Raw genomic sequence first — 57,671 nt, 5'->3', positions numbered from 1 at the left:
ATTGATGGAACTAGTCGTTTTGAATATCGGTTATGATTTAGGAGTTTTATCTACAGAGATTTTCACAATGATGGTCATCATGGCTTTGGTTACAACCTTTATGACTGGTCCAGCGTTAGACTTCATAAATTTTGTTTTTAAAGATAAAGTTACAGTAGTTCCTGAGGAAATTGGAATAAAAAGCAAATACAAGATCTTGCTTTCTTTTGCAACTCCAGAAAGAGGGAAAAAATTACTTAAAATTGCCAACAGCTTAGTGAAGAAACAAGGAGATAATTCGCTAGTTACAGCAATGCATTTGTCATTGAGTACAGAAATACATTCATTTGATGTTAAAGATCATGAAAGAAAAATGCTAGTTCCTGTTATTGAAGAGTCAAAGAATTTGAATCAAAACATAAACAGTGTTTTTAAGGTAACAAATGATATCGATGCTGATATTATCGACACTGCTAATCAAGGTGAATATGATCTATTGCTGGTTGGTTTAGGACAATCTATTTTTGAAGGGACTTTGCTTGGGAAAATCCTTGGATTTACAACTCGAATTGTAAATCCAGACCGATTGATTGATAAATTCACTGGAAAAGAAGGCTTGTTTGAAAATTCTCCTTTTGATGAAAGAACACGTCATATTATTACGAAAAGCAAGATGCCTGTTGGTATTTTTATCGATAAGGATTTAGAAGAAGTTAATCAGGTTTTCATGCCGGTTTTTAGCAAAGAAGATGCTTTTCTTATTGAATATGCAAAAAAGCTAATCAACAACAATGGCTCGCAGATTACAGTTCTGGATGCAAGTGGAGAAGTGAAAAACACGCGCGATATTCAGGAAACGATTCGCTCGATTGAACAAATTGCACCAAATCATATTATGATTATGCATGACAGAACAATAAAAAAAGAGTTTTTAGAAAGCCAAAACTTAATGATTATTAGTTTGGATAGCTGGAAAAAACTGATAGAATCTCAAAGTACTTGGTTGAATAACACACCGTCTGTTTTGATTCTTAAACCATAAATAGTTTTTAAAAATTCAAATATATAAAATTCCAAATTCCAATTTTTTGATTGGGGTTTGGGATTTTTTCGAAGCTTATGGGTTTGCGTATAGTTTGTCATTCCGAGGAACGAGGAATCTCCACAAGAAACTCTACAATCAAAATCGCCAATCTGTGTTGAGCTACTTGCGGAGATTCCTCGTTCCTCGGAATGACAAAAATGCATGAAGATCTTTTGCGTTCTTATTTCAACAAATAGTTTTTTAGGTAAAGTTCTTGTGATCTTTGCGTAAAAACTTTTGCGAACTTTGCGGTTAAATTCGCAACAATTGAAATTTAATTACAATCCCAAATCAATAACATAAGAAATCTTAACCGCAATGTTATCTTCAAATTTCAGCAACTGATTTGGCCCATAACGATAAAATCCGCCTAAGCCAAAACCTTTGAAAATTCGGTTTAACTCAATTCCCGATTCAAAATAACCTTTGTCTAGTGTTTTGTAAGCAGGTCCAACATGCTGTTCTGGTTTTTCCATATTTCCCCAAGCCATTCTCGTCACCAATACTAAAGAAGGGCGAACTTTTTTCATGATTCTGATTCGATCAAAACCATGTTTTATTTGGAAAAACACATATTGGCTAGAGAAAAATTCATTAAAATACATCGTTTCAAAACTGTTTCTTCCGGCAAAAGTAATACGCTGAATTACGGTTTCTTTAGTTAGGTTGTTGGGCATTGTGTTGTATAAATGCGTAATTGGAACGTCGCCCATTGCATAGCCTCCTTGCAACAGCAAACTCGTTTTTTGCCCATTAAGATACTTTTTTTCGTATTCGGTCTTGAAATCTATTTTGCTGAATGTAAAATCGTTTTCCAAAACATTTGGCAACGATTGCGTAAATTGAAAAGTAAATCTAGGAAATCTTTTATCCGTCTCAGTTCTTCCTGTCGGAGTCTGCATGAATTCGCTGAATGGCGCCCAAACAATCGAAGCCATAGCAGTTGTCATGATATAATCGGAATATAATTTTCCGTTATAATTAAAAAGATAATCAAATTTTGGCTCAACATACGTTCTGGCTAATTCAAAAACAGCTTCTGTTTTCGGAATAAATTTGGTTTGAATATTCGCTTTCCAAGCAATGTATTTGTAAAAAGTACTAATGTTGATTGGCCTTGGATCATAAATCTTGAAAACACGTTTATCAACGGCAAAAACGGTACTCGCAATCTCACGGACATCATCTGTGTACGATCCGTTTATCCAAGTATTGGTGTTTTTGTCCAATAAAACACCAGAACCAATGTTGTATTTGAAAACACCGTCTTTTGTTCCGTATGCGCCATAACCTTCAATTCTGAAATGTTTAGAAAAACGATCATTAGTAACGCCGCCAAGACCTAAACGGAAGCCTTCATAATTGTTATAACTGATGATTTTTTTCAAATCCAAATCAATAGGACCGATAGGGAGATAACCGTTTATTATTTTTCGGCCTAAACCAAGACGTTTCTCAATCCTTTTGCTTAGCGATAAGCTGTCTATTAATTGATAGGTTCTTTGACCTTTTAAATCTAAACTTTCCTTGCGGTATTTGTTCCAAAATTCTTCAGGCTGTTTGTTCGCATCATCTTTGATTTCAATATAAAGCGATGGGTTTTTTATTGAAGGATTTGTGTTGTACTGAATATCGAAATTATTGCTTTCAGAAATTAAATACGTAAAATCTGAAGCTACTTTTTTCTCGGTTCATAATTGTCTTCAACATCGCCATCAAATTGAATTGTTCCACCTAAAATTTTTATATCGTCATCATTTTTTCCTTTTACAATTTTAAAAGTAGTATTGCTTTGAAACCAAATTTTTTCTTCAGGGACATATTCAAATTCATGTATGCCGCTAATATCTAAAACGGCTTTTATACGCATTACAGCTTTTGCAACAGCAAAATTTTCCTGATCGATATACAAAACACCTTCTAACGCATTTGTTTTTCGCTTTTTATTTTTAAAGTAAATCATAAAGGTATTGCGACCTTTGATTGGTACAGTATCCAAAAGCTTGTAATTGTAATCAGAAAATGCATTGTCAGCAATTGGGCTTTGATGTTTGGTTTCAAATAATTCATATTTCGAATCATAAATCGAAATAGATTGCAAGTTAAAAGCAATGATTTCGTAAACAGGCTGTTTAAAACCCGCCATTTTTGTTCCGAGAATGGTTTCTTTTAATTTGTTGTTTCCAAATTGGTATTGCGAAACTTTCTCCGTTTGAAACAAGTGCTGTTTGGTGATGATTTCTTTAAACTTATAATCGGAAGAATCAATGTTGATTTCTTTTTTATTGAAATCTTTGTAAGCCGCAGAAGAATCAATTCGGCCGTCAATTGAATCCGGATTTGCCGTAACAATAAGTTTGTTGTACGTTTTGTATTCAAAACTGCTTAATTTTTTCTGCGGATTGTTTTTGTTCTTGTTTGCAATAACTTTTTTGATGATTGTCAAAGCCGGATTTTCATTTGAAACAACAACTTCTTTTAAATCATCTGATTTTTGAGAAAGCGAAATCAAATAGAATTTTTTCTTTTCTACAACTGGAACTAATTTTGTTTGAAAACCAATATATGAAACGGCAAAAGTGGTCGTTTTTGAATTGATTTTAAGTTCAAATTTTCCGTCAACATCAGTAATTGTATTGTTATTGTCTGCTGTGGTTATGGTTGCAAAAGGAAGCGGTTTGTTATGAGGATCAGTAACAATTCCGTTTATTTGAAATTGCGCTTGAATAGTAAGCGTAAAAAACAAAGTCAACAAACAAAATAGCTTCATACAGGTGTTATAGTTTCAAAAACGAAAAGATTTTACTTTTGGTATGCAAAAATAAGAATAAAAAAATCCGTTTGGCAAGATTACACCAAACGGATTTTTTTATTTTGTGCCAAATAAAATTACACTTTCATGATTTCAGCCTCTTTTGCGACCAATAACTCATCAATTTTTTTGTGTAAGCATTTGTTAAGTTTTGAACTTCTTCTTCGGCAGATTTGCAGATATCTTCAGAAGTTCCTTCTTTTTCTAATTTTTTGATTTCAGTGTTGGCATCTTTACGAGAATTACGGATACCAATTTTAGCATCTTCAGCCTCAGATTTTGCTTGTTTTGCCAAGTCGCGACGGCGCTCTTCTGTCAAAGGCGGTACGCTGATGATGATTACGTCTCCGTTGTTCATTGGGTTGAAACCAATGTTAGCAACCAAGATTGCTTTTTCAATTACTGACAGCATGTTTTTTTCAAACGGTTGCAAAGTAATTGTTCTAGCATCTGGGACACTGATTTTAGATACTTGAGAAAGTGGCGTAGCGACTCCGTAGTAATCAACAAAAACACCTCCAAGCATTGCTGGAGAAGCTTTTCCTGCACGAATATTTAGAAATTCTTTTTCTAAATGTGCAATAGAACCATTCATTGATTCTTCTGTACTTTCTAATATGAAATCTATTTCTTCACTCATTTTTTTTGATTTTCAGTTTGATTTTCAGTTTTCAGTTAAAGTCTAATTATATGACTGTAAACTGTTACTGATGACTATATATTTACTACAGTTCCAATATTTTCGCCTTCGCAGATTTTCAAAAGGTTTCCAATTTTGTTCATATCAAAAACAACGATTGGTAATTTGTTTTCCTGGCTTAATGTAAAAGCAGTAGTGTCCATTACGTTTAATCCTTTTTTCAATACATCATCAAAAGAGATAAAATCAAACTTTACTGCTGATGCATTTTTTCTGGATCAGAATCATAAACTCCGTCAACACGAGTTCCTTTAAGGATAACATCAGCATTGATTTCGATTCCTCTTAAAACTGCCGCAGTATCGGTTGTAAAATATGGATTTCCAGTTCCGGCTCCAAAAATTACGATTCTTCCTTTTTCAAGATGGCGATCTGCTCTTCTTTTAATGTATGGCTCCGCAATAGATTCCATTTTCAAAGCAGTTTGCAAACGCGTTTTCATTCCTTTGTCTTCAAGTGCGCCTTGCAAAGCCATTCCGTTGATAACAGTTGCAAGCATTCCCATGTAATCACCTTGCACTCTGTCCATTCCTGAACTTGCTCCAGCAACGCCTCTAAAAATATTTCCTCCTCCAATAACAATAGCAATTTCTACTCCTTTGTCGTGAATTTGCTTGATTTCATCTGCATATTCGCCTAATCTTTTCGGGTCAATTCCGTATTGTAAATCACCCATTAAGGCCTCGCCGCTAAGTTTCAGAAGAATTCTTTTATATTTCATGTTTGTGTTGCGTTAATTTGTGCAAATATAGACATATTCTGATTTTTAGAAATAATGTTTACAAAAAAATAATTGGACGCTAAATTTAAATTTATAAAGAATTTTATAGGTTTTTTATATCAAATCTGATAAAAGTCATATCTCGGTCTAGAGAAAATCCGTAAATTTATGCTTAGCAAAATAATTATCTATGAAAAGCATTGTCGCCAAAGCGTTGTTCAATAGCCACTCTTATATTGAATACCGAAAAATAGTAACCGATTTATTATCTGAAGGAAAATCAACTGGAAATGAGCAATCTGACAGTTTGACTAATTATTCAAAATTGAATGAAGCCAGAATGAACCGACTAGAAAAGACGATTGAGATTTCTGAAAATATAAAATCAAAATTGCGAGCATTTGGATCATCATTATATCTGGCTGGTAATTTCTGAAGGTTGGTGTGGCGATGCGGCTCAAATTCTTCCAATCTTAAACAAAATGGCATTGGCTTCGGATAAAAAGATAGATCTCAGAATTGTTTTTCGCGATGAAAACGACGATTTGATGAATCAATATTTGACAAATGGCGGAAGGGCAATTCCAAAAGTAATTGTAATTTGTAAAGAAGCTGGAATCGTTCGCGCCGATTGGGGACCAAGACCAAAAGGTGCAACTGAATTAATGGCAAAACACAAAAGAGAAGTTGGACCAATTGATGAAAAAATCAAAACCGACTTGCAATTATGGTACTTGGCAGATAAAGGAATCTCAGTTCAGGAAGAGCTTGTCGAGATTATGGAAAATATCAAATATAACCGCTTATAATAGTTTTTTTGGAAAGTACTCATTAAAATAATTGTTAATAACGTGTTGATAATAAACTAAATAAGATGTTAAATAAAAGGTCTAAAGTTTTTATTTAATTTAAAATTTTGTATCTTAGTGAAACTATCCCACTTCTATTATTAATTTTCTGATTTACTCTTTTTATTGGTGTTTATTTAATGTTCAACTATTAAAAAATCACTATTATGAGAAAATTATTCGAAAGATTTTATGATTTCTTTTCACAATTTTTATTTGGAGGGAAAAATGTGCCTCACTATTAACTCAGAGGGAATGAGTATGGAATAACTGTACTTTGATTTACGAGCTTGGCACATTACGATCATTTTGTAATGTGCTTTTTTATGCATTTTATTTTTATTTTAGGCTTTCTTCAAACAAAGTAATATCAATTGCATTTTTTACATCGTAATCGCCAATTTTAGTTCGGCGTAAAACGGTTAAATGCGAACCAGAATTCATTGCTTTTCCAAAATCGTAAGCTAGAGAACGAATGTAAGTTCCTTTTGAACAAACTACTCTAAAATCTATTTCTGGGAGTTCAATTCTTGTGATTTCAAATTCGTGAATTGTAGTTTTTCTGCTTGCAATCTCTATAGATTCTCCTGCACGAGCGTGTTCATATAAACGAACGCCATCTTTTTTAATTGCCGAGAAAATAGGCGGTTTTTGGTCAATTTCGCCCAAAAATTGCTTTACTGTTTCATGAATCAAGGTTTCATCAATATGATCTGTTGGGAAAGTTTGGTCGATTTCAGTTTCTAGATCGTATGATGGAGTAGTGGCTCCGATGTAAAAAGTTCCTGTATATTCTTTAGCTTGGCCTTGTAATTCAGAAATCTTTTTAGTGAATTTTCCAGTACAAATCAATAAAAGTCCAGTCGCTAAAGGATCTAAAGTTCCTGCGTGACCAATTTTGAACTTTTTAGGAAGTCCAACTTTATTGATTAAAAGGTATTTTAATTTGTTGACAGCTTGAAACGAACTCCATTTTAATGGTTTGTCAATCAATAAAACTTGTCCGTTTAAATATTCTTCAGGTGTCATTATATAATCGTAAGCGGGTGAATGAAAAAGTGAATCACTAATAAAATGATTCCAGCAAGGATTCGGTAATAACCAAAAACTTTAAATCCGTTTTTAGTCAAAAATCCAATGAAAGTTTTGATTGCTAAAAGTGCTACAGCAAAAGCAACAATGTTTCCTATAACTAACATGTTTACTTGGTCGTGAGACAATTCAAATCCTGCTTTATAATAATCATAACATTTTTTTGCCGTTGCACCCAACATAGTTGGAACCGCTAAGAAAAACGAAAATTCAGCGACTGAAGTTCTAGTCAATTTTTGAGACATACCTCCAACGATACTTGCGCCACTTCGTGAAACTCCAGGAATCATTGCAAGGCATTGGAATAATCCAATTTTCAGTGCTTTTGCATAAGTGATTTCAGTTGAAACTTCTGGATCATTTGGCTTATTGAACCATTCGTCCACTTTCAATAAAATAATTCCTCCCAATAAAAGTGAGACTGCGACTGTTACTGGATTTTCTAGCAATCCATCAATAAAATCGCTTAATAGCAATCCTAAAACAACTGCAGGGATAAAAGCGACTAAAAGTTTAAAGTAAAAATCAAAAGTTTGAAAGAAACGTTTGAAGTATAAAATTACAACCGAAAGTATCGCGCCAAGCTGAATAACAATGGTAAAAAGTTTAGTGAAATCGTCATGAGCGATTCCGAAAAAAGAAGAGGCAATGATCATATGTCCTGTTGAAGAAACAGGCAAAAACTCTGTAATTCCTTCAATAATGGCAAGAACGATAGCTTGTAATGTGTTCATTTAGAATTTCAGATTTTAGATTTTAGATTTCAGATTGATTACTTCGCTTTGCTCAGTGTCTAAAATCTATAAACCTTTATTATTTAGATTTTTTGAAAATAGAATAAATCGTGATTCCAAAACCAATTAAAACAGTTGTTGGCGCCAAACGAATACGTCTAAAACTGAAAATGTCTTCGTTAAAAACATTTGGATCTGTGCTTCCTCCGCCAGACATTAAAATAAATCCTAGCGCTATAACAGCAATTCCAATTAATAAGATTTTGTAATTGATGCCGTCAAAAAGGAATTCCTGTTTTTGAACTTGTTGTTCTTCTTTATTATTGTTGTTTTTCATTTTTATGTGTTTGTCAGCCTGAGCGAAGTCGAAGGCATTTTTTTAAATCTAAAATCTGCAATCTAAAATCTGCAATCTAAAATTAATAAAGATCGTCAGTTCTTAAATTCAAGAAACGTTGCGTGGCAAAATGCGTGCTTACCCAAGTTATCAAAACTCCAAATCCGAAAACAGCGATTAAAACCAATCCGATTAATGCTTTGTCCTCTAAAATTCCTAAACCAGGGAAATTTGTTTCTACATAAATTAATAGGGCAATCAATGCGATAATTGCTAAAACAGCACCCAACATTCCTAATTTTACACTACGCATTACAAAAGGCTTACGAATAAAGGCTTTTGTAGCGCCAACCATTTGCATGGTTTTAATAATGAATCTGTTTGAGTGTATTGATAGACGTAATGAGCTATTGATTAATAAAACAGCAATTACAGCAAGGAAACCGCTGATAATCAAAATCCACATACTTACTTTTTTGATATTGTCGTTTACAAGATTTATCAATTGTTTGTCGTAAACAATATCTTCGATCATCGTATTTTGACGTAATTTGCTTTCAATTTTAGAAATGCTGTCTCTTTCAACATAATCAGCTTTTAAGTGAATGTCGTACGAGTTCAATAACGGATTTTCGCCCAAGAAAGTCAGGAAATCTTCTCCAATAATATCAGTGTGTTCTTTTGCGGCTTTTTCTTTGGTTACATAAACAAAAGATTTTGCAAAAGGCGCTCTTTTTAGTTCGGTATTAAACGCTTTGATAACGCTGTCATTTGCTTCATTTTTGAAGAAAACAGTCATGGCGATTTTTTCTTTAAAATCGTTGGCTAGCTTTCTTGAATTAATAATGAATAATCCTAGAACTCCCAATAGGAATAATACTAGAAATACACTTAATACAACCGAAAAATAAGAGGAAATTAACCTGCGTTTTTGAAATTTATCAAAGTTAGAACTCATAGTTTGCTTAATTATGTGGTAAAAATAATAAAGTATTTCTTTATTTAAAGTTAATAACGAACTTTTATCCTATAAATGTACAATTCCTTGCTGAATAATTTTGTGTTTAACCGCAAAGTGCGCAAAGTTTTACGCAAAGTTCGCTAAGAAAAAGTATAGCCACAGATTAAAGGATTGAAATGATTTTTTAAAATCTGTGCGAATCCTTTTAATCTGTGGCTAAAAAAACTTAGTGTATTAAAATCTTCTTAATCCCTAAGCATCTTAGAGAACTTTATAAACTTCGATGCTTTTTAACCAATAAACATGTCTTGGTCCGGTTCTAGTATCATTTCTGCAAATGCCAATCATTTCGCCATTTTTTACTGGTTTTCCATTTTCTTCAAAGAGAATAAAAACATTATCTCCTGTTGGATTATTGAAAAGTTCTGCCCACGAAAAAGTTGCTTTGTAATCATCAGAAGCTCTTGCGACAATATAGAAGTTTCGGTCTTTATGATCTTCCTGTTTGATTTTTGCTTTTTCGAGAATATCTTTTAGAAGAACGCCTTTACAAGCTTTTATTTCTCTTTTTACTTCTCCATTTTTTCCAGTAATTTTAAAATTGTCAATGGTAACAACTTTCATTTTTTTAAGAGAATCAACTGTTAGTTGCAACGGAAATTCAACTTCGCCTTTTACTTCAATTTCGTGATTAACTAATTTTAAGCTGTCTTCTGCCGTAAGTGTTGCGTGTTGATGCTTTTTAGTTTCAGAAGTTTTTTCAATTGAAACTTTTTCTTCTTTTTTAGGAGAATTGCACATTATACATGTAAATGCAATCAGAAAAGTGAGAATGTAATTTTTAGTTTTCATAAAAGTGTTAAGGTTTAGATTTTTTTGGTTTCCCAAACTAAAGATAAATAATATAAGCCGCCAATTGAGGGTCCGCCAAGAATTGATGTATATGGTTTGTTCAAAATATTCGTTCCGCCCAATTTTGTTGTGATTCCTGATTTTTTGAAATAGTAATTTACTTGGGCATCCATTGTCCAATATGCGGGAACGGTTCCGCTAACTAAGAAAGAAACATAATCGAAATTATTTTGATAACGTGCACTTATACTTGCGCCAAGATTTTTCCAGATATTATTGGCCATTAAAGTTCCGTTTACGTTAAATTCCGGTGTGTTGAATCCGTCTTCCAAACCGTCTTTGTCGTCTGTCCTGTCGAGTTTTGTGTACGTAAGATTGGTTAAAGCTGTAAAAGTTTCGTCAAAACGGTATTTTAAACCTAAACTTCCACCGTAATTGTAAATTTTACTTTTAGAGTTTGTCCATAATCGGTAACGATTTTGAGTGTTTTTAGAATACAAAGCAGTCGGAATCAAATTTGGATCTGTCGTATTCGGAATACTGGCTTCGACTTGTGCAATGAAATTTTTATACGAGTTGTAATAGAAATCGGCATCAATAAAAAGATTTCGATTTAAAGTAATTCCTCTAAAACCAAATTCAAACGATTTTACAAATTCAGGTTCCAGATAAGTATATGGGTTTTTCTGAAGCGTATTTTTATTTTTTTCGATAGCCTGTGCCTGAGTCAAACCATTTGTATTAACATCTGTATTTACTTGCGCTTGAAATTTATCGATAGAAGCTTTTGTATAGGAGTTTTCGAAAATTCCATCAGACATAATTCGTAGTCCGCCAACACGTTTTACTCCACCGGAATTTACATTAGAAAATCCTTCGAAAATACTTGGAAAACGATAACCGTTTTGGTACGAAGCTCTAAAGTTCAGACTTTCTTTTGGAGAATAAACTGCGGTGAATTGTGGTGTAAATTTTACATCAAAATAATCGGCTTTATCCATTCTGACAGTTGCGCCCAATCTTAATTTATCAGAGAAAAAATCTTTTGTCACTTGTGTGAAAGCACCCGTTTTTTGATACGTCAAATTTTCATCAGCATGAACCGGATTGATGAAATAGTTTCCGTCAGGAACAATGATGTAATTTCTATAATCTACACCGCTCAAAAGTTTAGCATCGATTTTTTCGAAGAAAGATTTAAAAGCTTTATCCCAATTGAATAATCCTTCGCCATGAACCAAAGTCGATTTTACGCGCAAAGCGGCGCCAATATCCCAATTGTTGATGTCAATTAATTCGTTTTTCTTTTGCTCGTAAGCTTCAGTTCCCGGCAAAAATCGCCCTGCATCAGATTGTGTTCGGGCAATCCTGTGCGCGTCTGCAACGGATGCACCACCTATAATTGCGTTTTTGTAAGCAGTTGTGTAGTCTGCAAACCATTTGTCATCAGATTTATAAGCGCGATCCATATTTTCTGCCAAAGAACGCATGTTGTATGAATCGCCTGTGTTTTCGGTTGTTGCGTAAGCTTTTACTTGAAAAATTGGAGTATGATAATCGGCAGAAAATTGGTTTAAAGTATAATTGTCTAATCTAAATCTATTCGAGCGCTGATAAATCGTGTTGATAAGAGCCGTTTTGTAAGTCAGAGAAAGTTCATGATCTTTTTTTGGTCGAAAATACAATCCGAAATCAGCTTTGTAATTTTTAATATCATAATCAGAAATGTCTGTTTCTCGATACCCCGTTCTGGCCACAACATAATTTTTGCCATTTAAGTTTAAAGTTTTTCGGTTTGCCGATTCATTTCCGTAGCCGTTTACTTCGTCGTAAGCTGGGTTATCAGCGCCAAATAAACCAGTTGAAGCATTTGCGTTTGGAGCTAAATCGGTTCTGTCATCAGCAACCCAATCTGTGCCTCCGGTTGTCGAAGCATTAATTTTGAAGGCAAATTTCTCGTTGAAAGCTTTGGCAAATCTTAAATTAAACTGTGAATATATTTTTGGTGAAAACCGATCAATATTGCTAATATGATTTACTCCGGTTAATTGTTGAATGGCGATTCCTTGATATTCAAAAGGATTTTTAGTCTGAATATTAGCCAAACCATTAATGGCGTTCATTCCGTACAAAGCCGAAGCAGTTCCTGGAATAATTTCAATTTTATCAATATCAAGATCATTTGCGCCCAAAGCATTTGCAATTGGAGCGCCCAAATGTGGCGCCTGATTGTCGATTCCGTCCACTAATTGTGCAAATCGAACATTGGTAGAATTGGCAAATCCGCGAGTATTGATAACTTTAAAACCCAAACTTGGCGTAATAATTTGAACGCCTTTTACATTTTCAAGTGCTTCATAAATACTTGGCGATCCCATATTTTTGGCTTCCGCTGATTTTAATTGCTCAATGCTAATTGGCGAATGCATTATATTCTCAGAACGGCGAGAAGCTGTTATCACAATTTCATTGAGTTCTTCTTTTTTTATGCTGTCTTGTTTTGTTTTTGAATTTTGGACTTGCGAGAAACTTTTGAGGCTTATAAAAAGAAATAATAAATAGAGTTTTTGGTTCATGGTTTTGGTTGTTATTTTCAGTATGTTTTAAAATGAACACTGAAGATTAAAAAAAGGTTTTGGTTTTAATGCTTAATCTGTTTTGGGTCTTATTAATCTCGCAAAGGCGCAAAGTTTTTTCTTTTTTAAGCTTTGTACTATTCTCTTTGCGACTTAGCGCCTTTGCGAGACTAAAAACGTAAGTTTTGTAAATTATTTTCTTTAAATTAAAATTTCAGATTTTGAGTTTCTTTCTGAGCAAATTCTTTAATACGTTTTTCAACTTCATAAAAAACTGCAATGGCTTTTTCTCCAGCTTCGGTCAATTTTGCGCCACCGCCACCTTTTCCTCCCAGAAGTTTTTCAACCAATGGAGATTCAGCGCGCTGATTCATTTCTTCAACCAATTGCCATGCCTGACGATACGCCATTTTCATTTCTTTTGCGGCATTGGTAATTGATCCTGTTTTTCGAATGTTTTCAAGAAGCCAGATTTTTCCAATGCCAAGAAATGCACCTTCGGCTTCTTCAATCCAAACCCGGACTTCAACAGAATATTTTTTATTCATACTCATTTTGTTCTAATGACTTCATAAAAATAGAGATTAATGCATAAAAGTATTCATTCTTTTTTTCGAATGTTTTATAAAAAAATACTTGATACGTAATCTTGATCACAAACATACGTATTTTTACGTAATTAAAAATACGTATTTTGTTATTTTATTTGTTTGTCAGTGAAATAGCTTTGCTACAATGCGCAATAAATGTAAATTTGCGGCTAAATTAATTTAGTGAAAAGCTTAGAACCTTAGTAACTTAGAATCTTAGTCACTTAGAAATGAAGTACAATCCAAACGAAATTGAAGCCAAATGGCAAAAATATTGGGCAGAAAATCAAACTTTTGCGGCAAAAAATAACTCTGAAAAGCCGAAACATTATGTTCTCGACATGTTTCCTTATCCGTCTGGAGCAGGATTACATGTTGGACACCCACTAGGTTATATAGCTTCAGATGTGTATTCTCGTTTCAAAAGACATCAAGGTTTCAATGTTTTGCATCCAATGGGTTACGACAGTTTCGGATTGCCAGCGGAACAATATGCAATTCAGACAGGTCAGCGTCCAGAAGATACAACGCGTGTAAATATTGACGGTGGCGTTGATAAAGAAGGAAAGCAAATCGCTGGTTACAGAAAACAATTAGATAAAATCGGATTCTCATTTGATTGGGCGCGTGAAGTGCGTACGTCAAATCCGGATTACTATAAGCATACACAATGGATTTTTATCCAATTATTCAATTCGTGGTATTGCAGAAAACAAGGAAAAGCTTTTGATATTTCAGAGCTTGTAACTGTTTTTGAAGAAAGTGGAAATGCATTGGTTGAAGCAGTTTGTGATGACAACGTTGCAATTTTTTCTGCTGACGAATGGAATTCTTATTCTGAAGATCAAAAAGAAAAAATCTTGTTGCAATACAGAATGACATACTTGGCAGAAACCGAAGTAAACTGGTGTCCAGGCTTAGGAACTGTTTTAGCAAATGACGAAATTGTTAACGGAGTTTCAGAACGTGGAGGCTTTCCTGTTATAAGAAAAAAATGACACAATGGAGTATGCGAATTTCTGCTTATGCCGAACGCTTGCTTCAAGGTCTAAATGATATTGATTGGAGTGAGTCAATTAAAGAATCACAAAGAAACTGGATCGGAAAATCGGTTGGTGCTTTGGTGACTTTTAATGTGAAAAATCATGATGAAGTAATCGAAGTTTTCACTACTCGTCCTGACACAATTTTTGGAGTTACTTTTATGACTTTGGCACCAGAACATGATTTGGTTGCTAAAATTACAACTCCGGAACAAAAAGAAGCTGTTGAAGCTTATATCGAAAAAACAGCAAAACGTTCTGAGCGTGAGCGTATGGCTGATGTAAAAACCATTTCTGGTGCATTTACAGGAGCTTATGCAGAACATCCTTTTACAAAAGAACCAATTCCGGTTTGGATTGGTGATTATGTTTTGGCAGGTTATGGAACAGGTGCTGTAATGGCAGTTCCTTGTGGTGACGAAAGAGATTACGCTTTTGCTAATTTCTTTAAAGGCCAGAACGGAATGCAGGAAATCAAAAATATCTTCGCAAATGTTGATATTTCTGAAGTCGCTTATGGATCTAAAGACAACGTTGAAATCGCAAATTCTGATTTCTTAAATGGTTTAGATTATAAAAAAGGAACTCAAAAAGCGATTGAAAAATTAGAAGAAATCGGTCAAGGAAAAGGTAAAACAAATTACCGTTTGCGTGATGCTGTTTTCTCTCGTCAGCGTTATTGGGGTGAGCCGTTCCCAGTGTATTATGTGAATGGTCTTCCAAAAATGATCGAGTCTCAGCATTTGCCAATTATTTTGCCAGAAGTAGAGAAATATTTGCCGACTGAAGACGGTTTGCCTCCTTTAGGAAATGCGGCAGTTTGGGCTTGGGATACAAAACAAAATAAAGTTGTTGCAACTGATTTAGTTGATAATGCAACGATTTTTCCTTTAGAATTGAACACTATGCCAGGTTGGGCGGGAAGTTCATGGTATTGGATGCGTTATATGGATGCGCACAACGAAAATGAATTTGCGTCTAAAGAAGCTTTAGCTTACTGGGAAAATGTAGATTTATACATTGGAGGAAGTGAGCACGCAACAGGCCACTTATTGTATTCTCGTTTCTGGAACAAATTCTTAAAAGACAAAGGTTTTGCTCCAACCGAAGAACCATTCAAAAAACTGATCAATCAGGGAATGATTTTGGGGACAAGTGCTTTTGTTTATAGATTAGAAGGGACAAATACTTTTGTTTCTAAAAATAAAATTGGAGATCAAAAAGTGCGGCCAATTCATGCGGATGTTTCAATGGTGAATTCTTCTGATGAATTAAATGTAGAAAAATTCAAAGCTTGGAGAGAAGATTATGCTGATGCCGCATTCATTCTAGATGATAATGGAAAATATATTGTAGGTCGCGAGGTTGAAAAAATGTCGAAATCAAAATACAATGTAGTAACTCCAGATGATATTTGTGACGAATATGGAGCAGATACATTACGTTTATACGAAATGTTCTTAGGTCCTTTAGAGCAAGCAAAACCTTGGAATACTGCCGGAATTTCGGGAGTTTTTGGTTTCTTGAAAAAACTATGGAGATTGTATTTTGATGATAATGGTTTAATCGTAAATAACGACGAACCAACAAAAGACAACTTAAAATCATTGCATAAAACAATCAAAAAGGTGGCAGAAGATATAGAGAATTTCTCTTTCAATACTTCGGTTTCTCAATTTATGATTTGTGTGAATGAATTGTCTTCTCAAAACTGTCATTCAAGAGCGATTTTAGAGCCGTTAGCGATTTTGGTTTCACCATACGCGCCACATATTGCTGAAGAATTATGGTCACAATTAGGGCATACAACTTCAATTTCAGAAGTTGCTTTCCCAGCTTTTGATGCAAATCATTTGGTTGAAACCAATAAAGAATACCCAGTTTCGTTCAACGGAAAAATGCGTTTCACAATCGAATTGCCTTTGGATTTAACCAAGGAACAAATCGAAGAAATCGTTATGAAAGACGAAAGAACTCAAAAACAATTAGACGGAAGAACGCCAAATAAAGTGATTATTGTTCCTGGGAAAATTATCAACCTTGTAGGTTAGTTTTAAAATTCCAATATATAAAATTCCAAATTCCAATTTTACGATTGGAGTTTGGGATTTTTTTATTTTTTCCGCCACGAATTCACGAATTTTTATTCTCAAAGATTGTAAAAAATAATTCGTGAATTCGTGGCGGAAAATCTTTGCGTGGTCTTCGACTCCGCTCAGACTGACAATGCGTGTAGATTCTCATTGTAAGGAAAAACCTTTGCGACTTAGCGTCTTTGCGAGCAAAAAAACTAGCGCTCTTTGCGTAAATCTTTGCGCACTTTGCGGTTAAAAACCCGCACCAACATTGGGATTTGTAATTTTTTTATTAAAATTTTCATTTCTGTTGTAACATTTTAATAGTTGTCGTATCAAAAGGACGGATCCGATTTAATTAACAACTTAAAAACTATTAAAAATGAAAAAGTATATCATCTTAATTATCGCATTCTTATTCTCAGCATTATGTCTAAATGTTTTTGCACAAACAAAATCATATCCTTTTGAAGTTCTTAAAAGCGGAAAAGGGAAACAATCTATAATATTTATTCCTGGCTTTGCTTCTTCTGGCGAAGTTTGGAATGATACCAAAGCAGTTTTCGAAAAAGACTTCACTTGTTATACACTAACAATGTCTGGTTTCGCTGGAGTAAAACCACAACCAAATCCGTCATTTGAAAATTGGAAAAACGAAATTGCCAATTTTATAAAAGACAATAAAATCGAAAAACCAATTCTAATTGGCCACAGTATGGGCGGAGGATTAGCACTTGCCATTGCCGCTGATTATCCAGAATTAATTGGGAAAATTGTAGTTGTTGATGCGCTTCCGTGTATGGTAGCGTTGATGGATCCTTCTTTTAAATCAAAAGAAAATAATGATTGCACTGCAACCGTAAATCAAATGACATCGATGACAGACGTTCAATTTCTTGAAATGCAGAAAAAGACAATGCCAAGACTTTTGGCAGATGCTTCAAAAATGGATATGGTAGTGGATTGGAGCGTAAAATCAGACCGAAAAACATTCGGGCAAATGTATTGCGATTTTTCAAATACTGATTTAAGAGCGAAAATCGCACAGATAAAATGTCCAGCGTTAATTTTATTAGAGTCTTATTTTATAAATTTAAAACCAGCAATTGAGGAACAATATAAAAATTTAAAAACAGTCAATTTTCAATATGCAAACAAAGGTCTGCATTTTATTATGTATGATGACAAAGATTGGTATTTGGCACAATTAAACACTTTTATAAAATAATAAGAATGGAATTCGAACAAATCTACAAAACATATTGGGATAGAATTTTCAGGCTTTGCATGGGATTTGTTAATGATCATGACGCCGCACAGGATTTGACTCAAGAAACTTTTATAATTGTTTGGCAAAAACTGGAAACTTTTAGAAACGAGTCGGCTATTGGAACTTGGATTTTCAGAATTGCTTCTAACAATTGTCTGAGGCAGATTGAAAAGCAAAAGCGATTTCCAAAATCAGAACTTCCAGCTCATCTTTCTGAAGAAAAACAACAATCAATCGAACCGAAGATTCAGTTTCTTTATAAATGCATTGCTGAGCTTCCAGAAACCGACCGTATTATTATTTCATTGGAATTAGAAGAAGTAAAACAGGCAGAAATTGCCAAAATTGTTGGACTTTCAGAAGCGAATGTTAGAGTGAAAATTCACAGAATAAAAGAAAAACTGACTCAAAAATTTAAAGAAAATGGAAAACAATAATATAGACTTCAAAGATTTATGGAAAAAACAAGCTGTAAGTCAGCCCAATATGGAGGATTTGCTTGATCGCGTAAGTCAATTTAAAAAAGCTTCATTGCGCAGTTTATGGAAAACAAATATTATGCTTTTGGCGACTAGTGCTTTTATCATTTTTATTTGGATTTACTATCAGCCACAATTTATTTCAACTAAAATAGGAATCATCTTGGTTGTTCTTGGAATGGTGATTTATCTTTTTGCATCCAATAAATTATTTGGAAATTATAAAGATATTGATGCAACAAAGGACAATCATGAATATCTTCAAAAATTGGTTTCGATTCAAAAGAAACAGCAATTTTTGCAGACAAATATGATGAGTTTGTACTTTTTGATGTTAACCTTGGGAATTTGCCTTTATATGTATGAATATGCAAGTAGAATGAGTGTTATAGGCGCGAGTTTAACTTACGGAATCACTTTGCTTTGGATTTTGTTCAATTGGTTTTATATCCGCCCGAAACAAATTAAAAAACAACAATCAAAAATAAACAGCCTAATTGAAAAGTTTGAAGAAGTAAATAATCAATTAGAGTCTTAATCATGAAAGCTTTGCAGTATTGTGAAGCTTTTTTTGTCAAAAAATGTCAAAATGTCATTTTGTTAAAATGGTTCAGAAATTGTGATTGATTTTGTAACTTTAAAAATCAATCAAAAAAATACAAATATGGGAGGTGGATATTTATTACTTGCCGGTGCGATAATGTTGTTTAGCTGGATGGTAAGTTCAAAACTTAAAAGTAAATTCGAATTATATTCAAGATTGCAATTGCAAAACGGAATGAGCGGTAAAGAGATTGCCGAAAAAATGTTGGCTGATAACGGAATTACAGATGTTCGTGTTATTTCGACTCCAGGTCAATTAACTGATCATTATAATCCGTCAGACAAGACAGTGAATTTAAGTGAAGCAGTTTATAATCATCGAAACAGCGGCGGTAGCGAGCAGTTGCGAGCACACGAATGTGGACATGCGGTGCAACATTCTGTAGGGTATGAATGGTTGACAATGCGCTCAAAATTAGTTCCGATTGTGAATGTTGCATCAAGTTTCATGCAGTGGATTTTGCTTGCTGGAATCTTAATGATAAAAGCTTTTCCGCAGTTATTGTTGGTAGGAATCATTCTTTTTGCGGCAACAACTTTATTTTCGATTATTACATTGCCAGTCGAATATGATGCGAGCAACAGAGCTTTGGCTTGGCTTGAAAACAAACATATGCTGACGCAACAAGAGCAAGCAGGAGCAAAAGATGCCTTAAAATGGGCGGCAAGAACTTATGTGGTTGCCGCGATTGGATCGATTGCAACATTGTTATATTATATTTCGATTTATTCGGGAAATAGGAGGAATTAATTTAATTTGATAATTGAGATAATTAGTCAATTAGATAATTTATAGCAAACCCGACAGGCTTTTAAAAACCTGTCGGGTTTTGCTTTTGAAGTTAATCGAATTTCGGAATACAATATTTTTAATTATTGAAATACATTAATAAAAAAAGAATTGTCCAAATTCCGAGTATAATGTAAAATGAATTTACATATTGTATGTTTTCTGATTTATAGTATTTGAAAAGAAGCATAAGAGCCAAAATAATACTTGTTGGGATTGTCAGTAGGAACAGTAAAAAGCCCGCGCCTGGATTGCAGGCACTGCTTGGAATTGTTTTTTCTGCTAAGAATCCTATTATAAAATAGATAATAAAAAATACTAATGTTTTAATTTCTTTTCGAGCTATATTAATCATTGCTTGTGAAATTGGGAATTTATATTATCTAATTATCAAATTTTCTCATTTACACATTTACAATTGAATCTGTCTATCAATCTGCTGATCCAATGAAATGAAAGTTTCTGTTCTTGAAACACCTTCAATAGCCTGTATTTTGTTGTTTAAAAGAGACATTAAATGCTCATTGTCACGACAGATGATTTTAATCAAAACCGACCAGTTTCCGGTTGTATAGTGGCATTCTAGAACTTCAGGGATTTTTCTCAATTCTTTTACAGCTTCAGAGTTTCTAGAAGCTTTATCGAGATAAACTCCAATAAATGCCATTGTGTTGTAGCCTAAAACTTTTGGATTAACGGTAAATTTTGATCCTGAAATAACGCCAGATTGCTCGAGTTTTTTAAGCGCTGGTGAATTGCCGCGCCTGAAATGCCAATTTTATTAGCAATTTGTAATATGGGTTTTCGGGCATCGTCCATTAAGTAACGAAGAATCTCTTTGTCGATACCGTCAATTTCAATTAATAGGGAATTAATTTTCATAACTTAAAATTTGAAACTATTTCTAGCAATTTGGGTTTGGAATAGAAATCAAATGTAGTTAAAATGCTCAAGAAATAGAAATTCCAATTTTTAAATCCCAAATTCCAATAAAAGAAAAATGAGACATAAATGTTTTATCCTTAAAGCTATCAGAAACAAAATTTAAAAACATAGCCCGTGGTTTCAACCACGGGAATCGAAAGTTTACAAAAAACAAAAATTCCAAATCCCAAGTGATTAAGTTGGAATTTGGAATTTAAATATTTTTCGGTTTGTCGATTTATTTTCCTTTGTTTGCTTCGGCGATGTATTTTTCTAAAGCCATTGTCATAGAAGGAGTTTCAGGAGTTGGAGCAAGAATATCAATTCTTAAACCATGATCTAAAGCTTCTTTTTGAGTTGTGCTTCCAAATACTGCGATTCTAGTATTATTTTGTTTAAAATCAGGGAAGTTTTTAAACAAAGATTTAATTCCTGTTGGACTAAAAAATGCTAAAACATCATAATAAACATCTGCCAAATCAGACAAGTCGCTCATTACAGTTCTGTAAAAAATAGCCTGTGCCCAATCAACTTTTAAGTTGTTTAGTGTTACAGGAGCATCTGCATTTAATTGATCAGATGCAGGAAGTAAAAACTTCTCGTCTTTGTACTTTTTGATTAGCGGAGACAAGTCTGCAAAATCTTTTGCTCCAACGTAAATTTTACGTTTTCTGTACACAACATACTTTTGAAGGTAAAATGCAACAGCTTCAGATTGACAAAAATATTTCAATCCTTCTGGAACTTTGTAACGCATTTCATCAGCCACTCTAAAAAAATGATCTACAGCATTTCTACTTGTTAAAATGATCGCAGTGTAATGATTAAGATCGATTTTTTGTAATCGAATCTCTTTTGCGCTAACCCCTTCCACATGAATAAATGGTCTGAAATCAATTTTTATTTTGTGTTTTTGTTGGAGCTCAAAGTAAGGAGAATTCTCCACTTTAGGTTCAGGCTGTGACACCAAAATTGTTTTCACTTTCATATTATAAACATTTTCTAAGCACTCCCTTTTGTTAACCAATAATAAAGAAAATAATAAGGGGCTATTTCAAGAGCGCAAAGATATAAAATAAAATAAAATAACTTACTGATTATTGCATTTTGATACGTTTTAATTGAAATAAAATAGGAGTACAGGCTTATACACAGCGAAATGCCTATGATTGTCAACGGAACAATAGTTGGAATATTGTCATAATAAAATAAAACTGCGTTAATAGGAAGCAATAATACACCAATATAAGTTCGATAAGTGACTTTTTGTAAGTTAAAAAGATCGACAAACTCTTCAATATTGAAAGAAGTTGCAACAATTTTCTCGACTAAATATTTTGCCAAAATGAAATAAAGAAGAAATGTTGCAATCTGAATAAATAAAATCCAATCGGTTTTTAATACAATTTCTGCCGCTTTTGAATTCTGTGAAAATATATGCATTGTCAACTGAATAAAAAATGCAAATGAGATGACTTGCACAAAAAACAATCCAACCGTAAAACTGCTCTTCATATGGCTGTTGTCACGGTAAATTTTGGCATATTTATCAGAAAAAATTAGCTTGCTGAATTCCGAAAATCGAGTCTCATAAGCTGATTTTGTAATGGCAACAACAGCAAAGGTCAGGACAAATAAAGCAGTTGCCCAGTCTTTGTTTTCAATAATTCGAGGATGCAGGTGTTCAATCATAATGTCACAAAATTAGCAATTTTTTATTTCAATAGTTTTATTATGTATTTATTATGAAGCAAATGCTATAAAAAGTTTACTTTTGCGGTGAAATTACCGAGAAAAAAATGAGTGATAGTATTGTCATAATTCCTACTTACAACGAAATTGAGAACATAGAAAGTATAGTAAGAGCTGTTCTTTCGCAACATAAGCCTTTTCATCTTTTAATTATTGATGATAATTCTCCAGATCATACTGCGAATAAAGTGATTGCTTTACAGGAAGAATTTCCTGATAGATTGTTTTTGGAAAAAGAGCAAAAAAATCAGGTTTGGGGACAGCCTATGTGCATGGTTTTAAATGGGCGCTGGAACGCAAGTATGATTTCATTTTTGAAATGGATGCCGATTTTTCACACAATCCTAACGATTTAGAGAAATTATATGATGCCTGTCATTTTGGAGGCGCAGACTTGGCAATTGGATCACGTTATGTAAAAGGCGTAAATGTTGTGAACTGGCCCTTGAGCCGTGTTTTGATGTCGTATTTTGCTTCGGTTTATGTTAAATTCATTACCGGAATGAAAATTCACGACGCTACTGCAGGTTTTGTTTGTTATAAAAGACAGGTTTTGGAAAAGATAAATCTGAACAAAATCAAATTTGTTGGATATGCGTTTCAAATTGAGATGAAATATCGAACTTATTGTGGTAAATTTGAGATAAGCGAAGTGCCAATTATTTTTACGGACCGAACAAAAGGAGTTTCAAAAATGAGCAATGCCATTATTAAAGAAGCTATTCTTGGGGTGATTTCTCTTCGATTAAAAAAATTATTCAATACATTATAAATTATAGGCGATGAACAGGATTTTAATTAAAAATGCTAAAATTGTAAACGAAGGATCTATTTTTGAAGGCGATGTGTTAATCGAAAATGATTTGATTGTTGAGGTTTCAGACAGCATCAGCCTAAAAACTTCTGACTGTAAAGTGATCGATGCCGAAGGGAATTATTTGATTCCGGGTGCGATTGACGACCAAGTTCATTTTAGAGAACCAGGTTTGACGCACAAAGGAGATATCGAATCTGAATCGAGAGCGGCTGTTGCGGGAGGAATTACCTCTTTTATTGAACAACCAAACACGGTTCCGAATGCGGTTACTCAGGAAATATTAGAAGAAAAATACCAGATTGCTTCTCAAAAATCATTTGCGAATTATTCGTTTATGATGGGAGCAACTAATGATAATTTGGAAGAGGTTCTAAAAACAAATCCAAAAAATGTCGCAGGAATCAAGATTTTCCTTGGTTCTTCAACTGGAAATATGTTGGTAGATAGAGAAGAGACTTTGGAGAAAATTTTCTCAAGCACGCCAATGCTGATTGCAGTTCACTGTGAGGATGAAACTACAATTCAGAATAATCTTGCTCGCATTCAAAGAGCAATACGGTGAAGATATTCCGGTAACGGCGCACAATTTGATCAGAAGTGCTGAGGCTTGTTATATTTCATCTTCAAAAGCTGTTGCCTTAGCAAAGAAGACAGGAGCAAGGCTACATATTTTCCATCTTTCAACGGCAAAAGAAATGGAATTGTTTACCAATAAAATTCCGTTAGAAGAGAAAAAATTACTGCTGAGGTTTGTGTGCACCATCTTTGGTTTACCGACGAAGATTACAAAACAAAAGGAAATTATATAAAATGGAATCCAGCGGTGAAAACGGCTGAAGACCGTGCTGAACTGTGGAAGGCTTTGAATGACGGAAGAATTGACGTAATTGCAACAGATCACGCGCCACATACCAAAGAAGAAAAACAACAATCATATTTAAAAGCACCTTCTGGAGGTCCGCTTGTGCAACATGCAGTTGTAGCAATGTTTGAAGCGCATCATCAAGGGAAAATCAGCGTGGAGAAAATTGTGGAGAAAATGTGCCACAATCCAGCTAAAATCTTCAAAATTGAAAAAAGAGGATTTATCAAAGAAGGTTATTATGCCGATTTGGTAATTGTAAATCCGAGTTTGCCTTGGAGTGTAAACTCTGATAATATTTTGTACAAATGTGGTTGGTCTCCTTTTGAAAATATGGCTTTTAAATCGAGAATCACGCATACTTTTGTAAACGGAGAAATGGTATACAATAATTTCAAAGTAAAAGATGTGCGCGCTGGAAAAAGATTATTGTTTGACAGATAAAAAACTGAAATGAAGAATTTTGTATTTATAATATTGGTTTTGTTTCTTTCTGTAAGTTGTAAAAAAGAGATTGTAAAAGAGCCAAAAGGACTTATTGAAAGAGAGAAAATGATTGATATTATGTATGATTTGTCTCTTTTGGAGGCAATGAAATATCAAAATCCGCTGTCTTTAGATTCTGTTGAATCAGATCCTAAGAAGTTTATTTTCAAAAAATACAAAGTCGATAGTCTGCAATTTGCGCAAAGCAATATTTATTATGCTTCCGATTATGAAACGTATAAGGAGCTTTATGATGAGTTGGGAAAAAGATTGCAAGTAAAGGAAAGAGCAACTGATTCGATTCTTCAAATTGAAGAGAAAAAGCGACAAAAGCGGCTAAAAAGAAAGCAAATGAAAAACCAAAAGATTCTATAAAAACTCCGGAGAATCCAGCAAATGTTAATCCGAGAGCAAGAGAAAAACTTTTAGATCAATAATTAAAGTTTTGAAATATTTATAATGTACTTATGTACATCTTGAAAAACCGTTCCTAGAGCGGTTTTTATTTTTTCATTAGAATACAGATTTTTAGAATAAGAAGATTTTGCCGTAGCTCTTGTGAGGCGTCTTTTTTGGAAAAATAGAGTGGCAAAAATCGAATCGGTCATCCAAAGCACATTCATTAAAAAGGGTTTTGCATGAATGTATGGTTTTTTGATTTTCAAAACTGTAGCTATGGTGTCGAGAATATCTTTAAAAACTACATTTTCTGCTATCAAGGTAAAACGCTCATTTTTAATATCGCTTTTCATTAATTGAAAGGCTGTTTTTACAACATCATCAACAGAAATAAAACCAGTACTTCCGAGCGTGTAAAATGGTAATCCGTTAGCGACTTTTGTATATAATTCAGAACTTCCTTGATGTGGTTCTTTTGTTTTCGGAATTGGTCCGAGAATTACACCTGGATTTACTATTATAATATCAAGACCTTCCTGAACAGCACGCCAAACTTCCATTTCGGCACCATATTTTGAAATGGCATAATCGCTATGCGGTTTTTCAGGATTCCAATCGGTTTCTTCGGTAATATAAGTTTCATGCGAAGCTAAATCTCCCAAAGCGGCGATAGAGCTTACAAAACAGAATTTTTTGATTTCTCGAGCAATCGAAAAATTGACCATATTGGCAGTTCCTTCAATATTGGTTTTTCGGAGTGCATCTTCATCTTTTGGGTCAAATGAAATTAATGCGAGCACAGTGGTAAACATATTCGATATTGTTAAAAGCAATTTCGAGCGAAGGAACATCTAAAATATCGCCTTCAAGCCATTCTATTTTTTCGAATAAATAACCTTTTTTATAAAGCTCAAAAACTGATTTTGTTTTTTGAATATTGCTTTCGTTTCGGTAAATAGCCCGAACATTTTCTCCATTTTCAATTAAATGAAGCAATAAATGTGAGCCTACTAAACCTGTTCCTCCAGTTACTAATACCATTTTGTAAAGATAAGTTTTTGGTTGAAAGGTGCAAAGTGACAGAGAAACAAAGTTGCAGAGGTTTTTGATTTTATTTGAAATTCAAGTACCAATAAAAAATGCCGTCAGATTTTTTTATTTTCTGATGGCATTTTTTTTGATGTAATTAAATTGTTTAGAAAATAGTATACGCTAAAACAAGATCTACTGAGCTATAATTTGTAGAGTAATTTAAGTAATCACGCATTAATTGCTTTTTTGTGTTTAATCGAAGTTCGCCGCTAAATTTGTTTTTAAAATTATAACCTAATCCAAATGCGAAATTTGCTCCTGTGTTGCTTTTGAATTCTGTAACCGTATTATTGGCTACTTCAGTATAAGTTATGCTTGCCTTAGAACCAAAGTCAACCACATATGCCGCATTAATGAAAATTTTTGAATCTTCATTTAAAAACATGTAATGTCTGACTCCTAAAGGCACTTGAATTGTATTATAGTTAGCGTTTGCTTTGTATTCTTTATCAGGAATCGATACAAATCCTGTTGGCACCAGATATATTTTTTCGTTTTCATATTTTTGATAAGATGGATTTACAAAAATACTCCATTTGTTTTTATTGTAAGGCAAAACATATTCTGCTTCAAAACCAATTTTAAAAATAGCTTTACTGTCAAAATCTACATTAAAGTTTGGGTTGCCAGTGTTGTCGGCTGATAAAGAAACAAAACTTACTGCAGGAGCTATTTTTAAATGAAAAGCTCCTTTTACTGTGTTTTCTTCTGGTTTTGTAATAGCATCTGGATTGATAGCATTGTTGTATTTGGTGAAATACTTAACAAGATCTGTTTTTTTATAAGTAAGTCTTGTAATATCATTTTCGCTTATATTGTCCGATTTTACATTTTTAAAGAGTTGAGTTTTGTAGTCATTACTTTCAATAACTTTTTCAGCTCCCTCGTTGTTGTCGGCTTGAATGTATTTTACATTAATAAGCTGTTCTGTTGGAGTTGTTTTTGTTTCATAGAAGTAACGCGTAATGCTTTCGTCGCTATAGCTATATAGGGTTGCATCGCCTTTTACAAGGATTTTTAGAAAGATAACTTCCTCACTCCAAACAGGATTTTTATGAGTTAACATTTTTTTAGCTCATTGCTGGAACGGTCTATGTTTATTTTAAATCTTTTAAATGTCGTTTCATTGATGATTCCAAATTCTTGAACATTTGCAATGCTTTCAGTCTGAAAGTCCTTTTCATTAGGGTCGGTTTTGTATTTAAAATCTTTTGGATTGTTTTTCCAGTCTAGATTTTTGATAAAACATTCTGTTTGTTTTCCTTCATTGGAAATAAAATACCCTTTTTCAAAAGTAATTTGAGCATTGATAAAAGAGCCACAAAGCAAAAGGGTAAATAGTAATAATTTTTTCATTGTTATATTTTTGATGGCGGCGAAACTAGAAAAATAAAAATCACGATTTTTACGGGTTTCCACATTTTTGACTTTTTTTGCTTGAAAGTTTTTAGAAATTCAATTTTTCTTTGCTTTTATTGTATTTGATTTGGTGTTGCTTTTTGTGATTGATATTGACATTGATTACATTTGCGCAAAATATTTTAAAAATGAAGAATCTAGTTGAAGAATTAAAATGGCGCGGTTTGTACCATGATAGCATGCCAGGAACGGAAGAACAATTGCTAAAAGAGGTAACATCGGCTTATATTGGTTTTGATCCAACGGCAGATTCGTCGCATATTGGCAGTATGGTTCAGATTATTTTATTGGTTCATTTAAAGAATTTTGGCCATCAGCCAGTTGCTCTTGTGGGCGGTGCGACCGGAATGATTGGTGATCCTTCTGGAAAATCTGACGAAAGAAATCTGTTGAACGAAGAAACTTTAGCCAAAAATGTGGCCGGAATCAAAAGTGTTCTGTCTCGTTTCTTAGACTTTAATTCAAACGAACCAAATGGTCCAATTATGGTAAACAACTATGACTGGATGAAGGAATTCTCGTTTATTGATTTTGCACGTGAAGTTGGAAAACGTATCACGGTAAATTATATGATGGCGAAGGATTCTGTTAAAAAAGAATTAACGGAGAAGGTGAAGGGATGTCTTTCACCGAATTTACCTATCAATTAATTCAGGGATACGATTTTTATCATTTATATAAAAACAACAACTGCCTTTTGCAAATGGGAGGTTCTGACCAATGGGGAAATATTACCACAGGTACAGAATTAGTGCGTAGAATGGGTGGTGAAAACGCAAAAGCTTTTGCATTGACAACTCCATTAATCACAAAAGCTGACGGATCTAAATTTGGGAAATCTGAAGGAGGAAATGTTTGGTTGGATGCTGATAAAACTTCTGTTTACAAATTTTACCAATTTTGGGTAAATACAACAGATGCAGATGCTGAAAAATATATCAAAATCTTTACTTTCCTAGATAGAGAAACTATTGATGCTTTAATTGCAGAACATCAAGCGGCTCCGCATTTGAGAGTCTTACAGAAGAAATTAGCTGAAGAAATTACAATTTTTGTTCATAGTAAAGAAGAGTTGGAAAAAGCGATTCAGGCTTCAAATATCTTATTCGGAAATTCAACTTCTGAAGATTTGAAAAAATTGGATGAAAAAACTTTCTTAGAGGTTTTCGACGGCGTTCCGCAAGCTGAAATTGCAAAATCAGATTTAGAAAACGGATTGGATATCATCACGGTTTTAAACGAAAAAACAGGTTTCTTTAAATCAAATGGTGAAGCAAGAAGAGCTTTAACTGCAAATTCGATTTCTGTAAACAGAGAAAAAATAAAAGAAGATTTTGTTTTGACAACAAATGATTTGATCAATAATCAGTTTGTGTTATTACAAAGTGGAAAGAAAAATTATTTTGTGATAAGAACTGTTTAACTGTTTAATCGGTTAATTGTTTAATCGTGTTTTATGCCGATTAAACGATTTAACAATTAACCGATTAAACGTTAAAGAACCATCAAATTACAACCACGAATATCAGAATTATCAAAACGTCCCAATACCTCGAAAGAGTTGTTGGGATATTTTTTCCTAAATCCTGGGTTGCTATAAAAGAACATGAATTGATATTGGCCAAATCAATGACGTTAATTCCGCCAGTTTTTCCATCGTTTATATAAGTTAATGCATCTTCTGGATCGCGAATCAAGATGTTCATCCAAGACGGACATTCGAAAATGCCATCTCCTAAAGAATAGGCTTGCGCCAAAAGCTCCGTCATTCCATATTCTGAATGAATTGAAGAAACTCCAAAGCCTTTGCAAAGAATTTCATGAAGTTCTTCTCTGATCATTTCTTTGCGTTTTCCTTTCATGCCCCCGGTTTCCATAATAATGGTATTTTGAAGTTGAAACTGATGTTTTTCGATTAAATCTAATAACGCATAAGTTACTCCAATCAAAATTATATTTTGTCCAGCTTGATCTAATTCGATTAGCTTCTGGGTAAGTTCTCCGTAGTTGTGTAAATAAAACCCGCTTTCAGGCTGATTAGAGCGTTTTATTAAATCTTCTACCATATAAATTAAAGAAGAGCCGTCGCGCTCTAAATAAGACGGCAAAAGGGCTAAAACAACGTAATCTTCAATATTGCCGTAAAACTGTGCAAATCCTTGACGATAACTTTCTTCATAAAGTGAAACATCTGTAACTAAATGGCGACTTGTAACCATTCCGGTTGTGCCATTGCTGGTAAATGTTACTTGAGGAAAATCAGAATTAGAAACAACTTCGTGGCTCTTGAAAAATTGAATTGGCAAAAACGGAATTTGCTTTAATGTTTTGACCTGTTGCGGATTTACATTCAAAAAGTCACAGAAATCACGATATACCTTATTGTTCTCGTGCTGAAAACGAAACACTTTTAGTGCTATTTTCTCAAATTGTTTCTGACTCGAAATGGTAAATATATCGTTGGCTGTAATCAAAACTTTTTTTGCAAAGATATTGTTTTTAGTTTTCAGTCGCAGTTTTCAGTCGCAGTTTTCAGCTTTTAGTGAAACTGAAAACTGTGACTGAGACTGAAAACTAAAAAAGCTCCCAAGAAGGAGCTTTATATATTTTTATCTGATGATCAATTTTCGGGTTGCTGAGGCATTTTCTTCACTTATTTTAATGATATAAACGCCTGGAACTAAATCAGAAACGCTTAATTCTCGCGAAGTCAAATGCGTTTGAAGTACTTTTTTGCCCAGAAGATCAAAGATGATGATTTCTTTTTCCAAATCATTTTTGGTCGAAATATATACTTTTCCGTTGGTAACTGGGTTAGGGTACAAGCTTAGACCCTCAATAGAAGTCGTAGTTTCTTGAGGTTTTGGTAATTGCTTACTGTCTTGTGCCGAAACACTTACAGTAAAGAAAAATGCCAATAAGAATGTAATATAAAAGTAGTTTTTTGCCATCGCATTTATTTGATACGTAAATATACAAAAAAAATTACAAAAATTACGCCAAAAAAAACATCCTAAATATTTAGGATGTTTTTAACAATTTATGTTCGAAGTAAATTATTTGATCAAGTTTGCACCATCAACTGTAGCCCAAGCTCCAGCAGTTAATGAAGCTCCAGTAGCTGTAGAACTTGGCGTGAAAGTTCCAGTTGGGAAAGCAACTGTAAAAGTTGAAGCACCAGCGATTGGGATGATGTTTGTTGTGTTAGAAATTTTGATATTTAAAATTTTAATTTTAGATGTTTTTACTTGATGATCATTTGTAGCAAGCATCTAAAATACTAACTACTGCACCTTGGTAAGTAGTTGTACTATTTGGAACTGTGAAGTTTCCGTAACCATCAACAACGATGTTGCTGTATTCTCCGTTACCTTCTCTTTTGAATTGGAAAGCATCAACTTGGTTGTCTGCACCTTCAGGAACGTTTCCAGCTTCTCTTTTAAAGTAATGTTAGAAACTTTTGGTCCGAAAGCATTGTCATTTGCAGAAGCTTCGATTTCCATTCCGTAGTTACCTTTTCCAGTTTGGTAAGCATACCAGTTAGTATTAGCTTGACCTTGCCATCCATCTTGCCAGTCAAAAGAGTCATCAGTATTTCCGTACGAAATAGCATTTGTCATACTAACAGTTCCTCCGAAGAATTCGAATCCGTCATCAGCACCTTTATAAGCTACTAAGTGATCTAAAGTTGTTCCAGAACCTACAGAGTAGAATGTGAAAGCGTTGTTTTCTTTGTTACCGTCTGCTAATTTAGAACCAGCGTACTCAACTCTTACATAGTTTAATGAACCACCGTTGTGAGTTGCGTTAGATCCTCCGTAAGAAATATTGTTTCCGTCTTCAGAAGTTGAAGAAGTTCCTCCTCCAGCAACTTTTGCGGGTGCATCACCATACATGATGATACCTCCCCAAGAACCTGGAACTTTAGATTTTTCTGTAAACACAACTGGTTTATCAGCAGTTCCATTGATGATAAGTTTTCCTCCATTCAAAACAACTAAAGCGTTGTCTCCGGTAGCTTTGTCTATAGTGATTGTAGATCCTGCGTCAAAAGTTACAGTTACACCTGAATTGATTTTTACAATTCCTTTTAAAGTGTAGTTTCCGTAAGCATAAGTTTTGTTTGCAGTGATAGGACCTGTAATTTCGCCTGTAGCAGGTGGTGTAACAGGAGTTGAGTCATCGTCGCTTGAGCAAGAATTAAAAAATAAACCTGCGGCAAGTGCTAAAGCAAGAATTTTAGTTTTCATAGTTTTTGTGTTGTATTATTCGTTTTTATTTTTGTCAAAATTATGAGGTTAATCTCTTTAAGGTGTTATCGAAACATTACATTACAGTTATCAAAAATTGATTAAAATGTGAAGAGAATGTTAAGTGAATCTTTGCAAATTGTAGCCATAAAAAAAGCTCCAGATATCTGGAGCTTTCAAGTATATTGTGTTCTTAATATTAGAATGTGTAGCCAACTTTAACAGAGAATCCTACACCTTTTTTATAGCTGTTTGCTAATAAAGATGGTTCATCAACTTTTACTGTTCCGTTGTTTCCAAATTCTAATTGTCTAGCAGGGTTTAGTAAGTTGTCTGCTGTAAATTTCACATCAAAATGGTCTGAAATTTTGCTTCCCCAAACAAAGTCTAATTGAGATACCGGCAATTCATAAGTATTGTCCTGACCGTTTGTTCCTACGGCATAAATTCTTTTTCCAAATACACCATAAACAAGTGACATAGTGTTTGTCCAATCTTTACCTAAATTGAATTCATATTTCAAATCAGAATTCACTAACCAATCTGATGCACCTTGTAATGATCTTGTTTGGTGTGTTTCAATAGAATTTTTAATAGTCACAACTCCGTCCTCATCTTGAGATTCGTAAGTTTTGGCAACATTTACTTTAGTTGACATTAATGACGCGTTCAATCCGAAAGAGAAATGCTCAAGTTTGTCGCTAATTCTGTTTAGTCCTAAAAGGAACTCAACTTCTGCTCCGTATAAAGTAGCGTTGTCTGAATTTAAGAAAGTAGTCACAGTTCCTGATGTCGCATTAGCAATAAATGTTCTTTCGATTGGATTGTCAATATATTTTCCAAAAACACCAAAAGCTAACATTTCTTTAGATGTTGGGAATATTTCATATTTTAAATCAACATTATAGTTGTCGCTATTTTTCAATAATGAGTTACCTTGTGTAGAAGTATTGTCAGCATTGATGTATGAAATCGGGAAAGCTTCCATTACAACTGGTTTTGTATATGTTTTACTTGTCTGCGAAACGAATATTAGACGTTTCTGTCATAAGATATTTCAAGTTTACAGAAGGTAAAACATAAAGATTGTTGTATGTTTTTACTTTGAATGGATCATCAAAAGAACCTAAAGTTCTGAAATGAGTTTCTTTGATCGTGTTTTCAACTCTTAAACCTCCATTAAGTTCAAACTTGTCAGCAAATTTCCAGAATAAGTTTGCATAACCTGCATTAGCGCTTTCGTTAAGTTTTACTTTGTAAGTTGCGTTTGAGCTTTCAGCAAAATATACAGAACCGTTGCTGATGTCAGTTCTAATTTTGCTATCAATATTGTTTATGTCATTTGATGAAAATGCACTACCATAACTTGCAACAAATCGGTAAGAAGATTCCATTTTAGAAAAGTTTCCGTTATAACCAACAGTCAATTTGTTTTGTTTTTCTTTTCCAAATTTTAAGTTGTACTCTAACAATGCAGAAACATACACATTGCCATCAACACTTAAATATTGACGTAAGAAATTGTTTGCTCCATAAGAAGTGTTGATTTGGTTGTCAGTTTCTTGAGTACCAGTATAGAATTTTCTGTCTGGTTGACCATATTTTGTATTTGCATAAGATACACCACCTTTTAAAGTTTGGTTTTTATCTTCTGTCAAATTGTATTCTCCTAATAATTGCGCATTTAAATAATCTGTTTTATCCAATTGATTCGTACGGATAAAGTTGTTGTTGATACCATTATTGCTTAAAACTCCGTATTGATCTAAAATCGAGTTTAATGTTGTTTTTAAGTATATAGTATTGAAAGATAATTTGTATCGTTCAGCTGAATAGTTCACACCAACTAAAGCCGAAGTGCTAGTTTTGAAACGGTATTCTGTATTGATGAAATTATTGTTGTATTTATCACCAAGAGTTTGTAGTGTTCTGTTGACACCTTCTCTAACTGCAAAGCTATTATCGAAATTAAGAGATAATAAATAAGAAACATTGCGGTTGTTGCTTAAGTCAAATTTTTCTGCGTGTAAAAAATTGAAGCTTGAGTTAAGAGGGCTTTTGCTTTTGCTTACGTTAAAACCTTTATCACCACTTACAGAGTTTAATGCTTGATCTTGTGTAAAAGTTGTTCTTCCAGCAGTTTCACCTAAGAAACTTGGCAATTCTCTGTCTTTTCCATTAAACCCAAAGAAACCTGCCGCAGAATTTGCATCTCCAGAAAGCAAGAAATCTTTAAAGCTGTTTCCAGTTGTATATCCTGCTCCAAGATTTATTTTGGTAATGTTTTTTGTTGGTTTTGAAGTTTGGATATTGAAAGTTCCTCCAGCAAAATCCCCGTAAATGTTTGGGTTGAAAGTTTTGTAAACGTCAATTACACCTACAATGTTTGTTGGAAACAAATCAAGGGGAACAATTTTTGAATATGGGCTGTTTGAAGGCGCGACAAGATCATTGATCAATAAGTTGTTGTAGCGATCTTCAAGACCACGAACAAATATTCCTCTTGAACCTACTTTTGAAATTCCGGTTACTTTTGTCAAACCTTCTTCAACATCGCTTACACCTTTTCTAGACATTTCCTGAGCACCAATACTTTGTTTGATTACAACAGCATTTTTTTGGTCTAATAATAAGGCAGTTTCTTTTTCTTTGTTAGCTGTCGATTTTACAACAACATCTTTAAGAGTATAGCTTCCTGATGAAAGTACCTGGTTAACAGTAACTGTTTCTCCAGCTTTCACAGTAACAGGTTTTTCTACATTTTCATATCCAACGAAACTGAATACTATAGTGTAAGTTCCAGGATTTACAGTCAATGAATATTTTCCGTCAATGTCAGTGTTGGCACTGATGTTTGTTCCTTTTAATAAAACATTTGCAAAAGGAAGTGCTTGATTGTTAGATTCTTTGTCGGTTAATACACCAGAAATCGTACCTTTGTTTTGCGCGATCGAAATCGAACAGATAAATAATGTGATTAATAGAAATTTTAAATTGAATTTCATTTCAGTGTTGTGTTTAATTTATTTTGGTGCAAAGAAAGAACCGCATTGTAAAGTTCATGTTAGCCACTTGTTATGTTTTTGTGTTGCTAAGATTATCAAATTGTTACCAGATTAAATTACCGTTAACCGTAATTTTTAACAGTTATTTTGTTACTATCTTTACGCTGTGAAATAAAAAACATCAAGTATATATTAATGAAAATTTGATGTTCAAATCTCAATTTTTGCTATTTATGAAAAAAACACAAACTAAGATTTTATTAGTTGACGATGAACCAGATATCTTAGAAATCGTTGGCTATAACCTTGCTCAAGAAGGCTATCAAATTGTAACAGCTTCAAACGGAAAAGAAGCTATAGCAAAGGCTCAGAAAGAATTGCCAGAATTGATCATTATGGACGTAATGATGGCCGAAATGGACGGGATGGAAGCTTGTGAACACATCAGAAAAATTCCAGAACTAAATAATGTTATCATAACATTCTTAACCGCAAGAAGCGAAGATTATTCGCAAGTAGCTGGTTTCGACGCAGGTGCTGATGACTATATTACAAAACCAATAAAACCAAAATTATTGGTAAGCAAAGTAAAGGCTTTGTTAAGAAGGTTAAAAGAACAAGAAATCGTTACGGATACTATAAATGTAGGCGGAATCGAAATTAACCGTGAAGAGTACAAAATCATAAAAGGTAATGTCGAAATTGCTTTGCCAAGAAAAGAATTCGAATTATTCTATTTGTTGGCTTCTAAACCTGGAAAAGTTTTTAAAAGAGATGAAATCCTTGATAAAGTTTGGGGCAATGAAGTGGTTGTAGGCGGAAGAACAATCGACGTTCACATCAGAAAGCTTCGTGAGAAAATCGGAGAAGACCTTTTTAAAACCATAAAAGGAGTAGGCTACAAATTTGAAGTCTAATCCTTTTAAGACGCTAAGGTTCTAAGATGCTGAGATTCTAAGGTTTAATCCAAAACGAATTTTAGTTAAAATTTAAACCATATAAGAAATTGAAGTTCATTACATTTATATGATCTTTAATTTCTTATATGGTTTTTGAGTTAAACTTAATTTTACTTAATCTCTTAATGGTTCACTATTTTTAATGAAAATCAATTTTAAAAAAACATACAAATTCGCAATAAAATCGGCCTTGTATATCAGTCTTTTCTCGACAGGATTTGTGCTGATGTTGATGTCTTTATTTTATAAAAACCAATTAAAACATCAAATTGCTTTCGGAATAGTATTTATTATTTCAGTTTATATTTTTTCTTTTTTGGTTTTGCAATATCGTGTCGAACGTTTCATTTATCGACGAGTAAAGAAAATTTATGATGAGGTTTCGTTGCTAGAATCTACGCCACTTATCAATCAGCCGATAACAACTGATATGGAAACGCTTTCGCGCGAAGTGAAAAAATTCGCCACAGATAAAAAGCTTGAAATCGAAATGCTTGAAATCCGTGAACAATACCGAAGAGAGTTTCTTGGGAATGTTTCGCACGAACTTAAAACGCCCCTATTTACAGTTCAAGGTTATGTTTCAACTTTGCTGGACGGAGCGATGGATGACAAACACATTCGTAAAAAATATTTAAAACGTGCCGAAAAAGGTGTAGAACGTCTTATATATATAGTAGAAGATTTGGATATGATTACCAAATTAGAATCGGGAGATTTGAATTTGAATATGACCGATTTTGATATCGTGGAATTGATTCAGAATGTCTTTGATTTGCTAGAAATGAAAGCCGACAAAAAGAAAATCAAATTAGCTTTTGAAAGTAAAAATGTTCAATCGGTTATTATTCGTGGTGATCAAGATAGAATTCAACAGGTTCTGGAAAATCTTATTGTGAATTCTATTAAATATGGAAAAGAAGGCGGTTTGACTGAAGTTGGTGTCGTGAATCTTACTAAGAAAAAAGTATTAATCCGAATCAGTGATAACGGAGAAGGAGTAGAAAAACAAAATATTTCTAGACTTTTTGAACGTTTCTACCGAGTTGACAAAAGCGGAACTCGTTCTGAAGGAGGTTCTGGTTTAGGATTAGCAATTGTAAAACATATTATTGAGGCGCATAAAGAAAAAGTCTATGTAGAAAGTGAATTCGGAATTGGTTCAGAATTCTCTTTTACGCTCGAAAAAGCCAATAAAACGGTAAAATCTTAGGTTAAATAATTGTAAGTTGGGTTTTGCTAAAAGGCGTAAAACAAGACTTTTAACAATAAATAAACATTAGGCTTCGGCGCCTAACATTAAATTTTTATTATAGTAACATCTGGTTAATGATTTGTTAACATAGGTGATACATCTTTGCATCCTGAAACTAAGGGTAAAAGAAAAATGATAAAAAAATAGTTCTTGTGATGACAATATTGCTTACAGCGGCAATAAATGCACAAGATGTAAATCAGCAAAATGTAAACAAACAAGAAGTAAAAAATGAAGTACTTCGTATTTTAGATTCTATCAATAAAGCAAAACTTCCAGAAACAAAGTCTGGAGGAGGTATTGAAGAGCATTGGTACGATAAAATCTCTTTAAGAGGTTATGCCCAAATTCGATACAATGGTTTGTTTTCTACAAACGACAAAGTTGCTTGCGACCAATGCGACAGATCTTGGGGAACAACTTCAACCGCTCCCGATGCCAAAGCAAACAATGGACTTTTTATTCGTCGAGCGCGTTTAGTGTTTTCTGGGCAGGTTCACCCAAATGTTTTCTTCTACTTTCAACCTGATTTTGCTAGTTCTCCAGTAACGGGAATCCAGAATTTCGTTCAAATTCGAGATTTATATTTTGATCTTTCTTTTGATAAGAAAAGAGAATATCGTGTTCGTGTCGGACAAAGTAAAATTCCATATGGATTCATAAATATGCAGTCTAGTTCACAACGTTTAACTTTGGATCGTCCAGATGCAATAAACAGTTCAATAGCAAATGAGCGTGATTTAGGATTGATTTTTTATTGGGCGCCAGCCGAAATCAGAGAGCGTTTTGCTATGTTGGTAAAGGATGGCTACAAAGGTTCAGGTGATTTTGGTGTGTTTGCATTCGGAGTTTATAACGGACAAATTGCCAATAAAATTGACGCCAATAGAGATTTGAATGTAGTAGCCAGAGTATCGTATCCTTTTGTGATTGGAAGCCAGATTATCGAACCTGGAATTCAGGCTTATGATGGAAAATGGGCTTTTACAGATGAAATTTCTACAGGCGTGATTGTTAATGATCCTAAATATGTGAAAGATGAAAGAGTAGGAGCAACTTTTGTTTTATATCCAAAGCCTTTCGGAATTCAAACGGAATATAATATCGGAAAAGGACCTCGTTATAATCCAGCAACAAATACGGTTGACGAAACGAGTTTGAATGGAGGTTATGTTTTGCTAAACTACAAATGGGATTACAAGAAACAACATATTTATCCTTACGCTCAATTTCAATATTATGACGGAGGCAAGAAATATGAAAAAGATGCCAGAAGTTATGTTGTAAGAGATTATCAATTTGGAATCGAATGGCAACCAATCAAAGCATTCGAATTAACTGCTGAATATGTTATTGCTGATCGAACTTTTGAAGACAGTGCTCGTCCAATTAATAGACAAGAAGGAAATTTACTGCGTTTGCAAGCACAGTTTAACTTCTAAAAAGAATAAAAATCTGTAATTATCCGTTTAATCAGCGTTTAAATCGAATGCTGATTAAACGGATTTTTTTATTGTACAGAATTATTCTTCAAAAACTGAAAACAAAGCGTCCCAGTCAATATCACTTTTAAATTGTGTCAATCCTTTAAACGAATTTACTTTTGAAAGATCTTCAATGCTGAAGTCATCTTGCATTGCATATGGCACTAAATTTTCATTTTGAAGTTTTATGGCCAAATATTCTTGCTCATATTGTCCAGGAGTTGGAATAAAAAAGGCTTTTTTGCCCAATTTTGCCAAATCCATAACAGTCGTATAACCAGAGCGACAAAGCACAAATTCACTTTCGTTGAAGGTTTGCTCCAGCTGTTTTGAATTCATGAAATTGTAATACGTCACATTTCCTGCCTGCCATTTGTTTTGTACTTTCTCCACAATACCTTGAACAAAAACAACTTTTCCTTTGAAATTTGCCACTTCTTTTTGGAGTTTTTGATCTAAATATGTTCGTTGAGGTTCAGGGCCAGATAAAATAATCATTAAATCATAAACGATTGGAGTTTCCTTTTTCTTCATTCTGCTTAAAGGACCAATGTATTTTAACTTCAGATCATTTGTTTTCAAATGGCCTAAATCTCCAGTAAGATTAGTTTCTTCATTCGAATCCGGAACCCAGCATTCTGTATATTTTTTGATAATATGTTGATGACATTTGCTCGTAAACCAAGTAGTATTTCCAGTCATAACATTCAGTTGATGCGTCATAAATACCGAAGGAACTTTTTTGCTGTATACGCCCAAGCGGTTGTCTGAAATAATACCATCAATTCCATGCTTTTTTATCCAAGAATTGACAATCTTTTTTCGTCTAGAATGGCCGTAATCATTTTTGGAAGATTCTTGATGAGTTTCCATTTAAAGTTTTTGCCGTTTTTGGCATATTCGATATGATACGAAGGCAATTCTAGTGTCTGTATGTATGGAAATTCTTTTCGTAACAAAGCCAGCGCAACTCCATCAGAAGCGATAATCGGAATGAATTTGTTTTCCTGAAGCGCTTTGATAATTGGGATACATCTAGTGGCATGGCCTAATCCCCAGTTTAATGGAGCAACTAAAATTGTTTTGTTCGCAGAATAGTCAATGCTCATAAGTTTATACGCTTTTTAAAAAACGAAGATAAAGAAATATGTTTTTTATGATATTTCGGACATATTACTAAATTATTAACTGAATATTTTATTTGAGGTTCTAAGGGACTAAGGTGCTGAGGGACTGAGGTTCTTGTGCTTTGCAAATAAAAAAGCCGAACGTAAAGTTCGGCTTTTAATCTCATTTCAGTAACTTAAAGTCTTAGTTCCTTAGAACCTTAGTCCCTCAGCACTTCAGTGCCTTAGTCCTGAATATAAGTTTTATTTCCATTTTTGTTGATGTAGTATTTACCGCCTTTTGGACCAGTATATACTTTTTTGCCGTTATATTCTCCAGTTACTTTGTCTGGTGTTTTTGGCGCTTTTTCATTAGTTTCTTTTAAAGTCTTAGAAGCTGATTTTTTAGCTTTGTCGGCTTCTGTTTTTGCACTTTTGCTTGCGGCATCAGCTTTTGTTGCTGTTTTTTTGCTTGGTCGGCCTCAGTTTTTGCTTTTGCGGCTTCTTTATCTGCTGTTTTTTTAGCAGTGCTTGAAGATTCTTTTTTAGCTTTTGTTGCGGCGGCTGTTGCGTCATCAGCGACTTTTTTAGATTTGTCAGCGGCTTTTTTAGCATCGCTTGCTGATTCTTTTTTAGCTTTTGTAGCAGATGCTGTAGCGTCATCAGTCGCTTTTTTAGATTTTGCCGCTTGCTTTTTAGCATCAGCGCTTGCTTTGTCTGCATCCGATTTTGCTTTTTTAGCAGAAGCTTCGGTTTTACTCTTAGTTGCTTTAGTTGCTGTAACAGCATCTTGAGCATAAAAATTTGAAGAGAAAACCACTAAAAAGCATAGTAATAATAATTTTTTCATAAGGTCAAGAGTTTAAATTTCAATTAAAATTAATCAATTTATTTGTATTATTAAGTAGGTTTTTTCTTAATTTTTAAAAATAGGCGCGAAGGTTAACGTTTCCTGTGTGTACGGTTGCTCCGGTCTCGCTTTTACGGCCTTGATAGTTTAAATTGATATCTAAAAATGATGTTATGTTTTTCTGCAAGAGGAGTTTCCAAACTAAATTTTGTCCTGCCTGAAGTCCTTCAAGCATTTGATAGCCGACTGATGAAAACTCATTTCCGGTAAATTTGTTTTCATAGAAAGAGAACTCTCCATTTAAAGTTATTTTCTTTTCTCCGGCAAATGAAAATGAAGTTCCGAGCCTGTTTTGAACCAGAGTTTCTAAATTCCCAATTTGGTTTTCTTTATTCTGAAATTCATAAAAGAAATCCAGACTTGTGTTTTTTGAAAATAAATAACTGATTTTAGGCGCAAACTGATAGCCTTTCAAGTCATAATTTTTTTCTGCAAAATCTTCCGAAACTAAATTGGTTTTTATGGTTTTGGTAAAAAAATTAAAAAGCCATGTTTTTTGAACCAAATGCGTGTATTGCAATTGATGCGAATTATTTGTGACATTTTGTGAGCCAACAGAAAGAAGGTTTTTCCCTTTATTGACTAAATAAGAATAAGTGACAGAATGTTTTTGTTTCCCTCTATTAAAGTATAAACTGTTTCGTAAACTCGAATTCAATCCTAAAATGTTTTCTTTTGAAGAATCGAACGGATTCAATTCCAAGCGTTCGCCTTGACTTTTCACTTTCCGATCCATAATAAATGATGTTTGATTATAGAAATATGAGGCGAATTTTTTTATTCCTTTTTCATTTTGCCATTGCGTAGGATTTAATGTCAGCGATTGCGAAAATTTATTCTGATTGGTTTTAATATAAATCTGATTCGGTAAAAAGATTCTGATAAATCGGGCTTGATCTGAAAATTGAGCAATTTCAAATTCTTCCAATTCCTGAATTCCATTGCCATTATAATCGTTCCAAGTATAAACTCCTTGTCCGGTAGGAACTTCAATATAGGTATATTCCTGCTGTGCAATAGTTCCCGAGCTGGTTTCATAGGCAGTCCCTATTTGCATCAGCTGATTAAAAAATCGATCATTGTATAAGATTCTCGAATTTAAGGAAGGTTCGTTGCTTCGATTCGGATCGGTAAAATCCAGATTTCGATAGCTCATATAAACTGCCAAATTTGTTTTTTTGTTTTGAATCAATTTCGATTTCAAATAATAGGTTTGAGAATTGTTTACATGTTGCGGCAATCCGTTTTGCAAACTATCATTTCGACGTTGTAAAAAACCTATTTCAGCAAAGACTTTCGTGCTGTCTCCGCGACCAATGAAAGCGCCATATTCTGAAAATCTTTGGCTCAAGGCCGAAAACTGATTTGTCGTTTTGTCTTTTTCCTGATTGTCTTCGAGTTGCATGCTGGCACCAATCCAGTTTTTGCCAAAATGATATTTTGTTCGAGCGTGGTTTCTAATGAATTTTGAAGTTGAAGTGGTTGCATCTGAATTCAAAAAACTTCCTTGATTTTCAAAAGTCCATTTTTTTATTTTGAAAAAAGCGGATGTTGTATGACGAGTTCCAGAATAACTTTCACTGAAATCTAGTTTCTCAAACTGATAAGTTAATAATCCAACATTCGAAGTTTTCTTTTTGGCAAATAAATCAAAATTGATTCCTGTTGTCAACAGACTTTGATTGCCAAAAAGAGTAGTGTTTAAATTCCAATCACGATTAAATTCAATATTGTACAAACGCTCAACTGATTTGAAATTTTCCGCAACATATTGATAATTTGCAAAGGCATCCAATGTCCAAGTTTTGGTAAAAAGGCGTTTTTTAAGATTAGTCTTAAAAGCAATTCCTTCATTATTCCCGTCGTCAATGCTTGAAAATAAGTTTTTATCATTGTTGCTTATGGCAAGTTCAAAATCAGCCAGTGTTTTTTCATTCGGATTATATTTTCCTAAAAATGTAGCAACCTGAAGTTTAATCGGCGGAACTAATTGCACAATTGGTTCATAATTTCCCTGCAGAATTCCATTTATGGGAGGCACATATTCATAAATTCTTTCAACCGAATTATTGTTCTGAATAATATAATTTCCGGCATTATTTCCAACCAAACTGAATTTTACATTATACAAAACATCGGCAGGATTATTCGAATATTCATAAACTTCAACAGCATTGATCAGCGTTTTTTTGTACAAAATTTTATTATCGGCATATTTGTCTTCATATGCCGAAGGGGCTTTCATCAAATCAGGATTATCTCCGGCATTTTTCAAAATTTGAACTTGATCTGCAGAAAGATTTTGTTGCAAAGGTTGATTTTTAAAATCGCTTTCAGAATAAATATAACCGCCAAAACTCCAATTTTTGTTTTCGTGTGTTCCGCCGGCGTACGTTACAAGTCGGTTGTAATTTCGTTCTGAATATTGGTATTCTATATTGATACGCATTTCAGAAGTAATCGTGAAAAGTGATGTAAAAACAATTTCGCCAGCATTATAATCGATCACATAATCATTGTTTTCGCCACGTTTCAGCAAAACACCGTTTACATAAACACGTTCTGAACCCGAAATAACTAAAACGTACAATTCGCCATTTTGACCTTTCAATTTATATGGACCTTGATTCCCTTCCTGCCCCGTAAAAGTGCTTTTTGCGTATTGTCCTTTTACAAAAGCGACCGAAGCAAAGATGTTGGTTTTGCTTTTTCCGGTATCAAAATCAAAACTCGCAGAAAGTCCCTGAACTTTTTTGTTGAAATTGAGAAATTGAGTTTTATGATTTTCCAGAAAGACATCGCCTGCGCGAATGTTCCAATCATCGCTGAAAAGCTCCATGAAAATATTATCAAACTGATCCAGTTTTTGTGAATAACCGCCATCCTGCAACGGGATATTATTGTCTTGAAGCGAGGCCCGAAGACTTACTTTGTCCGAGATTTTCCCGGTAATCTGCAAATCGAGATTAGAGTTTAAAACCGTATTTTGATTATTCCCGACAGTAACACCACGCGTAATGCTTCCGGAAGTATTTAAGCCGTCAAACGGAACGACTTTTTTGGTATTGGCATTGTCAATTTTATAAAGCTTTTCAGAACCAGCCTCATTGCTCACCACTTGATCTGACTTGTAAAGACTGTATTCTTTGGTAATGAAATCCGGATATTTTAAATAATTGACAATTAAAGTATCAGAAATCGAAGTGAATTTTTCGTTTAAAAGAAGTGTTCCTTTTTCAAAATTGATTTTGTAAAAACTGGAATCAATGGGTTGATTTTTGGTATTTAAAAGCTCAAAAAAACTGGAATTTATGCTGACATTTTCTAATCGAATCGTATCGCGCGTTGCAATTACTTTTTTTGTTTTGTACGATGATTCTGTTTCCTGTGCCTGAAGCGCAGAAAACCAGATGAAAACCGTTAAAAAAAGTAATTTTTTCAACATAAATACTTTAACTCTAAAAAGCCAAAAGTAGTATTTAATATGTGAAATTATAGAAGTTGTATTCTTTGAAATAAAAAAAGACTCCGCAATTAAGCGAAGCCTTTTCTAAAATATAATTGAATTGAAATAATTGCCTTTTATAAAGCTAAATTAGTTTAATTCTTTAGTGACAATCTGCATGGTCTCACGGCTAACTTGTTTCAATAAAACTTCTTTGTTAGCTTCAACAGTTTCTGCTCGCTTGTTCTGTAAAGTGACGAATTGTATAAAGTGTTACATTTTCGCTAAATTCTACTTTGAATTTTTTCGAAAGAATCGCATTCAAGTCATTGAAGTTTCCAAATTTATCTTCCACACAAACAGAGAAACTAATTGCAGAGTTCTGAATCAAGTTTACTTTGATTTTGAATTCGTGGAATAATCCAAAAATTTCACTGATGTTTTCTTCCATGATGAAAGAGAAATCAATTGATGAAAGCGAAATCAAAAGCTGTTCTCTTTTTACAATAAAACAAGGATATTGTGGTTCAAGATCTACACCTTTAGAAACACAAGTTCCTTTTAATAAAGGATTCACAAATGATTTTACGTATAACGGAATTTCTTTTTTCTGTAACGGCTGTAATGTTTTTGGGTGAATAACCGTTGCTCCATAAAACGCTAATTCGATTGCTTCACGATAGGATATTTGGTTTAGCAAACTTGCATTTTCGAAATAACGCGGATCGGCATTCATAACTCCAGGAACATCTTTCCAGATGGTAACGCTTTCAGCATTTAAGCAATAAGCAAAAATTCCGGCAGTATAATCAGAACCTTCACGGCCAAGAGTTGTTGTGAAATTGTTTTCGTCTGCACCTAAAAATCCTTGTGTGATATTTAGTTGTTTTCTTGGCACATTTTTGCTGATATTTTGTTGCGTAGTTTCCCAATCAACTTCTGCATCTCTATAGTTTGCATTGGTTTTGATGAAATTACGAACATCAAGCCATTGCGTCTGAATGCCGCGGAAATTCATGTAGTGGCTTAAAATATTTGTCGAAATCAATTCACCAAAACTGACAACTTGGTCGTAAACGAAATTGTAGTTTGGTGATTTGTTGTGTGCCAAAAAATACTCTAATTCTTCAAATTGTGCATTTACAGCTGAGAAAACCTCATGATTTTCATCATCAAATAAATCCAATAATATTTGATTGTGATATTTTTTTATTTCTTGTACAGATGAATTTAATTCTGGTGATTTGTCAAAATAATTCTTGATTACAACTTCAAGAGCATTTGTTGTTTTTCCCATAGCCGAAACTACAAGAATTACATCTTCGTAACCTACTTTTTGTAAAACGTCGTATACGTTTTTAATTCCATCTGCATCTTTTACTGATGCTCCTCCAAATTTAAATACTCTCATTTTTTAATTTATAGATTTTAGTTTTTAGATTTCAGTTTGGGGCGAAATCCTTGTTTATTTTTGCCACTAATTTCACGAATTAACACGAATTAATTTGTGGAAATTTGTGGAATTTGTGGCGATAATTTTTTACAATTTTTCTAGAAATGAATTTATTCCTGCTTCATCCATTTGAACAACTCTCCATTCGTCAAGAATTCTAGCGCCAGAATTCTCGTAAAATTTAACTGCTGGAGTATTCCAATCCAAGACATTCCATTCTACTCGTCTTACATTGTCTTTTTTCCTTGTTTCATGATTTCAGCATAAAGTGCCGATCCTAAACCAGTACCGCGCATTTTTTCTTTTACAATCAAATCTTCAAGATGAATTGTTTTTCCTTTCCAAGTAGAATAGCGGTAATAATACAACGCAATTCCAACAATTTCTTTTTGTTTTTCTTCGTTTTCAATTTCTGCCACAAAAACATGAAATAATGGTTTTTCGCCAAAACCATCACGAACTAAATCTTCTTCTGTAATAACGACCGCTTCGGGTTCTTTTTCGAATATCGCCAGCTCCTGAATTAGCCCTAACACCGATTTCATGTCTTCAGGATTTCCTTTTCTAATATTCATATATTCGTATTATTAAGTGTTTATTAGCTAAAAAAGCGTTTTTTTACTAGGTACTTTTTGCTGATAATTAGCAAATATACAATAGTAGCAAACTAACAACATAATTTTTAAATCATTCTCACAAAATAAACGATATTTGTGACTTAAAAATAAAACTACAACGATATAGTAATGGAAGAACGCAATAAAACACTGGGAGAGTTTATTATTGAGAACCAAAAAGCATTTCAGTATTCGTCGGGAGAGCTTTCCCGTATTATCAACTCTATACGTTTGGCGGCAAAAGTTGTCAACTATAAAGTAAACCAAGCCGGACTAGTGGACATCATCGGCGCCGCAGGCGAACAGAATGTTCAAGGAGAAGACCAGCAAAAATTAGATGTCTATGCAAACGAAGTATTTATCCAGACGTTAATAAACCGTGAGATTGTCTGTGGTATTGCTTCTGAAGAAAACGACGATTTTATAACTGTTCAGGGGAGCGACAACAGTCATAATAATAAGTACGTGATCTTAATGGATCCGCTTGACGGATCTTCAAACATTGATGTTAATGTTTCTGTGGGAACTATTTTTTCTGTTTTTAGAAGAATTACCCCAATAGGAACTCCGGTAACAAGCGAGGATTTTTTACAACCGGGAATCAATCAAGTTGCGACAGGTTATGTAATTTATGGAACTTCAACTATGTTGGTTTATACTACAGGACATGGTGTAAATGGTTTTACATTGAATCCAGCAATTGGTACATTTTATCTTTCGCATCCAAACATGAGGTTTCCTGAAAACGGAAATATTTATTCGGTAAACGAAGGAAATTATGTTCATTTTCCGCAAGGAGTGAAAAATTATATTAAATATTGTCAGCGTGAAGAAGAGGATAGACCTTATACTTCAAGATATATAGGAAGTTTAGTAGCCGATTTTCATCGAAATATGATTAAAGGCGGCGTTTATATTTATCCGACAAGTTCAAAAGCACCAAAAGGAAAACTACGTTTGTTGTATGAATGTAATCCAATGGCGTTTATTGCTGAACAAGCTGGAGGAAAAGCAACAGATGGTTTTGGAAGAATCATGGAAATCCAGCCGACAGAATTGCATCAAAGAGTTCCGTTTTTCTGCGGAAGCAAAAATATGGTGGAAAAAGCGGAGGAATTTATGGCAGAAGTTTAGTAACGATACTATTTTGTAAACGCAACCTTTTTGCATTTTCAGCATCTATTAAATAAAAATAGACACATGAAAAATATATTTGTTTTGGTTGTCCTGGTTTTTACTTTAGTTGGCTGTTCTAATGACGATTCGTCTGAATTAAGAATTCGAGTGTCGAATGCTAGTAAATTCAATTTTCAAAATATTACGGTAAATACTTCAACGGGTAATGTGAATTTTGAGAATGTAAATTCTGGACAGAAGTCAGGGTATAAAACTTTTTCGTTAGCATATAGCTATGCATTTGTTGAATTGCAAATTGACGGCAAAACCTATACATTACAGCCTATTGATTATGTTGGCGAAACGCCATTGCAAAAAGGGAATTATACATACGAGATTACCGCAAATGATTCTCAAAATCAATACGGAAAATTGAATTTGAAATTAATTAAGGATTAATGTATAATTCAATTTTGAAAAAAAACAATTGGTTTTAAACTGGACTGAAGTCCAGCTCTACAATATAATTTGTTCCTTCGGAACTAGAAAAGAGCTTTAGCTCGGCCTATGTTGTAGGGCCGGACTTCAGTCCGATTTGTGGTTGAGTTGAATGTATAAAATCTAAACATAAAACCCGACAGGTTTTAAAAACTTGTCGGGTTTATAATTTAAAATTTATTTCAATTTTGATTAAGTTAAAATTGCAAACTGAGACCGAAAACTGATGAACTATTATTTATGCATGTGTCGCATTTCGTAAATAAAAGTATCTCCGTCAACTTTTTTGTCTACTAGCGATAACGCTTTTGCAATGATATAATCAACATTGCTTGGTGTAAAACCTAGAGCAACACTTATTTTCTTTAATAATACTTCTTGCTTGTCTTCAAGTTGGTGGTCAACATGTACCATTCGGGTTAAATCGTATAAACGCTCCAAACGTTGAACATAAGAGTACGGAGGATTGATAGGGTATTTTAAAGGATCGCTTAGGATTTCTTCGTATTCAGACTCTGTAATTTCTAAACGTGAAGCTAATTTGTCTAAAAATTGTTTTTCCTCTGGATACACAACTCCGTCAGCTAATGCTACACGAACGATAGCTGAAAAGTGCCCTTTGTTTCTTTGTTTGAATTCGCTATCAAATAATTCTGAAAATGACATAATTATAAAGTTTTATTAACACAAATATAAATCTTATTTTAATTTAACGATTTTAAATTTCTCATAAAATTTAACGTAACTTTTTACGTTGTTTTACAGATGGGCTTCACGAAATTTTCAAAATAAGTCGTAAGTTTACATCCCCTAATCATTTAATAGAAATACCCCCATGTCAGAATTTTGGATTTATTTTCAGATAGGATTAAAACACGTTTTAGATATCCACGCCTACGATCACGTTCTTTTTTTAATCGCACTAACGATTCCTTATACTTTTAAAGACTGGAAACGAATTTTGCTCTTGGTTTCTGTTTTCACAATCGGCCATACCGTAGCATTAATTCTTTCTGTTTTCGGAATAATTGCAGTAAAAGTAAATCTGGTTGAATTCCTAATTCCAATTACGATTTTAATAACCGCCTTATATCATTTGTTTACGGCTGGAAAAGCGACCAAGAACGAAGGTGTAAATTTGGTTTTCATCGTTACTTTGTTTTTTGGACTAATTCACGGACTTGGATTCTCTAATTATTTTAAAACAATTTTAGGTGGCACGGCAACGTCAAAATTGTTACCTTTAGGGGAATTTGCGTTAGGAATTGAAGCGACGCAATTAGTTGTGGTTTTCGTAGCTTTGATACTATCATATATAGTGCAAACTGTGTTTCGTTTTTCAAAACGAGATTGGGCACTTGTAATGTCGGCTTTTATTGTTGGAGTTGTGATTCCAATGATTATTGAAAGCCCAATTTGGAACAGATAAAATAAATGGAGATAAAAAAATTAAACAAATACGATAAAGCTTATTTGAGAATTGCAAAAGAATGGAGTTTGCTTTCGTACTGTAAACGCAAGCAAGTAGGCGCTATTATCGTAAAAGACCGAATGATTATTTCTGATGGCTACAACGGAACGCCATCTGGATTTGAAAATTGTCGCGAAGATGAAGATGGATTAACCCGTTGGGATGTTCTTCATGCTGAAGCAAATGCAATTTTAAAAGTAGCTCGGTCAACGCAATCTTGTGAAGGTGCGACATTGTATATTACGCTTTCGCCTTGCAAGGAATGCAGTAAATTGATACATCAATCCGGAATAAAAAGAGTGGTGTACAAAGATGGATATCGTGATGATTCTGGAATTCAATTTTTAATAAAAGCAGGTATTGAAGTCGAACATATTCCTGTTTTAGAAGAGTAATGAAATTTAATTCTAAATATTTGCCAATTGTTATCGGAGCGACTTTTGCTCTTGGGACTGTGCTCGGAAGCTTAATGAATGCTCCCGCAGATGATCAGCTTTTGGCCAAAAATTACTCTAAAACAAAACTTAACAAACTGATCGATTTTATTAATAATGAATATGTCGACAGCATCAACACAGATTCAATTGTAAATCTTACAGTTGATAATATTCTTTCCAAATTAGATCCGCATTCTGTTTATATTCCGCCAAGCGAACAAGCCGAAGTTGCCGAAAGTATGAAAGGTGATTTCGTAGGAATCGGAATTAATTTTTATATGTATAAAGATTCTGTTGCGATCATAAAACCTATCGAAAACGGCCCTTCAGCGAAAGCGGGAATTAAATCAGGAGATCGCATTTTATTTGCTGGAAAAACGAAATTATTTGGAAGAAAATTGCCTTCTGATAGTTTGTTTTCGAAATTAAAAGGACTTCAAGGTTCAGAAATTGAATTGACAGTTTTTAGAAAATCGGAACAAAAGAAACTGAAATTTAAGGTTCGTAGAGATGTTATTCCGATAAAAAGTGTTGACGCTTCGATTTTACTTGGAAATAATACAGGTTATATCAAAATCAATCGATTTGCCGAAACAACTTATAAAGAATTTAAAACCGGCTTAACAAGATTGAAGCAAAGCGGCATCCAGTCAATTGTAATTGATCTTCGTGACAACGGCGGTGGTTATATGGAAGAAGCAGTGGCAATTGCTGATGAGTTTTTGAAAGACAAACAATTGATCGTTTTTACAAAAAATAAAAACGGAGAAACCGAAAAAACGTATGCCACAAAAGCGGGAAGTTTTGAAACCGGAAAAGTATATGTTTTAATAAATGAAAATAGCGCTTCTGCAAGTGAAATTTTGGCTGGAGCTATTCAGGATAATGATCGTGGAATTATTGTTGGACGTCGTTCTTTCGGGAAAGGCCTAGTACAACGCGAAATGGATTTCAACGACGGATCAGCGGTAAGATTGACTGTAGCGCGTTATTACACGCCAACAGGAAGATCAATTCAAAAGCCGTATAAAAAAGGAAACGAGGAATATTTTAAAGAATCAGAATCTCGAATTAAGTCTGGAGAACTTTATGCAAAAGATAGTATTAAAGTAGCAGATTCTTTAAAATTCAAAACTCCAAAAGGAAAAATCGTTTACGGCGGAGGAGGCATAGTTCCTGATGTTTTTGTTCCGATGGAAGCAGAGCACGGAAATGAAAACGTTGCGTATTTGCTTCAAACAGGAATTGTAGGCCATTTTGTTTTTGAAGAATTGGATAAAAACCGAAATGCATTTGTTGGGCTGAATTTTGCCACGTTTTTAGATGAAATGAAAAACTCAGATGTTTATTTCAAAAAGTTTAAAAAATACATCGCAATAACAGGTTTGGATTTAAAATTGGATAAAACCAAAACTCTGGTAAATCGCTATATTACTGCAGAATTTGCAAGACAATTGTTTGGTGAAATATATTACTACAATGTTGTTTTGAAAGATGATGCAATGATCAAATCGGTTTTGAATCCAAAGAAACAATCCTGAAATTTTTAAAATATGAAAACAGAGGCCGTTGTAAATGCTGAAATAGAACTTTTGACTGCAATAAAAAATGCTGATGTTTCAAGCTTAGAGAAAATTCTGCACGACGACTTGCTTTTTAATTTACCCGATGGAAATACAATCACAAAAAACTTTGATTTAGATTCTTATCGTTCGGGAAAAATGCAAGTAGAATCATTGGAAGCTTCAGATCAAATTATTAATATAATTGATGACGTAGCTGTCGTAACTGTAGCAGTTTCATTAAAAGGAGCTTACGATAATACTCCAATAAATGCTGTTTTGAAATATATCAGAGTTTGGAAACAGTTTGATGAAGAATTAAAAGTTATCGCCGGAAGCTGTATTCCGTTGGCATAAATTTTGAAAATAAATTTAATAGAAACATAAAATTAGACTTAGCGATCCTTGCGCAATTCTTAGCGTACTTTGCGGTTAAACACTTAAAAATATGAAAAATTTAAAAAGAATAAGCTTTCTTCTGGTTGTAATGACTTTTATAATCTCTTGCGCAACTGCAAAAGACAGCAGTAAGACGGTTTCGGGAAAAGTTGAATCAATTGAAGGCGGTAAAGACGGCTACACTGCAAAAATCAACACCGATCAAAAAGAAGTGTATTTTGTTACAATCAGTATTGTAAATGTGGGCGGACCGCAAAACTACAAACAAGTAAAAATTGGCGATGTAGTTTCAGTAAAAGGAGAATTCTGGAAATCTGAAGACGAAAACCATATTAAAGTTACGCAGATTATTTCGGTGAAATAGAAGAAACATAAAATAATTTTTAACCATTAAGAGGTTAAGTTTATTAAGTATTGCAACTTGTATCTTAACTTTTTAATGGTTTTGTGTTTAAACTTCTTAATTAACTTCGAAATTAAATATGCATAAAAAGAGAACTTAATTTCTTAATCTCTTAATGGTGAAAAAATTATCGAATGCTATCGTGCGAATGAGTCTGCACGCCGTTATTCCACAAAGTCAAAATATCTGTAGCAACGGCGGCGCCACTTCCGGTTGCAATGGCTAATTGACTTCTCCAGCCAGCTAAAGTTCCAATTACATAAATTCCATCAGTAACTTTGTGGTCTTCATTTTTAAGCTGAATTCGTTGTTTTTCTGGAAGAGCTTTTTTATGAGGCTCAACAAATTGCATCAAACCTTCAATGTCAAATGTATTGGCTGAACCAATTCCAACAACGATATTTTTTGTTTTATAAGAGTTTTTATTCGTTACAACAGTAAATTCAGGATAATTACCCTCAATTTTTATTACTTTTTCATTAGGAATCTGAGTAATATGCGGGTATGTTGTTGCTAAATCCTGTGTGCTTTCTGTAAGCAGTTCAGAGCCTAATTTTCCTGGCGTAATGCCATAAGCATTGTAGAAAATTGCTTCTTGTAACGAAGAATTCTTTTGATGGGTAAAAATTCCGATTTTTTTATCGGTAACAAAAGCTTTATTTTTTGCAGAGCCTAAGACTAAAGCACAAGACATGCCTGATACGCCTCCGCCAATAATTAGAACATCAAACATGTTATCTGTTTTCGTTCATTTTTTCTTCAATTCTTTTGGATATTCTAAAAATCAAAAGAATCAATACGGCGCAGAAAGAAGTCGCGATTCCAATAAAAGCTACCATACTGTCACCCTGAAACGGGTTTTTAAAGTCTAATAGCGTAATATTAAAAACAATTAAAGCTAATGCCAAAAGCACTAATATTGAAGTAAAAATTTTCATCTGGTTGTTTTTTGTTTAAAATAATCAAAGTAAAACTTTAAAAAATGGCTTAAAGTTTTGTTTTTAGAAATTTTATGGGGTAAAAGTATAAAAATAAATGTTAGACGAACAAACCTTTAACATTAGCGACGAATAATTTAACAGCAATTGCTAAAAGTATGACGCCAAATGTCTTGCGGACTACTCCCAGTCCATTTTCTCCCAATAGATTTTCGATTTTCTTTGAAGATTTTAAAACAATGTAAACCAATATGATATTCAGCAGAATAGCAATGATGATATTAATAGTATGAAATTGAGATCTAAGTGATAATAGAGTAGTCATGGTTCCAGCTCCGGCAATAAGGGGGAACGCTAAAGGAACGATAGAAGCTGATCCCGGTTCTTCATCACGATAAATACGAATTCCTAAAATCATTTCCAAAGCAAGAAAAAACAAAACAAAAGATCCCGCAACAGCAAACGAATGAACGTCGATGCCAATTAAGTTCAGCAAACCTTCCCCAACAAAAAGAAAAACAATCATGATGGCACCTGCGACAATTGAAGCTTTTTCAGAGTCAATGTGGCCAACTTTCGCTCTTAAATTTACTATAATCGGAATTGAACCGACAATATCGATTACGGCAAAAAGCACCATACCAACAGTAATGATTTCTTTGAAATTGATTTCTAACATATCACTTTGATTTTTAGGGTTTAAAAACTGCTCGCAAAAGTAGTTAATAAAGTTAGGTGTTTTTTCGTTACAATGTATTTTTGTTATAAAAATATGTTTTAGAGGTTAAAAAAGTGATATTTGTAACAATTATGATTTTTGCCACAGAGTTTCGCAAAGATTTTCCGCAAAGATTCGCGAAGTTTAAATTATAATAAATGAAAAATAGAATTGTTTTCTGTGAATCTTTGCCAGAAACCTTTGCGAATCTTTGCGGTACATTTTTTATCTGCTTTCTTTGACTATCTTTGCACTTTATAAATTACAGTATTTTAGAATCATGTTTCAGTTAGGTAAAACTATTATTTCAGAAGATATTCTGGAGAAAGAATTTGTATGCAACTTGTCTGCTTGTAAAGGAGCTTGTTGTGTTGATGGAGATGCGGGCGCGCCTTTGAATGAGGCTGAAACTAAAATCTTAGAAGAAATCTACCCAAAAGTGAAGCCTTTTTTAAGAAAAGAAGGAATTGCCGCTATTGAAGCGCAAGGAACTTGGGTAAAAGGAACCGACGGCGATCTTGAAACGCCGCTTATTGATAATAAAGATTGCGCTTACGTAATTTTTGATGGGAAAACTGCGCTTTGCGGCATTGAACAAGCTTACAATCAAGGAATCGTTGATTGGAAAAAACCAGTTTCTTGTCACTTATATCCAATCCGTGTAAAAGACTTTACCGAATTTGCGGCTGTCAATTATGATAAATGGGATATTTGTGATGATGCCTGTTCATTGGGTAAAGAATTGGAAGTTCCAGTTTACAAATTCGTAAAAGAAGCTTTGATTCGCCGCTTTGGTGAAGATTGGTATTTGGAGCTTGAAAAAGTCGCCGAAGAACTTAAAAATTCTTAATAAATCTGCGGTCATCCGCTGTACTTGAGATTGCTTAAGTTTTAGTTGAAAAAACAAAGCTTGAGCATCAAAAAAACTTTTAAAAACAATTAAAAAATTCTTGCTTTTTATTTCAAAAAGTCTATATTTTACAGCCCTTCGAGATGTAAAATAGGGCTTTAAAACGTTCATTTACAATAAATTAATTATTGTCTGAAAAGTTTGTCGCTTTTGGGGTGTTGTTAAAAACTACGCCCGATTGTGAATAAGTTTGACTTTTATTTTTGGCAACAATTGACAATCTTTGTAGTGTACTGAAAAAGCAAAATTTTGGTATAAAAATTAAACAAAATTGTCATGTCGCAAATAGAGCCAATCTTACAAGAAAATAAAAATCGTTTCGTTATTTTTCCTATCAAACACCATGATATTTGGGAATGGTATAAAAAAATGGAAGCTAGTTTCTGGACTGCTGAAGAAATCGATTTGCACCAAGACTTGACAGATTGGAATAACAAACTTAATGACGACGAAAGATATTTCATTAAGCATATTTTAGCATTCTTTGCGGCTTCTGACGGAATCGTAAATGAAAATCTGGCTGAGAACTTTGTAAACGAAGTTCAATATGCTGAAGCTAAATTTTTCTATGGTTTCCAGATCATGATGGAAAACATTCACAGTGAAACATATTCTTTATTAATTGATACGTACGTTAAAGACGAAGCAGAAAAAACAGAATTGTTTAATGCTCTAGAAGTATTTCCTGCAATTGCTAAAAAAGGAGAATGGGCTTTAAAATGGATCGAGTCTGATTCATTTGCTGAAAGACTTATTGCTTTTGTCTGCGGTTGAAGGAATCTTTTTCTCAGGAGCTTTCTGTTCAATTTATTGGTTGAAAAAACGTGGTTTGATGCCAGGTTTGACTTTCTCTAATGAGTTAATTTCTCGTGACGAAGGTGTACACTGTGATTTTGCAGTTCACTTGCATAATCATCACTTGGTTAACAAAGTTCCAAAAGACAGAATTAAAGAAATCATTGTTGATGCCCTAGATATCGAAAGACAATTTGTTACAGAATCTCTTCCGGTGAGTTTAATTGGTATGAACGCTACTTTAATGACGCAATATTTAGAATTTGTTGCCGATAGATTATTAGTAGAATTAGGTTGCGAGCGTGTTTATGGATCAGCGAATCCGTTTGATTTCATGGACATGATCTCTCTTCAAGGAAAAACCAATTTCTTTGAAAAACGTGTTGCAGAGTATCAAAAATCAGGTGTAATGAACACAGATAGTGATGCTCAGAAAATTTCATTTGATGCAGATTTTTAGACAACAAAAATACTTTTAGCGTTTACTCTTCTTCAGGAGGTGCTGAAAAAAGATTAACAGAATATTTTAAGGTTGAATCTCTTTCCCAAATCGCAGATTCAATAGCAATTTTTGACGTATTTAAGTTCGATTTCCGAATTTGAAACGGGTAACTATTGAGAATTTGACAATTCTCTAAAATTAATTTTAAAACACGCAATGTTTAAGTGCTGGAGTTCGTTCTCTAGGTACTTTCATTTTTTCAATAACTATAAATAGTAAGCTTATGTATGTAGTAAAAAGAGATGGCCACAGAGAGCCAGTAATGTTTGATAAGATTACAGAAAGAATCAAAAAATTGTGTTACGGCTTGAATGAGCTTGTAGATCCAGTAAAGGTAGCCATGAGAGTTATCGAAGGATTGTATGATGGGGTTTCTACTTCTGAACTAGATAATCTTGCGAGCAGAAACGGCGGCTTCTATGACTATTGCGCATCCAGATTATGCTCAATTGGCGGCGCGTGTGGCAATTTCGAATCTACATTCAAATACTAAAAAATCTTTCTCTGAAACGATGAAAGATATGTACAATTACGTAAATCCAAGAAACGGACAAGATGCGCCGTTAATTGCTGATGACGTGTACAAAGTAATTCAGGAAAATGTCGCTTTTTTAGATTCTCATATTATTTATACAAGAGATTTTAATTACGATTACTTTGGTTTCAAAACTTTAGAGCGTTCTTATCTTCTTAAAATAAACGGAAAAATCGTTGAGCGTCCGCAAGACATGTTAATGCGTGTTTCTGTTGGTATTCACTTAGACGATTTAAAATCAGTTATTGAAACATACGATTTAATGTCTAAAAAGTTCTTTACGCATGCAACGCCAACGTTGTTCAATGCAGGAACTCCAAAACCTCAAATGTCTTCTTGTTTTCTTTTGGCAATGCAAGATGATAGTATTGATGGTATTTACGATACATTAAAACAAACAGCAAAAATCTCGCAATCAGCGGGAGGAATCGGACTTTCTATTCATAACGTACGTGCTACAGGATCTTACATTCGTGGTACAAACGGAACTTCAAACGGAATTGTTCCGATGTTGAGAGTGTTCAATGATACTGCTCGTTACGTAGATCAAGGTGGAGGAAAACGTAAAGGAAGTTTTGCGATTTACATCGAAACTTGGCATGCTGATATTTTTGAATTCTTGGATTTAAAGAAAAATACTGGAAAAGAAGAAATGCGTGCGAGAGATTTATTCTTCGCAATGTGGACTTCAGATTTATTCATGAAACGTGTTCAGGAAGATTCAACTTGGACTTTAATGTGTCCAAACGAATGTCCAGGATTATATGATGTTTACGGAGATGAATTCGAAGCACTATATACAGATTATGAATTTAGAGGAAAAGGTAGAAAAACAATCCGTGCTCGTGAATTATGGGAGAAAATCCTTGAATCGCAAATCGAGACTGGAACGCCATATATGTTGTACAAAGATGCGACAAACCGTAAATCGAACCACAAGAATTTAGGAACTATTCGTTCTTCTAACTTGTGTACAGAGATTATGGAGTTTACTTCTAAAGATGAAATCGCAGTTTGTAACTTGGCTTCTATTTCGTTGCCAATGTTTATCGAAAACGGAAAATTTGATCATGAAGCACTTTACAACGTTACAAAACGTGTAACTCGTAACTTGAACAAAGTAATCGACAGAAACTACTACCCAGTAAAAGAAGCTGAAAATTCTAACATGCGTCACCGTCCAGTTGGATTAGGAGTGCAAGGTTTGGCAGATGCTTTTATTATGTTGCGTATGCCGTTCACAAGTGATGAAGCAAAAGCATTAAATCAAGAAATTTTCGAAACATTATACTTCGCCGCTGTAACTGCTTCTATGGAAATGGCAAAAGAAGAAGGACCATATTCAACTTTCGAAGGTTCGCCAATGTCACAAGGAGAATTCCAACACAATATGTGGGGAATGAAAGATGAGGAATTATCTGGTCGTTGGGACTGGGCTCATTAAGAAAAGAAGTTATGGAACATGGAGTTCGTAACTCATTATTAGTGGCACCAATGCCGACTGCTTCAACTTCGCAAATTCTTGGAAATAACGAAGCTTTCGAACCTTATACTTCAAACATTTATACGCGTCGTGTATTATCTGGAGAGTTTATCGTGGTAAACA

General features: G+C 33.8%; 41 protein-coding genes and 16 pseudogenes (2 of these 57 cut by a window edge). 24 read left to right on the top strand and 33 right to left on the bottom strand.

Annotation, left to right across the window (positions count from 1 at the left end; genetic code table 11):
* Positions 1-1,021 (top strand): annotated as a pseudogene (locus ACQ9BO_RS00560) (cation:proton antiporter) (it extends 1,247 nt beyond the left edge of the window).
* Between the two features lie 320 nt (positions 1,022-1,341).
* On the opposite strand, the gene ACQ9BO_RS00555 reads toward ACQ9BO_RS00560, so the two are convergent.
* The 4 genes and pseudogenes from ACQ9BO_RS00555 to pyrH all read right to left on the bottom strand — a co-directional run bounded on the left by ACQ9BO_RS00555 (position 1,342) and on the right by pyrH (position 5,296).
* Positions 1,342-2,451, bottom strand: a complete 1,110-nt coding sequence (locus tag ACQ9BO_RS00555; RefSeq protein ID WP_431243236.1) for a hypothetical protein — start codon at positions 2,449-2,451, stop codon at positions 1,342-1,344.
* A gap of 287 nt (positions 2,452-2,738) precedes the next feature.
* Positions 2,739-3,833: a DUF5686 family protein gene (locus ACQ9BO_RS00550; RefSeq protein WP_431243235.1), complete on the bottom strand. Its 1,095-nt coding sequence runs from the start codon at positions 3,831-3,833 to the stop codon at positions 2,739-2,741.
* 119 nt (positions 3,834-3,952) lie between these two features.
* A pseudogene (gene frr / locus ACQ9BO_RS00545) lies at positions 3,953-4,515 on the bottom strand (ribosome recycling factor).
* 74 nt (positions 4,516-4,589) lie between these two features.
* Positions 4,590-5,296 (bottom strand): annotated as a pseudogene (gene pyrH, locus ACQ9BO_RS00540) (UMP kinase).
* Positions 5,297-5,486: 190 nt separating this feature from the next.
* Between pyrH and ACQ9BO_RS00535 the strand changes: the two are divergent.
* Positions 5,487-6,105 (top strand): annotated as a pseudogene (locus ACQ9BO_RS00535) (thioredoxin family protein).
* A 378-nt stretch (positions 6,106-6,483) separates the two neighbouring features.
* On the opposite strand, the gene truB reads toward ACQ9BO_RS00535, so the two are convergent.
* The 7 genes from truB to ACQ9BO_RS00500 form a co-directional block, all read right to left on the bottom strand.
* Positions 6,484-7,173 (bottom strand): tRNA pseudouridine(55) synthase TruB, encoded by a 690-nt coding sequence (truB, locus tag ACQ9BO_RS00530; RefSeq protein ID WP_431243234.1) that lies wholly within the window; start codon positions 7,171-7,173, stop codon positions 6,484-6,486.
* The gene (locus ACQ9BO_RS00525; protein ID WP_431243233.1) at positions 7,173-7,970 is read right to left on the bottom strand and encodes an undecaprenyl-diphosphate phosphatase; all 798 of its coding nucleotides are present in this window, start codon (positions 7,968-7,970) and stop codon (positions 7,173-7,175) included. Before ACQ9BO_RS00525 ends, truB begins: the two co-directional genes overlap by 1 nt.
* A gap of 79 nt (positions 7,971-8,049) precedes the next feature.
* Positions 8,050-8,307: a DUF3098 domain-containing protein gene (locus ACQ9BO_RS00520; protein ID WP_431243232.1), complete on the bottom strand. Its 258-nt coding sequence runs from the start codon at positions 8,305-8,307 to the stop codon at positions 8,050-8,052.
* A gap of 82 nt (positions 8,308-8,389) precedes the next feature.
* Positions 8,390-9,265: a cell division protein FtsX gene (locus ACQ9BO_RS00515; protein WP_431243231.1), complete on the bottom strand. Its 876-nt coding sequence runs from the start codon at positions 9,263-9,265 to the stop codon at positions 8,390-8,392.
* 264 nt (positions 9,266-9,529) lie between these two features.
* Entirely contained in the window at positions 9,530-10,120 is a 591-nt protein-coding gene (locus ACQ9BO_RS00510) for a molybdopterin-dependent oxidoreductase (protein ID WP_431243230.1), read from the bottom strand.
* Between the two features lie 14 nt (positions 10,121-10,134).
* The gene (locus ACQ9BO_RS00505; RefSeq protein ID WP_431243229.1) at positions 10,135-12,696 is read right to left on the bottom strand and encodes a TonB-dependent receptor; all 2,562 of its coding nucleotides are present in this window, start codon (positions 12,694-12,696) and stop codon (positions 10,135-10,137) included.
* 206 nt (positions 12,697-12,902) lie between these two features.
* A complete protein-coding gene (locus ACQ9BO_RS00500) occupies positions 12,903-13,244 on the bottom strand; it encodes a winged helix-turn-helix domain-containing protein (RefSeq protein ID WP_431243228.1) in 342 nt (113 codons plus the stop codon).
* 272 nt (positions 13,245-13,516) lie between these two features.
* Here ACQ9BO_RS00500 and leuS point away from each other — a divergent pair.
* The 5 genes and pseudogenes from leuS to ACQ9BO_RS00475 all read left to right on the top strand — a co-directional run bounded on the left by leuS (position 13,517) and on the right by ACQ9BO_RS00475 (position 19,507).
* Positions 13,517-16,380 (top strand): annotated as a pseudogene (gene leuS / locus ACQ9BO_RS00495) (leucine--tRNA ligase).
* 406 nt (positions 16,381-16,786) lie between these two features.
* The gene (locus ACQ9BO_RS00490; protein WP_431243227.1) at positions 16,787-17,632 is read left to right on the top strand and encodes an alpha/beta fold hydrolase; all 846 of its coding nucleotides are present in this window, start codon (positions 16,787-16,789) and stop codon (positions 17,630-17,632) included.
* 5 nt (positions 17,633-17,637) lie between these two features.
* Positions 17,638-18,111: an RNA polymerase sigma factor gene (locus ACQ9BO_RS00485; RefSeq protein ID WP_431243226.1), complete on the top strand. Its 474-nt coding sequence runs from the start codon at positions 17,638-17,640 to the stop codon at positions 18,109-18,111.
* Positions 18,098-18,691 carry a hypothetical protein gene (locus tag ACQ9BO_RS00480; RefSeq protein WP_431243225.1) on the top strand — a complete coding sequence of 198 codons (594 nt, stop codon included), beginning with the start codon at positions 18,098-18,100 and terminating at the stop codon, positions 18,689-18,691. Before ACQ9BO_RS00485 ends, ACQ9BO_RS00480 begins: the two co-directional genes overlap by 14 nt.
* Positions 18,692-18,817: 126 nt before the next feature.
* Positions 18,818-19,507 carry a zinc metallopeptidase gene (locus tag ACQ9BO_RS00475; RefSeq protein WP_431245044.1) on the top strand — a complete coding sequence of 230 codons (690 nt, stop codon included), beginning with the start codon at positions 18,818-18,820 and terminating at the stop codon, positions 19,505-19,507.
* A gap of 118 nt (positions 19,508-19,625) precedes the next feature.
* On the opposite strand, the gene ACQ9BO_RS00470 is transcribed toward ACQ9BO_RS00475, so the two are convergent.
* The 4 genes and pseudogenes from ACQ9BO_RS00470 to ACQ9BO_RS00455 all read right to left on the bottom strand — a co-directional run bounded on the left by ACQ9BO_RS00470 (position 19,626) and on the right by ACQ9BO_RS00455 (position 22,162).
* On the bottom strand, positions 19,626-19,901 hold the full coding sequence (locus ACQ9BO_RS00470) for a hypothetical protein (protein ID WP_431243224.1): 276 nt from the start codon (positions 19,899-19,901) through the stop codon (positions 19,626-19,628).
* 57 nt (positions 19,902-19,958) lie between these two features.
* Positions 19,959-20,428: pseudogene (locus tag ACQ9BO_RS00465) on the bottom strand (Lrp/AsnC family transcriptional regulator).
* A 280-nt stretch (positions 20,429-20,708) separates the two neighbouring features.
* The gene (locus ACQ9BO_RS00460) at positions 20,709-21,458 is read right to left on the bottom strand and encodes a uroporphyrinogen-III synthase (RefSeq protein WP_035653304.1); all 750 of its coding nucleotides are present in this window, start codon (positions 21,456-21,458) and stop codon (positions 20,709-20,711) included.
* 14 nt (positions 21,459-21,472) lie between these two features.
* Positions 21,473-22,162 carry a DUF4271 domain-containing protein gene (locus ACQ9BO_RS00455; protein ID WP_431243223.1) on the bottom strand — a complete coding sequence of 230 codons (690 nt, stop codon included), beginning with the start codon at positions 22,160-22,162 and terminating at the stop codon, positions 21,473-21,475.
* A gap of 107 nt (positions 22,163-22,269) precedes the next feature.
* Here ACQ9BO_RS00455 and ACQ9BO_RS00450 point away from each other — a divergent pair.
* From ACQ9BO_RS00450 to ACQ9BO_RS00440, 3 genes and pseudogenes are all read left to right on the top strand, one after another.
* Positions 22,270-22,994: pseudogene (locus ACQ9BO_RS00450) on the top strand (polyprenol monophosphomannose synthase).
* 10 nt (positions 22,995-23,004) lie between these two features.
* Positions 23,005-24,345 (top strand): annotated as a pseudogene (locus ACQ9BO_RS00445) (dihydroorotase).
* 9 nt (positions 24,346-24,354) lie between these two features.
* Complete coding sequence (locus ACQ9BO_RS00440; protein WP_431243222.1) at positions 24,355-24,762, top strand: DUF4296 domain-containing protein; 408 nt, start codon at positions 24,355-24,357, stop codon at positions 24,760-24,762.
* Between the two features lie 62 nt (positions 24,763-24,824).
* Here ACQ9BO_RS00440 and ACQ9BO_RS00435 read toward each other — a convergent pair.
* From ACQ9BO_RS00435 to ACQ9BO_RS00425, 3 genes and pseudogenes are all read right to left on the bottom strand, one after another.
* A pseudogene (locus tag ACQ9BO_RS00435) lies at positions 24,825-25,827 on the bottom strand (NAD-dependent epimerase/dehydratase family protein).
* Positions 25,828-25,981: 154 nt separating this feature from the next.
* On the bottom strand, positions 25,982-26,944 hold the full coding sequence (locus ACQ9BO_RS00430; protein WP_431243221.1) for a hypothetical protein: 963 nt from the start codon (positions 26,942-26,944) through the stop codon (positions 25,982-25,984).
* Positions 26,938-27,234, bottom strand: coding sequence for a hypothetical protein (locus tag ACQ9BO_RS00425; protein ID WP_431243220.1), 297 nt, complete (start codon positions 27,232-27,234; stop codon positions 26,938-26,940). Before ACQ9BO_RS00425 ends, ACQ9BO_RS00430 begins: the two co-directional genes overlap by 7 nt.
* Positions 27,235-27,425: 191 nt before the next feature.
* On the opposite strand from ACQ9BO_RS00425, the pseudogene tyrS reads away from it, so the two are divergent.
* Positions 27,426-28,720, top strand: a pseudogene (tyrS, locus tag ACQ9BO_RS00420) (tyrosine--tRNA ligase).
* A gap of 71 nt (positions 28,721-28,791) precedes the next feature.
* Here tyrS and ACQ9BO_RS00415 read toward each other — a convergent pair.
* The 6 genes and pseudogenes from ACQ9BO_RS00415 to ACQ9BO_RS00390 form a co-directional block, all read right to left on the bottom strand.
* Positions 28,792-29,771 (bottom strand): annotated as a pseudogene (locus ACQ9BO_RS00415) (acyl transferase).
* A gap of 135 nt (positions 29,772-29,906) precedes the next feature.
* On the bottom strand, positions 29,907-30,248 hold the full coding sequence (locus ACQ9BO_RS00410) for a T9SS type A sorting domain-containing protein (protein ID WP_431243219.1): 342 nt from the start codon (positions 30,246-30,248) through the stop codon (positions 29,907-29,909).
* Between the two features lie 105 nt (positions 30,249-30,353).
* Positions 30,354-30,569, bottom strand: coding sequence for a hypothetical protein (locus tag ACQ9BO_RS00405; RefSeq protein ID WP_431243218.1), 216 nt, complete (start codon positions 30,567-30,569; stop codon positions 30,354-30,356).
* A gap of 12 nt (positions 30,570-30,581) precedes the next feature.
* On the bottom strand, positions 30,582-31,547 hold the full coding sequence (locus ACQ9BO_RS00400) for a hypothetical protein (protein ID WP_431243217.1): 966 nt from the start codon (positions 31,545-31,547) through the stop codon (positions 30,582-30,584).
* 199 nt (positions 31,548-31,746) lie between these two features.
* The gene (locus ACQ9BO_RS00395) at positions 31,747-32,535 is read right to left on the bottom strand and encodes a TonB-dependent receptor domain-containing protein (protein WP_431243216.1); all 789 of its coding nucleotides are present in this window, start codon (positions 32,533-32,535) and stop codon (positions 31,747-31,749) included.
* 22 nt (positions 32,536-32,557) lie between these two features.
* Positions 32,558-34,552: a carboxypeptidase-like regulatory domain-containing protein gene (locus tag ACQ9BO_RS00390; protein ID WP_431243215.1), complete on the bottom strand. Its 1,995-nt coding sequence runs from the start codon at positions 34,550-34,552 to the stop codon at positions 32,558-32,560.
* Between the two features lie 233 nt (positions 34,553-34,785).
* On the opposite strand from ACQ9BO_RS00390, the gene ACQ9BO_RS00385 reads away from it, so the two are divergent.
* From ACQ9BO_RS00385 to ACQ9BO_RS00375, 3 genes are all read left to right on the top strand, one after another.
* Positions 34,786-35,469, top strand: a complete 684-nt coding sequence (locus ACQ9BO_RS00385) for a response regulator transcription factor (RefSeq protein WP_026728392.1) — start codon at positions 34,786-34,788, stop codon at positions 35,467-35,469.
* 184 nt (positions 35,470-35,653) lie between these two features.
* A complete protein-coding gene (locus tag ACQ9BO_RS00380) occupies positions 35,654-36,724 on the top strand; it encodes a sensor histidine kinase (RefSeq protein ID WP_431243214.1) in 1,071 nt (356 codons plus the stop codon).
* A 197-nt stretch (positions 36,725-36,921) separates the two neighbouring features.
* Positions 36,922-38,208, top strand: coding sequence for a porin (locus ACQ9BO_RS00375; protein ID WP_431245043.1), 1,287 nt, complete (start codon positions 36,922-36,924; stop codon positions 38,206-38,208).
* 81 nt (positions 38,209-38,289) lie between these two features.
* On the opposite strand, the pseudogene ACQ9BO_RS00370 reads toward ACQ9BO_RS00375, so the two are convergent.
* From ACQ9BO_RS00370 to ACQ9BO_RS00350, 5 genes and pseudogenes are all read right to left on the bottom strand, one after another.
* Positions 38,290-39,359 (bottom strand): annotated as a pseudogene (locus tag ACQ9BO_RS00370) (glycosyltransferase).
* A gap of 379 nt (positions 39,360-39,738) precedes the next feature.
* Positions 39,739-40,206 carry a hypothetical protein gene (locus ACQ9BO_RS00365; protein WP_431243213.1) on the bottom strand — a complete coding sequence of 156 codons (468 nt, stop codon included), beginning with the start codon at positions 40,204-40,206 and terminating at the stop codon, positions 39,739-39,741.
* Between the two features lie 73 nt (positions 40,207-40,279).
* Positions 40,280-43,711: a hypothetical protein gene (locus ACQ9BO_RS00360; protein WP_431243212.1), complete on the bottom strand. Its 3,432-nt coding sequence runs from the start codon at positions 43,709-43,711 to the stop codon at positions 40,280-40,282.
* Between the two features lie 150 nt (positions 43,712-43,861).
* Positions 43,862-45,122, bottom strand: a pseudogene (locus ACQ9BO_RS00355) (aspartate kinase).
* 129 nt (positions 45,123-45,251) lie between these two features.
* Positions 45,252-45,739, bottom strand: a pseudogene (locus tag ACQ9BO_RS00350) (GNAT family N-acetyltransferase).
* 171 nt (positions 45,740-45,910) lie between these two features.
* On the opposite strand from ACQ9BO_RS00350, the gene fbp reads away from it, so the two are divergent.
* Entirely contained in the window at positions 45,911-46,915 is a 1,005-nt protein-coding gene (gene fbp / locus ACQ9BO_RS00345) for a class 1 fructose-bisphosphatase (protein WP_431243211.1), read from the top strand.
* 66 nt (positions 46,916-46,981) lie between these two features.
* Positions 46,982-47,356, top strand: coding sequence for a hypothetical protein (locus tag ACQ9BO_RS00340; protein ID WP_431243210.1), 375 nt, complete (start codon positions 46,982-46,984; stop codon positions 47,354-47,356).
* A 273-nt stretch (positions 47,357-47,629) separates the two neighbouring features.
* Here ACQ9BO_RS00340 and ACQ9BO_RS00335 read toward each other — a convergent pair whose 3' ends face one another.
* Positions 47,630-48,061, bottom strand: coding sequence for a TerB family tellurite resistance protein (locus ACQ9BO_RS00335; RefSeq protein ID WP_431243209.1), 432 nt, complete (start codon positions 48,059-48,061; stop codon positions 47,630-47,632).
* 169 nt (positions 48,062-48,230) lie between these two features.
* Here ACQ9BO_RS00335 and ACQ9BO_RS00330 point away from each other — a divergent pair, with 169 nt between their 5' ends.
* The 5 genes from ACQ9BO_RS00330 to ACQ9BO_RS00310 all read left to right on the top strand — a co-directional run bounded on the left by ACQ9BO_RS00330 (position 48,231) and on the right by ACQ9BO_RS00310 (position 51,628).
* On the top strand, positions 48,231-48,824 hold the full coding sequence (locus ACQ9BO_RS00330; protein ID WP_431243208.1) for a HupE/UreJ family protein: 594 nt from the start codon (positions 48,231-48,233) through the stop codon (positions 48,822-48,824).
* A 5-nt stretch (positions 48,825-48,829) separates the two neighbouring features.
* Positions 48,830-49,261 carry a deoxycytidylate deaminase gene (locus tag ACQ9BO_RS00325; protein ID WP_431243207.1) on the top strand — a complete coding sequence of 144 codons (432 nt, stop codon included), beginning with the start codon at positions 48,830-48,832 and terminating at the stop codon, positions 49,259-49,261.
* The gene (locus tag ACQ9BO_RS00320) at positions 49,261-50,844 is read left to right on the top strand and encodes a S41 family peptidase (RefSeq protein ID WP_431243206.1); all 1,584 of its coding nucleotides are present in this window, start codon (positions 49,261-49,263) and stop codon (positions 50,842-50,844) included. The genes ACQ9BO_RS00325 and ACQ9BO_RS00320 overlap by 1 nt, the downstream gene beginning before the upstream one ends.
* Positions 50,845-50,856: 12 nt before the next feature.
* Complete coding sequence (locus tag ACQ9BO_RS00315) at positions 50,857-51,222, top strand: nuclear transport factor 2 family protein (RefSeq protein ID WP_431243205.1); 366 nt, start codon at positions 50,857-50,859, stop codon at positions 51,220-51,222.
* Between the two features lie 91 nt (positions 51,223-51,313).
* Positions 51,314-51,628 (top strand): hypothetical protein, encoded by a 315-nt coding sequence (locus ACQ9BO_RS00310; protein WP_431243204.1) that lies wholly within the window; start codon positions 51,314-51,316, stop codon positions 51,626-51,628.
* 166 nt (positions 51,629-51,794) lie between these two features.
* Here the strand turns inward: ACQ9BO_RS00310 and ACQ9BO_RS00305 are convergent, their stop codons facing one another.
* The 3 genes from ACQ9BO_RS00305 to ACQ9BO_RS00295 all read right to left on the bottom strand — a co-directional run bounded on the left by ACQ9BO_RS00305 (position 51,795) and on the right by ACQ9BO_RS00295 (position 53,284).
* The gene (locus tag ACQ9BO_RS00305) at positions 51,795-52,400 is read right to left on the bottom strand and encodes an FAD-dependent oxidoreductase (protein ID WP_431243203.1); all 606 of its coding nucleotides are present in this window, start codon (positions 52,398-52,400) and stop codon (positions 51,795-51,797) included.
* A 1-nt stretch (position 52,401) separates the two neighbouring features.
* Complete coding sequence (locus ACQ9BO_RS00300; protein WP_431243202.1) at positions 52,402-52,605, bottom strand: hypothetical protein; 204 nt, start codon at positions 52,603-52,605, stop codon at positions 52,402-52,404.
* A 100-nt stretch (positions 52,606-52,705) separates the two neighbouring features.
* On the bottom strand, positions 52,706-53,284 hold the full coding sequence (locus ACQ9BO_RS00295; protein ID WP_431243201.1) for a MarC family protein: 579 nt from the start codon (positions 53,282-53,284) through the stop codon (positions 52,706-52,708).
* 319 nt (positions 53,285-53,603) lie between these two features.
* Here ACQ9BO_RS00295 and ACQ9BO_RS00290 point away from each other — a divergent pair, with 319 nt between their 5' ends.
* From ACQ9BO_RS00290 to ACQ9BO_RS00280, 3 genes and pseudogenes are all read left to right on the top strand, one after another.
* Complete coding sequence (locus ACQ9BO_RS00290) at positions 53,604-54,173, top strand: DUF3109 family protein (protein ID WP_320568974.1); 570 nt, start codon at positions 53,604-53,606, stop codon at positions 54,171-54,173.
* A gap of 336 nt (positions 54,174-54,509) precedes the next feature.
* Positions 54,510-55,488, top strand: a pseudogene (locus tag ACQ9BO_RS00285) (ribonucleotide-diphosphate reductase subunit beta).
* Positions 55,489-55,753: 265 nt separating this feature from the next.
* Positions 55,754-57,671 (top strand): annotated as a pseudogene (locus ACQ9BO_RS00280) (ribonucleoside-diphosphate reductase subunit alpha); it runs 476 nt beyond the window's last position.

It is taken from the genome of Flavobacterium sp. P21, assembly GCF_050632225.1.
GTDB lineage: Bacteria > Bacteroidota > Bacteroidia > Flavobacteriales > Flavobacteriaceae > Flavobacterium.
The sequence above is the reverse complement of the archived record's forward strand: the minus strand, read 5'-3'. Positions and strand labels throughout refer to the sequence as shown.

Bases quoted from the DNA above. Each gene is read 5' to 3' on its own strand.
- ACQ9BO_RS00290 (WP_320568974.1), top strand. From the start codon at position 53,604: ATGTTTCAGTTAGGTAAAACTATTATTTCAGAAGATATTCTGGAGAAA.
- ACQ9BO_RS00405 (WP_431243218.1), bottom strand. From the start codon at position 30,569: ATGCTTGCTACAAATGATCATCAAGTAAAAACATCTAAAATTAAAATT.
- ACQ9BO_RS00490 (WP_431243227.1), top strand. From the start codon at position 16,787: ATGAAAAAGTATATCATCTTAATTATCGCATTCTTATTCTCAGCATTA.
- ACQ9BO_RS00340 (WP_431243210.1), top strand. From the start codon at position 46,982: ATGAAAAATATATTTGTTTTGGTTGTCCTGGTTTTTACTTTAGTTGGC.
- ACQ9BO_RS00505 (WP_431243229.1), bottom strand. From the start codon at position 12,696: ATGAACCAAAAACTCTATTTATTATTTCTTTTTATAAGCCTCAAAAGT.
- ACQ9BO_RS00480 (WP_431243225.1), top strand. From the start codon at position 18,098: ATGGAAAACAATAATATAGACTTCAAAGATTTATGGAAAAAACAAGCT.
- truB (WP_431243234.1), bottom strand. From the start codon at position 7,173: ATGACACCTGAAGAATATTTAAACGGACAAGTTTTATTGATTGACAAA.
- ACQ9BO_RS00475 (WP_431245044.1), top strand. From the start codon at position 18,818: ATGGGAGGTGGATATTTATTACTTGCCGGTGCGATAATGTTGTTTAGC.
- ACQ9BO_RS00320 (WP_431243206.1), top strand. From the start codon at position 49,261: ATGAAATTTAATTCTAAATATTTGCCAATTGTTATCGGAGCGACTTTT.
- ACQ9BO_RS00365 (WP_431243213.1), bottom strand. From the start codon at position 40,206: ATGAAAAAATTATTATTACTATGCTTTTTAGTGGTTTTCTCTTCAAAT.
- fbp (WP_431243211.1), top strand. From the start codon at position 45,911: ATGGAAGAACGCAATAAAACACTGGGAGAGTTTATTATTGAGAACCAA.
- ACQ9BO_RS00455 (WP_431243223.1), bottom strand. From the start codon at position 22,162: ATGATTGAACACCTGCATCCTCGAATTATTGAAAACAAAGACTGGGCA.
- ACQ9BO_RS00425 (WP_431243220.1), bottom strand. From the start codon at position 27,234: ATGAAAAAATTATTACTATTTACCCTTTTGCTTTGTGGCTCTTTTATC.
- ACQ9BO_RS00375 (WP_431245043.1), top strand. From the start codon at position 36,922: ATGACAATATTGCTTACAGCGGCAATAAATGCACAAGATGTAAATCAG.
- ACQ9BO_RS00525 (WP_431243233.1), bottom strand. From the start codon at position 7,970: ATGAACACATTACAAGCTATCGTTCTTGCCATTATTGAAGGAATTACA.
- ACQ9BO_RS00430 (WP_431243221.1), bottom strand. From the start codon at position 26,944: ATGTTAACTCATAAAAATCCTGTTTGGAGTGAGGAAGTTATCTTTCTA.
- ACQ9BO_RS00330 (WP_431243208.1), top strand. From the start codon at position 48,231: ATGTCAGAATTTTGGATTTATTTTCAGATAGGATTAAAACACGTTTTA.
- ACQ9BO_RS00440 (WP_431243222.1), top strand. From the start codon at position 24,355: ATGAAGAATTTTGTATTTATAATATTGGTTTTGTTTCTTTCTGTAAGT.
- ACQ9BO_RS00520 (WP_431243232.1), bottom strand. From the start codon at position 8,307: ATGAAAAACAACAATAATAAAGAAGAACAACAAGTTCAAAAACAGGAA.
- ACQ9BO_RS00470 (WP_431243224.1), bottom strand. From the start codon at position 19,901: ATGATTAATATAGCTCGAAAAGAAATTAAAACATTAGTATTTTTTATT.
- ACQ9BO_RS00335 (WP_431243209.1), bottom strand. From the start codon at position 48,061: ATGTCATTTTCAGAATTATTTGATAGCGAATTCAAACAAAGAAACAAA.
- ACQ9BO_RS00305 (WP_431243203.1), bottom strand. From the start codon at position 52,400: ATGTTTGATGTTCTAATTATTGGCGGAGGCGTATCAGGCATGTCTTGT.
- ACQ9BO_RS00300 (WP_431243202.1), bottom strand. From the start codon at position 52,605: ATGAAAATTTTTACTTCAATATTAGTGCTTTTGGCATTAGCTTTAATT.
- ACQ9BO_RS00400 (WP_431243217.1), bottom strand. From the start codon at position 31,547: ATGAAAACTAAAATTCTTGCTTTAGCACTTGCCGCAGGTTTATTTTTT.
- ACQ9BO_RS00500 (WP_431243228.1), bottom strand. From the start codon at position 13,244: ATGAATAAAAAATATTCTGTTGAAGTCCGGGTTTGGATTGAAGAAGCC.
- ACQ9BO_RS00460 (WP_035653304.1), bottom strand. From the start codon at position 21,458: ATGAAAGTGAAAACAATTTTGGTGTCACAGCCTGAACCTAAAGTGGAG.
- ACQ9BO_RS00325 (WP_431243207.1), top strand. From the start codon at position 48,830: ATGGAGATAAAAAAATTAAACAAATACGATAAAGCTTATTTGAGAATT.
- ACQ9BO_RS00510 (WP_431243230.1), bottom strand. From the start codon at position 10,120: ATGAAAACTAAAAATTACATTCTCACTTTTCTGATTGCATTTACATGT.
- ACQ9BO_RS00550 (WP_431243235.1), bottom strand. From the start codon at position 3,833: ATGAAGCTATTTTGTTTGTTGACTTTGTTTTTTACGCTTACTATTCAA.
- ACQ9BO_RS00395 (WP_431243216.1), bottom strand. From the start codon at position 32,535: ATGGAAGCTTTCCCGATTTCATACATCAATGCTGACAATACTTCTACA.
- ACQ9BO_RS00485 (WP_431243226.1), top strand. From the start codon at position 17,638: ATGGAATTCGAACAAATCTACAAAACATATTGGGATAGAATTTTCAGG.
- ACQ9BO_RS00380 (WP_431243214.1), top strand. From the start codon at position 35,654: ATGAAAATCAATTTTAAAAAAACATACAAATTCGCAATAAAATCGGCC.
- ACQ9BO_RS00360 (WP_431243212.1), bottom strand. From the start codon at position 43,711: ATGTTGAAAAAATTACTTTTTTTAACGGTTTTCATCTGGTTTTCTGCG.
- ACQ9BO_RS00385 (WP_026728392.1), top strand. From the start codon at position 34,786: ATGAAAAAAACACAAACTAAGATTTTATTAGTTGACGATGAACCAGAT.
- ACQ9BO_RS00310 (WP_431243204.1), top strand. From the start codon at position 51,314: ATGAAAAATTTAAAAAGAATAAGCTTTCTTCTGGTTGTAATGACTTTT.
- ACQ9BO_RS00315 (WP_431243205.1), top strand. From the start codon at position 50,857: ATGAAAACAGAGGCCGTTGTAAATGCTGAAATAGAACTTTTGACTGCA.
- ACQ9BO_RS00295 (WP_431243201.1), bottom strand. From the start codon at position 53,284: ATGTTAGAAATCAATTTCAAAGAAATCATTACTGTTGGTATGGTGCTT.
- ACQ9BO_RS00515 (WP_431243231.1), bottom strand. From the start codon at position 9,265: ATGAGTTCTAACTTTGATAAATTTCAAAAACGCAGGTTAATTTCCTCT.
- ACQ9BO_RS00410 (WP_431243219.1), bottom strand. From the start codon at position 30,248: ATGGCAAAAAACTACTTTTATATTACATTCTTATTGGCATTTTTCTTT.
- ACQ9BO_RS00390 (WP_431243215.1), bottom strand. From the start codon at position 34,552: ATGAAATTCAATTTAAAATTTCTATTAATCACATTATTTATCTGTTCG.